This is a genomic window from Mesorhizobium sp. M0408 (assembly GCF_040321495.1).
In the GTDB taxonomy this organism is placed as follows: domain Bacteria; phylum Pseudomonadota; class Alphaproteobacteria; order Rhizobiales; family Rhizobiaceae; genus Mesorhizobium.
Window position 1 is genome coordinate 1 of sequence record NZ_JAMYRO010000032.1, and the last position, 56703, is coordinate 56703.

General features: G+C 63.3%; 52 protein-coding genes (1 of these 52 only partly in view). 22 read left to right on the forward strand and 30 right to left on the reverse strand.

Translation table 11 applies throughout. The features are described 5' to 3' along the window. Positions 1 to 97 precede the first annotated feature (97 nt). Positions 98 to 1453, reverse strand: coding sequence for an ABC transporter substrate-binding protein (locus tag NKI67_RS27780; protein ID WP_023680220.1), 1356 nt, complete (start codon positions 1451 to 1453; stop codon positions 98 to 100). A 362-nt stretch (positions 1454 to 1815) separates the two neighbouring features. On the opposite strand from NKI67_RS27780, the gene NKI67_RS27785 reads away from it, so the two are divergent. Next, on the forward strand, positions 1816 to 2838 hold the full coding sequence (locus NKI67_RS27785) for a substrate-binding domain-containing protein (RefSeq protein ID WP_031213013.1): 1023 nt from the start codon (positions 1816 to 1818) through the stop codon (positions 2836 to 2838). Positions 2839 to 2910: 72 nt separating this feature from the next. Here NKI67_RS27785 and NKI67_RS27790 read toward each other — a convergent pair whose 3' ends face one another. Next, positions 2911 to 3819, reverse strand: coding sequence for a LysR family transcriptional regulator (locus tag NKI67_RS27790; protein WP_023680218.1), 909 nt, complete (start codon positions 3817 to 3819; stop codon positions 2911 to 2913). Positions 3820 to 3900: 81 nt separating this feature from the next. Between NKI67_RS27790 and NKI67_RS27795 the strand changes: the two genes are divergently transcribed. Then, a complete protein-coding gene (locus tag NKI67_RS27795; RefSeq protein ID WP_023680217.1) occupies positions 3901 to 4395 on the forward strand; it encodes a DUF8737 domain-containing protein in 495 nt (164 codons plus the stop codon). A 5-nt stretch (positions 4396 to 4400) separates the two neighbouring features. Here NKI67_RS27795 and NKI67_RS27800 read toward each other — a convergent pair whose 3' ends face one another. The 13 genes from NKI67_RS27800 to puuE all read right to left on the reverse strand — a co-directional run bounded on the left by NKI67_RS27800 (position 4401) and on the right by puuE (position 18872). Further along, positions 4401 to 5840 (reverse strand): S8 family serine peptidase, encoded by a 1440-nt coding sequence (locus tag NKI67_RS27800; RefSeq protein ID WP_023680216.1) that lies wholly within the window; start codon positions 5838 to 5840, stop codon positions 4401 to 4403. Further along, positions 5830 to 6498: an anti-sigma factor gene (locus tag NKI67_RS27805; RefSeq protein WP_352647940.1), complete on the reverse strand. Its 669-nt coding sequence runs from the start codon at positions 6496 to 6498 to the stop codon at positions 5830 to 5832. Before NKI67_RS27805 ends, NKI67_RS27800 begins: the two co-directional genes overlap by 11 nt. Further along, the gene (locus NKI67_RS27810; protein ID WP_023676214.1) at positions 6495 to 7058 is read right to left on the reverse strand and encodes a sigma-70 family RNA polymerase sigma factor; all 564 of its coding nucleotides are present in this window, start codon (positions 7056 to 7058) and stop codon (positions 6495 to 6497) included. The genes NKI67_RS27805 and NKI67_RS27810 overlap by 4 nt, the downstream gene beginning before the upstream one ends. A 133-nt stretch (positions 7059 to 7191) precedes the next feature. Then, positions 7192 to 8031: an alkaline phosphatase family protein gene (locus NKI67_RS27815; RefSeq protein WP_084641081.1), complete on the reverse strand. Its 840-nt coding sequence runs from the start codon at positions 8029 to 8031 to the stop codon at positions 7192 to 7194. Positions 8032 to 8124: 93 nt separating this feature from the next. Next, entirely contained in the window at positions 8125 to 9810 is a 1686-nt protein-coding gene (locus tag NKI67_RS27820) for an ABC transporter ATP-binding protein (RefSeq protein ID WP_023676216.1), read from the reverse strand. Beyond that, positions 9810 to 10637, reverse strand: a complete 828-nt coding sequence (locus NKI67_RS27825; protein ID WP_023676217.1) for an ABC transporter permease — start codon at positions 10635 to 10637, stop codon at positions 9810 to 9812. Before NKI67_RS27825 ends, NKI67_RS27820 begins: the two co-directional genes overlap by 1 nt. Before the next feature lie 11 nt (positions 10638 to 10648). Next, positions 10649 to 11608: an ABC transporter permease gene (locus NKI67_RS27830; protein ID WP_023676218.1), complete on the reverse strand. Its 960-nt coding sequence runs from the start codon at positions 11606 to 11608 to the stop codon at positions 10649 to 10651. A 16-nt stretch (positions 11609 to 11624) separates the two neighbouring features. After that, positions 11625 to 13211 (reverse strand): ABC transporter substrate-binding protein, encoded by a 1587-nt coding sequence (locus NKI67_RS27835; protein WP_023676219.1) that lies wholly within the window; start codon positions 13209 to 13211, stop codon positions 11625 to 11627. Positions 13212 to 13365: 154 nt separating this feature from the next. Next, on the reverse strand, positions 13366 to 15348 hold the full coding sequence (locus NKI67_RS27840) for a CocE/NonD family hydrolase (RefSeq protein ID WP_031211648.1): 1983 nt from the start codon (positions 15346 to 15348) through the stop codon (positions 13366 to 13368). A gap of 85 nt (positions 15349 to 15433) precedes the next feature. Beyond that, a complete protein-coding gene (locus tag NKI67_RS27845; protein WP_031211650.1) occupies positions 15434 to 16027 on the reverse strand; it encodes a nucleoside deaminase in 594 nt (197 codons plus the stop codon). Continuing rightward, positions 16027 to 16530 (reverse strand): ureidoglycolate lyase, encoded by a 504-nt coding sequence (locus NKI67_RS27850; RefSeq protein ID WP_023676220.1) that lies wholly within the window; start codon positions 16528 to 16530, stop codon positions 16027 to 16029. Before NKI67_RS27850 ends, NKI67_RS27845 begins: the two co-directional genes overlap by 1 nt. Further along, positions 16527 to 17375 (reverse strand): bifunctional allantoicase/(S)-ureidoglycine aminohydrolase, encoded by an 849-nt coding sequence (locus NKI67_RS27855; protein ID WP_023676221.1) that lies wholly within the window; start codon positions 17373 to 17375, stop codon positions 16527 to 16529. Before NKI67_RS27855 ends, NKI67_RS27850 begins: the two co-directional genes overlap by 4 nt. 63 nt (positions 17376 to 17438) lie before the next feature. Further along, on the reverse strand, positions 17439 to 18872 hold the full coding sequence (gene puuE, locus NKI67_RS27860; protein WP_023676222.1) for an allantoinase PuuE: 1434 nt from the start codon (positions 18870 to 18872) through the stop codon (positions 17439 to 17441). A gap of 173 nt (positions 18873 to 19045) precedes the next feature. Between puuE and uraH the strand changes: the two genes are divergently transcribed. The 4 genes from uraH (at position 19046) to xdhC (ending at position 24306) form a co-directional block, all read left to right on the forward strand. After that, the gene (gene uraH / locus NKI67_RS27865) at positions 19046 to 19420 is read left to right on the forward strand and encodes a hydroxyisourate hydrolase (protein ID WP_023676223.1); all 375 of its coding nucleotides are present in this window, start codon (positions 19046 to 19048) and stop codon (positions 19418 to 19420) included. A 1-nt stretch (position 19421) separates the two neighbouring features. Then, positions 19422 to 20903, forward strand: a complete 1482-nt coding sequence (xdhA, locus tag NKI67_RS27870; protein ID WP_352568398.1) for a xanthine dehydrogenase small subunit — start codon at positions 19422 to 19424, stop codon at positions 20901 to 20903. Continuing rightward, positions 20903 to 23254 carry a xanthine dehydrogenase molybdopterin binding subunit gene (gene xdhB / locus NKI67_RS27875; RefSeq protein ID WP_023676224.1) on the forward strand — a complete coding sequence of 784 codons (2352 nt, stop codon included), beginning with the start codon at positions 20903 to 20905 and terminating at the stop codon, positions 23252 to 23254. Before xdhA ends, xdhB begins: the two co-directional genes overlap by 1 nt. 62 nt (positions 23255 to 23316) lie before the next feature. Further along, a complete protein-coding gene (gene xdhC, locus NKI67_RS27880) occupies positions 23317 to 24306 on the forward strand; it encodes a xanthine dehydrogenase accessory protein XdhC (RefSeq protein WP_023676225.1) in 990 nt (329 codons plus the stop codon). Between the two features lie 8 nt (positions 24307 to 24314). On the opposite strand, the gene dps is transcribed toward xdhC, so the two are convergent. The 4 genes from dps to NKI67_RS27900 all read right to left on the reverse strand — a co-directional run bounded on the left by dps (position 24315) and on the right by NKI67_RS27900 (position 28208). Further along, positions 24315 to 24803 (reverse strand): DNA starvation/stationary phase protection protein Dps, encoded by a 489-nt coding sequence (gene dps / locus NKI67_RS27885; protein WP_023676226.1) that lies wholly within the window; start codon positions 24801 to 24803, stop codon positions 24315 to 24317. Positions 24804 to 24948: 145 nt separating this feature from the next. Beyond that, a complete protein-coding gene (locus NKI67_RS27890) occupies positions 24949 to 26202 on the reverse strand; it encodes an LLM class flavin-dependent oxidoreductase (protein ID WP_023676227.1) in 1254 nt (417 codons plus the stop codon). Further along, on the reverse strand, positions 26199 to 27212 hold the full coding sequence (locus NKI67_RS27895) for an LLM class flavin-dependent oxidoreductase (RefSeq protein ID WP_031211656.1): 1014 nt from the start codon (positions 27210 to 27212) through the stop codon (positions 26199 to 26201). The genes NKI67_RS27890 and NKI67_RS27895 overlap by 4 nt, the downstream gene beginning before the upstream one ends. A gap of 75 nt (positions 27213 to 27287) precedes the next feature. Continuing rightward, the gene (locus tag NKI67_RS27900; RefSeq protein ID WP_023676229.1) at positions 27288 to 28208 is read right to left on the reverse strand and encodes a LysR family transcriptional regulator; all 921 of its coding nucleotides are present in this window, start codon (positions 28206 to 28208) and stop codon (positions 27288 to 27290) included. 140 nt (positions 28209 to 28348) lie between these two features. Here NKI67_RS27900 and NKI67_RS27905 point away from each other — a divergent pair, with 140 nt between their 5' ends. From NKI67_RS27905 to NKI67_RS27920, 4 genes are all read left to right on the forward strand, one after another. Next, complete coding sequence (locus NKI67_RS27905) at positions 28349 to 29566, forward strand: urate hydroxylase PuuD (protein WP_352568396.1); 1218 nt, start codon at positions 28349 to 28351, stop codon at positions 29564 to 29566. Position 29567: 1 nt separating this feature from the next. Further along, positions 29568 to 30881, forward strand: a complete 1314-nt coding sequence (guaD, locus tag NKI67_RS27910) for a guanine deaminase (protein WP_023676231.1) — start codon at positions 29568 to 29570, stop codon at positions 30879 to 30881. A 74-nt stretch (positions 30882 to 30955) separates the two neighbouring features. Further along, a complete protein-coding gene (locus NKI67_RS27915) occupies positions 30956 to 31462 on the forward strand; it encodes a heme-degrading domain-containing protein (RefSeq protein WP_023676232.1) in 507 nt (168 codons plus the stop codon). A 175-nt stretch (positions 31463 to 31637) separates the two neighbouring features. Next, complete coding sequence (locus NKI67_RS27920) at positions 31638 to 32903, forward strand: glycerate kinase type-2 family protein (RefSeq protein WP_023676233.1); 1266 nt, start codon at positions 31638 to 31640, stop codon at positions 32901 to 32903. A gap of 1 nt (position 32904) precedes the next feature. On the opposite strand, the gene NKI67_RS27925 is transcribed toward NKI67_RS27920, so the two are convergent. The 3 genes from NKI67_RS27925 to NKI67_RS27935 form a co-directional block, all read right to left on the reverse strand. Then, entirely contained in the window at positions 32905 to 33627 is a 723-nt protein-coding gene (locus NKI67_RS27925) for a UdgX family uracil-DNA binding protein (RefSeq protein WP_280952098.1), read from the reverse strand. 86 nt (positions 33628 to 33713) lie between these two features. Next, the gene (locus tag NKI67_RS27930; protein WP_031211659.1) at positions 33714 to 35135 is read right to left on the reverse strand and encodes a glutamine synthetase family protein; all 1422 of its coding nucleotides are present in this window, start codon (positions 35133 to 35135) and stop codon (positions 33714 to 33716) included. 14 nt (positions 35136 to 35149) lie between these two features. Beyond that, positions 35150 to 36532 (reverse strand): aspartate aminotransferase family protein, encoded by a 1383-nt coding sequence (locus tag NKI67_RS27935; RefSeq protein ID WP_023676236.1) that lies wholly within the window; start codon positions 36530 to 36532, stop codon positions 35150 to 35152. A gap of 157 nt (positions 36533 to 36689) precedes the next feature. Between NKI67_RS27935 and NKI67_RS27940 the strand changes: the two genes are divergently transcribed. Next, a complete protein-coding gene (locus NKI67_RS27940; protein WP_348625924.1) occupies positions 36690 to 37145 on the forward strand; it encodes a hypothetical protein in 456 nt (151 codons plus the stop codon). An 8-nt stretch (positions 37146 to 37153) separates the two neighbouring features. Here NKI67_RS27940 and NKI67_RS27945 read toward each other — a convergent pair whose 3' ends face one another. Further along, positions 37154 to 38128 carry a WD40 repeat domain-containing protein gene (locus tag NKI67_RS27945; RefSeq protein ID WP_023676238.1) on the reverse strand — a complete coding sequence of 325 codons (975 nt, stop codon included), beginning with the start codon at positions 38126 to 38128 and terminating at the stop codon, positions 37154 to 37156. Between the two features lie 255 nt (positions 38129 to 38383). Beyond that, entirely contained in the window at positions 38384 to 39451 is a 1068-nt protein-coding gene (locus NKI67_RS27950; RefSeq protein ID WP_352647947.1) for a CobW family GTP-binding protein, read from the reverse strand. A gap of 197 nt (positions 39452 to 39648) precedes the next feature. On the opposite strand from NKI67_RS27950, the gene NKI67_RS27955 reads away from it, so the two are divergent. Further along, positions 39649 to 40371 carry an intradiol ring-cleavage dioxygenase gene (locus tag NKI67_RS27955; RefSeq protein ID WP_023676240.1) on the forward strand — a complete coding sequence of 241 codons (723 nt, stop codon included), beginning with the start codon at positions 39649 to 39651 and terminating at the stop codon, positions 40369 to 40371. Positions 40372 to 40574: 203 nt separating this feature from the next. Next, positions 40575 to 41057, forward strand: a complete 483-nt coding sequence (locus NKI67_RS27960; protein WP_023676241.1) for a MarR family winged helix-turn-helix transcriptional regulator — start codon at positions 40575 to 40577, stop codon at positions 41055 to 41057. A 2-nt stretch (positions 41058 to 41059) separates the two neighbouring features. Here NKI67_RS27960 and NKI67_RS27965 read toward each other — a convergent pair whose 3' ends face one another. Next, complete coding sequence (locus NKI67_RS27965; protein ID WP_023676242.1) at positions 41060 to 41932, reverse strand: AraC family transcriptional regulator; 873 nt, start codon at positions 41930 to 41932, stop codon at positions 41060 to 41062. A 52-nt stretch (positions 41933 to 41984) separates the two neighbouring features. On the opposite strand from NKI67_RS27965, the gene NKI67_RS27970 reads away from it, so the two are divergent. From NKI67_RS27970 to NKI67_RS27990, 5 genes are all read left to right on the forward strand, one after another. Next, positions 41985 to 42392: a DUF2000 family protein gene (locus tag NKI67_RS27970; protein WP_352568386.1), complete on the forward strand. Its 408-nt coding sequence runs from the start codon at positions 41985 to 41987 to the stop codon at positions 42390 to 42392. 197 nt (positions 42393 to 42589) lie between these two features. Continuing rightward, entirely contained in the window at positions 42590 to 43474 is an 885-nt protein-coding gene (locus NKI67_RS27975; protein ID WP_036238364.1) for a DMT family transporter, read from the forward strand. Between the two features lie 68 nt (positions 43475 to 43542). After that, positions 43543 to 44565 carry a LacI family DNA-binding transcriptional regulator gene (locus NKI67_RS27980; protein ID WP_023676245.1) on the forward strand — a complete coding sequence of 341 codons (1023 nt, stop codon included), beginning with the start codon at positions 43543 to 43545 and terminating at the stop codon, positions 44563 to 44565. Next, complete coding sequence (locus tag NKI67_RS27985) at positions 44562 to 45542, forward strand: 2-hydroxyacid dehydrogenase (RefSeq protein ID WP_023676246.1); 981 nt, start codon at positions 44562 to 44564, stop codon at positions 45540 to 45542. Before NKI67_RS27980 ends, NKI67_RS27985 begins: the two co-directional genes overlap by 4 nt. Positions 45543 to 45696: 154 nt before the next feature. Then, entirely contained in the window at positions 45697 to 46092 is a 396-nt protein-coding gene (locus NKI67_RS27990) for a hypothetical protein (RefSeq protein WP_031211664.1), read from the forward strand. Between the two features lie 14 nt (positions 46093 to 46106). Here NKI67_RS27990 and NKI67_RS27995 read toward each other — a convergent pair whose 3' ends face one another. Next, positions 46107 to 46880 carry a gamma-glutamyl-gamma-aminobutyrate hydrolase family protein gene (locus NKI67_RS27995; protein ID WP_023676247.1) on the reverse strand — a complete coding sequence of 258 codons (774 nt, stop codon included), beginning with the start codon at positions 46878 to 46880 and terminating at the stop codon, positions 46107 to 46109. 284 nt (positions 46881 to 47164) lie between these two features. On the opposite strand from NKI67_RS27995, the gene NKI67_RS28000 reads away from it, so the two are divergent. Next, a complete protein-coding gene (locus tag NKI67_RS28000; RefSeq protein WP_023676249.1) occupies positions 47165 to 48274 on the forward strand; it encodes a TRAP transporter substrate-binding protein in 1110 nt (369 codons plus the stop codon). A gap of 387 nt (positions 48275 to 48661) precedes the next feature. Here the strand turns inward: NKI67_RS28000 and NKI67_RS28005 are convergent, their stop codons facing one another. From NKI67_RS28005 to NKI67_RS28020, 4 genes are all read right to left on the reverse strand, one after another. Continuing rightward, positions 48662 to 49687 carry a zinc-dependent alcohol dehydrogenase family protein gene (locus NKI67_RS28005; RefSeq protein ID WP_023676250.1) on the reverse strand — a complete coding sequence of 342 codons (1026 nt, stop codon included), beginning with the start codon at positions 49685 to 49687 and terminating at the stop codon, positions 48662 to 48664. 16 nt (positions 49688 to 49703) lie between these two features. After that, on the reverse strand, positions 49704 to 51482 hold the full coding sequence (locus NKI67_RS28010; protein ID WP_031211665.1) for a TRAP transporter large permease: 1779 nt from the start codon (positions 51480 to 51482) through the stop codon (positions 49704 to 49706). Next, positions 51482 to 52066 carry a TRAP transporter small permease subunit gene (locus NKI67_RS28015; protein ID WP_023676252.1) on the reverse strand — a complete coding sequence of 195 codons (585 nt, stop codon included), beginning with the start codon at positions 52064 to 52066 and terminating at the stop codon, positions 51482 to 51484. Before NKI67_RS28015 ends, NKI67_RS28010 begins: the two co-directional genes overlap by 1 nt. Before the next feature lie 204 nt (positions 52067 to 52270). Then, positions 52271 to 53176 (reverse strand): branched-chain amino acid ABC transporter permease, encoded by a 906-nt coding sequence (locus NKI67_RS28020; protein WP_023676253.1) that lies wholly within the window; start codon positions 53174 to 53176, stop codon positions 52271 to 52273. 140 nt (positions 53177 to 53316) lie between these two features. Here NKI67_RS28020 and NKI67_RS28025 point away from each other — a divergent pair, with 140 nt between their 5' ends. The 3 genes from NKI67_RS28025 to NKI67_RS28035 all read left to right on the forward strand — a co-directional run. Then, positions 53317 to 53925, forward strand: coding sequence for a CGNR zinc finger domain-containing protein (locus NKI67_RS28025; RefSeq protein ID WP_352647952.1), 609 nt, complete (start codon positions 53317 to 53319; stop codon positions 53923 to 53925). Next, positions 53918 to 54448 carry a hypothetical protein gene (locus NKI67_RS28030; protein ID WP_023676255.1) on the forward strand — a complete coding sequence of 177 codons (531 nt, stop codon included), beginning with the start codon at positions 53918 to 53920 and terminating at the stop codon, positions 54446 to 54448. The genes NKI67_RS28025 and NKI67_RS28030 overlap by 8 nt, the downstream gene beginning before the upstream one ends. 225 nt (positions 54449 to 54673) lie before the next feature. Then, positions 54674 to 56703, forward strand: partial view of an indolepyruvate ferredoxin oxidoreductase family protein gene (locus NKI67_RS28035; RefSeq protein ID WP_023676256.1) — the 5' portion only. Its footprint extends 1450 nt past the window's final position; 2030 of the gene's 3480 nt are visible here — the first part of the coding sequence; its start codon is at positions 54674 to 54676; the stop codon falls past the right edge of the window.

Genomic DNA, 56703 nt, shown 5'->3' on the forward strand with positions numbered 1-56703 from the left:
GTCCCCCACCCCACCCGCCCCGCCCCCCCCCCCCGGGGGGCGGGCCCGGCCGGTCCCCCCCCCCCACCACATCACATTGGGAACTCAAGCCGGCCGCTTACTTGATCGCGTCCCAGCTTTTCTGGATGTCAGTGGCGACGTCCTGGGCGGACTTGCCGCCGACCAGGTCGATCATGCCGGTCCAGAACGCACCGGCGCCGATCTTGCCCGGCATCAGGTCGGACCCGTCGAAGCGGAAGGTCGAGGCGTTGGCCAGGATCTCGCCCTGCTTCTTCAGCGCGTCGCTAGCATAGGCGTCCTTGTTGACCGACTTGAACGGCGTCACGAAGCCGCCCTGTGCCATCCAGATCTCATGAGCGAGCGGCAGCTTCAGGAATTCGATGAACGCGCGGGCACTCTTGCTATCTTTAGTGATCATGGCCAGCGTGCCGGCGCCGAGCACCGGAGTGCCGAGCTCGGGCTTGGAGGCGTAGGGCGGGTAATAGAAGAAGTCGGCATCCTCGCCGATCTTGGTGCCTTGCGGGAAGAAGGTCGGGATGAACGATGCCTGGTGGTGCAGATAGCATTTCGGCGGCACCGAGAAGAGGCCCTTCGGGCTGTCACGGAAATCGGTCGCCGCAACCGCCTTGGCGCCGCCCTCGACCATCTTGTCGTCGGTCGCGATCTTGCCGAAAATGTCGATGGCGTTGACCACTGCCGGATCGTTGAACGGAATTTCGTTCTTCACCCATTTGTCGTAGGTCTCGGGCGTCTGGGTGCGCAGCATGATGTCTTCGACCCAGTCGGTCGCCGGCCAGCCGGTGGCGCCGCCCGAACCAAGCCCGATGCACCATGGCGTGCCGCCGTCGCCGATGATCTTCTTTTCGAGCTCGGCAAGCTCTTCCTGCGTCTTCGGCACCTTGTAGCCCGCTTCCTCGAAATTGTCCGGCGAGTACCAGACCAGCGACTTCACGTCGGCCTTATACGGAAAGGCGAAGAAGCCGGGCTTGCCGTCCTTGTCCTTGAACGTGCCGAGGTCGACCCAGGATTGGCCGGCGCCGTAATTGTCCTTGACCCAGTTGGCCGTGTCGTCGCCGAGCGGCGTCAAAAGGCCCTTCGATGCCAGATCCTGGATCAGGCCCGGCTGCGGCAGCACGGCAATGTTGGGCGGGCTGCCGGCCTGCGTGTCGATGACGATCTGCTGCTCGTAATTCTCCGACGAGGAGTACTTGATCTCGGCGCCGGTGGCTTCGGAGAAGTAATCGAGGACGGTGCGGATAAGCCCTTCGTCCTCGCCGCGCCACGGTCCGAAGATCGTCAGCGTCTCGCCCTTGAGGTCGACTTTCTTGAGCTCTTCGTAGTTCGCCCAGTTGAAACGGGGATCTTCGCCCGGCTTGAACTTCAATTCGGCTTGCGCCGGCATGGCGAGCGCAAGCGTGGCAAACGCAGCGCCCAGCAGAAGCATTTTCTTCATCGGTATTCCCTCCCAGTGGTGACAAACACCGAACGAAACCTCCATTCCGTCCGCCGGCGCTGCAGGACTGTGACTCAGTCGGAAAGGAACTGCAACCTTTCGTAGAGTCTTCCAAAGCGCTTTGGTGATTTTGATCACGCCACTGAATTGATCCGGAGTCAAGAGAAAGCCAGACTAATCGATTTAATTTCTGCGGCCGAGTGCCGGCAAAAGTGCGCTGCAGCACAGTTTTCTGGCGGTGCAGCAGCAAATTCGGCTTCAAACCGGTCCGAACCGTGCGTATGGTCAGTGCGCTCGGCAACGCGGTTCGTAGCGGCCAGCTCGATTCAGATTAAAAGCGCTTTGAGGTTTGGAGGCCTCCGGTGAACCTCAAGCAGCTCTCCCACATGCTGGCGCTTTCGCAGACTACGGTGAGCCGCGCATTGAACGGCTACCCCGAAGTCAACGAGGAAACGCGCCGGCGGGTGGTCGATGCCGCCAAGCGTCACGGCTATCGCCCCAATCCGAGCGCCCGTCGGCTGGCGACCGGCAAGACCGGCATGATCGGCTATGTTCTGCCGACGGGGACGACCGTCGACATCGACCCGCATTTCGTCGAGTTCCTGTCCGGCCTCGGCGACTATGCGCGTTCGCACGAGCTCGACCTGGTGCTGTCACCGGCCGATGCCGACGACCAGGAGACGACGTACCGCCGCATTGTCGCCAACCGGCAGGTCGACGCGGTCTATATCTCGTCGCCGAGGCCGGCCGACCGGCGGGTGGCGCTGGTCAATACGCTCGGCATTCCTTTCATCGTCCATGGCCGCAGCGAAGGCTTCGATTTCGACTATCCGTTCACCGACATCGACAATGAGGGCGCCTTCCACGAGGCGGCGCGGCTACTCGTTCAGCTCGGTCATAGGCGTCTGGCGCTGATCAACGGCGACGATCGCGAGACCTTCGCCATCCATCGCGAGCGCGGCGTGCGCCGCGCGCTTGCGGCGAGCGGCCTGGTGCTTCGTGATCAGCATGTCTGTTCGCTCACCATGACCGAGGAGAACGGCTACCGCGCCGCCCGGCGCTTGCTGGAACAAAGTGACGCGCCGACGGCGATCGCCTGCTCCAGCCTGATCATGGCGCTCGGCGTGGTGCGCGCGGTGCGCGATCTCGGCCTGACCATTCCGGGCGACCTGTCGCTGATCGCCCATGACGACGTCTTTCCCTGGCTGAAGCCGGAAAATTTTTCGGTGCCGCTGTCGACGACGCGTTCGTCGATCCGCCTCGCCGGCGCGCGCATCGCCGAACGGCTGGCGGCGCGGATTTCCGGCCTGGAGGAGGGCGCTCGCGGCGAAGTCTGGCCGGTCGACCTGGTGGTCAGGGGATCGGTCGCCGGCGCGCCGGCCTAGAGGCAATCACTCTGAACGGCCGAGGTCGACTCTTGGCGGCTGTTGGCCAGCACCAGCGGGTGCGTCCTGGTCTCAGGCCGCGGATTTGAGGTGATCGATGAAGGCGCGCAGCTTCGGCAGGACTTGGCGCTTGCCGGGATGATAAAGGAAGACACCCGGCGTCGTCGTGGCGACGCTGTCCAGCACCGACTGGAGTTTTCCTTCGGCTATCAGACCTTCGGCGAGTGGTCGCGGTGTCTGCGCCAGCCCGACGCCCCGCATCGCAGCCCCGACCAACGTCGAATAGTCGTGCGCGATCAGCGGGCCTGAGACGACCGCTTCGATCGCGCCGTTGCCGTCGATGAACGACCAGGGCGCGATGCTGCCATTCGAGCGGCGCAAGCGTAAGCAGGCGTGGTGGCGCAAGTCGTCGACACGCTCGGGACGGCCGTGGCGCTCAAAATAGTCAGGGCTGCCGACGACCACGAACGAGAACGGCGCTGTCAGCCGCACCGCGACCATGTCGGCGGCGATGAGCTGGCCGAGGCGGATGCCGGCATCGAACCCGCCGGTCGCGAGATCGACCATCTGGTCGCTCACGGCGATCTCCAGTTCGATCTCAGGATAGGCTTGGCAGAACGACGCGATCAGCGGCTCCAACATCAGCGGCACGATAGCGCGGGGCACAGACAGGCGCAGCAGACCGGTCGGCCGCTGGCCGATATCGCGGGCGGCCTCGCCGGCCGCGACAAGCTCTTCGAACGCCGGGCCGGCACGGTCGAGGAACCGCTGGCCAGGCTCGGTTAAACCAACGCTCCGCGTCGTGCGGACGAACAGCGCCGTGCCCAGGCGGGCTTCCAGCGCGCGCACCGTCTGGCTCACGGCGGATGGCGTCACGCCGAGATCGGCGGCGGCACGGCGGAAACTGAGGCGCCTGGCGACGGCCAGGAACGCCTCGACGCCCTCCAGCGCACCATGTCGGACTGTGTAGTTCTGCTTCATAGGTTGTTGTGATTACACCGGATAGTCGAATTGCGGTAGCGGGCTTAAAGCCGCGTGAATCAACTGTTGAGAGAAGGCCAAATGTCCACGGAAATGGTGTTCCAAACCCATCTTGCTCTCGGCTATGTCGCGTGGCTGCTTTGCTTCGGCGCGTACGGTTTGCCGTGGCTCAGGTCGATGGACCGGGTCGCGGCGCAACGCGCCATCGCTACGCTGCACAGCTTCCGCTTCTTCGGGCTCGTCTTCATGGTTCCAGGTGTCGTAAGCCCCAATCTGCCCACCGACTTCGCCGTATTCGCCGCCTACGGCGATTTCGCGACTGGCGTGCTGGCCATGCTGGCGCTGCTCACGGTGAGGATACGCCCGCTCTTCTGGCCGTTGGTCGTCGCCTTCAATGTCGCAGGGACGGTCGACCTCATCGTCGACTATTACCATGCCGTCCAGATCGGCCTTCCTGCACGCGCAGGCGAACTGGGCGCCACCTACGCGATCCCGATCATCTACGTACCGCTGCTGATGATAACGCACATCGCCGCATTCTATTTTCTGCTACGTCCTCAGCAAAACGCGACTTGAGCGGGCTATTCCTTCGCCGCCTCGGCCGCCTTGGTATTCAGCAGGCCAAAGCCGAAATCATTGTCCCGCCCCTTGGGGCCGAGATCCCTGGCGGTGGCGGCAAGTGCTTTCTCGACCCAGTCGGCCGAACGGTCGGGTGCGGCATGGAACAGGTTGGCGACGGCGCCGGTCACGATCGCTGCGGCGAAGGACGTCCCGGTCACCACGTCCGAGCCGGCGCCGCTCGGCGCCACCATCTCGACGCCGGGAGCGGAGATGAAGACATAGGCGCCGCGATTGGCCTGCGGCATCAGCCCGTCCTTGGCATCGGTGGCCGTCACCGCCATCACGCCGTCGAAGGCGGCCGGATAACCATAGGGCGCCTTCGGTCCGTTATTGCCGGCGGCCGCAACCAGCACGATGCCAAACGCGCGCGCATTGCGGCAGGCGATGCCGAGCAGGTCGTTCTTCGGACCGACGAAGCTCATATTGATGATGCGGACATCCTGCTCCGCCGCCCAGTCGAGCGCCGAAAGGATGACGTCCATGGTCGACTTGCCGCCCTCGAAGGCGCGGGCGTGATAGATCCTGGCACCCGGCGCCATGCCTTTGAACGCGCCGGTGCCGGCAATCAGTCCATCGACCGAAGTGCCGTGGTCGCGCGCCTTGATCGGCACGTCGGGCATGGCATCGAACTGCCCGGCGATGACGCCGGAGAGCGCCGGATTGCCGTCATCGATGCCGGTGTCGATGACGCCGACGCGCACATTCTCGCCGCTGGCTTTGTCGGCATCGAGCGCAATGCGCTCGAACGCATAATTGACGATGCTGGCCGCCTGCTGCAGCGAGTAGACATGGTTGGCCTCACGCCGCAAAGTACGGCCGTCGGCGGCAAGTTGCGCCAGCACGACGCCGACCGGGCGGCCATCGGGAATGCCGAAGCGCACCAGCGTGTTGCCGAGCAGCCGCGACTGCCGCTGCGAGCGTATCTCGAGGCCGAACGAGGCCGCGATCTGCTGGACCGCGCCGGCATCGCCATTGACCGTGACCAGCACCTCGTCGGGCACGAAATCGCCGATCACGGCGCGCGGCGGCTCGGTTGCGACAAGATCGGTGGGTGCTACGACCGGACCGCCCGGCGCGGCAGCCTGTATTGCCGGCGCGACGGCGGGTGGGGTTGCAGTATTGCCAGGAGGTATAGGCGCCTCGGTGACTACGGCAGGATTGGGGAACAGGTCGACAATCAAGTCCGGAAGAAACACCGCGCCCGTTATTCCAGGAGCCAGCGCTTTGCCGCCATCCTTCACGGCGCCGCCATCCTTGGCGCAGTCGGCGTTGGCAGCATTTCCCCGGTTCAGGCAGTCGATCTCAGCCTGGGTGAGGTTCGGGTCATTGGTCTGCGCCATTGCGGACGCGGCGAAGATTGTCATCGCTGCCGTCAATCGAATGACCGCCTTAGCCGCCATCAGCCGGTTTCCTTCCCTCCAGCGCAGCTTCGGTGAAAGGCTGGGCGGCAATAAGGCCAAGCAGCTTCTGATAGTCGGCGGCGGTCTTGGCCGGAACGCCGAGGCGGAAGACACCGTCGGCGGTCGGCCCGCCGGCGATCTTCAATTGGCTCTGGTCGAGAAAAGCGATGATGTCGGACAGCTTCGCATCCGGTTTGAACTTCACAAGTGCAAACGGCATTTTGGCCAGGTCGTCTTCCGATCCGGCAATCTCGAAATCGCCACCTCTGTTGCCGGTCTGCACAAAGGATTGCGCGACGACTAGGGCCAGCAGCACCGCGGCCGCGGCCCAGGCGACGCCGACCGGCACCGCCATGAAGCGGCTCCAGGCTTGCGCCAGCCAGGACGATGCCGCAGGCGCGCGGGACGGGCCGGCCTCGGCGTCGAGCGCCTTGGCAAAGCGGCTGAGCGCATCGGCCGGCGGGCGGATTGCCTCGTTTGCGGCAGCGGTGCCGGAGAATTCGGCCTCGGCCTCGCCTAGTGCGGCCATCGCCGCCGGATCGCTCGCCAGCCATTCCTCGATGGCTTCGAGCTCGGTGCCCTCCAGCGAGCCGTTCAGATAAAACGGCAGCAGCATTTCCATTTCGTCGCGGCGTGACATTTTTTCAGCGGCGCTCATGGCCACCCCCTGTCGTAACCGGCGGCCTTGAGGGCTTCGCCGAGTTTCTTGCGGGCGTAGAACATCCTGGTCTTGACCGTTGCGACCGGGATGCCGAGTACCTCGCCGATCTCGCTCACCGATTGCCCGTGATAATAGGCAAGGTCGATCACCGTGCGGTGCTCTTCCGGCATGGCATCGATAAAGCGTCGCAAGGCGGCGGCCTTGTCTTCCTTCATCGTCACGACTTCCGGCGTGTCGGCGCCGTCGGCGACCCGGGCCGCGTCATCGTCGTCGATCCAGTCTTCCTTCTTCTTGCGCAGCAGGGACAGCGCCTTGAAGCGGGCAATGCCGAGCAGCCATGTCGAGACCTCCGAGCGCCCCTCGAAGGCCGGTGCCTGCCGCCAGAGTTCGAGGAACACCTCGTTCGCGATATCGTCGGCCATCAGTTCCGATCCCGTCTGGCGTGCCACGAAGCGGTAGACCCGCGCGTGGTGGCGCATGAACAGGAGCCGCACGGCGGCACGGTCACCTTTCGCGACCCGCTCGACAAGCGCGCGATCGGTCTCCGCGGCCGTCATCGCCGGTCGAGCCGCCTGGCTCCTGCCTGCTCTGTCGCTGATCGGCCCAAAAAGGTTCACCGCATCCGCCCGTATATTTGCGGAGGCTAACTGAAGAGCGGGAGCGTTGCCAGAGGGAGAAGAGGGCGCGCGCTCAGCTCAGGAATGGCTCGGCCTTCATCGTCGCCGGCACCGGCACGCCGAGGCGCACAAGCACCGTCGGCGCGAGCTGCAGCTGATCGAGCAGCGTATTGGCTTCCGGACCCTCGCCGGATCCGAAGTAGTAAAGTGCGAAATCCTGCATCTCCTCGTCGTGGCCGCCATGATGGCCGCGATCGGTCTGGCCATGATCGGCGGTGACGATCACCTCGTAGCCGGCTTCCCGCCAGCGCGGCAGAAAGCCGGCGAGCATGGCGTCCATTGCATAGACGGCATGATCCATCTCGTGGCAGTCATGGCCGAAGCGGTGGCCCATCGAGTCCAGCGTGCAGCTGTGCAGGATGCCGTAGTCGATGCCGTAGCGCCTGGTCAGCATGGTCAACGTCGCGAACAGGTCGACGTCGCTCGGCGTCATCTGGTTCCTGGCATTGTAGCCGGTCATGGTGTGGAACCGGCCATGGCTGATCGGCCTGCCCGGCTGGTCGAACTCCATGTCCTCGACCAGGTCGAACGGATAGGCCCGAAAGAATTCGGACCAGTAGGAGTGGGTGACCGCACCGGTCTTGCCGCCGGCCCTGCTGACTTCGGAAAAGATGTCCGGCTGTTCGACGCGAAACCGGTTCTCGTTCGACAGGATGCCGTGCACTTGAGGCGGCACGCCGGTGTGGATCGAGGCATAGCAGGATGCCGAGGTCGACGGCAGCACGGAGCGCATCTTCCACACGCGGGCTTCGCCTGATTGCACCCAGCCTTCGAGATTGCCCATCAGCCGTCGCCAGTTCCGGTAAGGCACGCCGTCGAGGATGATGAGCAATAGTTTTGTGTTGAGCGCCAAGGGCGCCTCCATGCGGCTTAATCGGAAAAGTCAGGGCGGGCCTGCCGTTCAATCCACGCCCGGACAGGATCGTCGGGCGCAAAGGGCGGCCCGCTAGTTCCCCGCGCTGGCCATGCGCCGTCCCTTGATCGCTTTCTCTAGCCAGCCGATCTCCATTTCTGGCACCGACGATAGCAAAAGATCGGTGTAGGCATCGAAGGGTGGCGTCAGCACGGTGCTCTTGGCGCCGTAGCGCACCACTTCGCCGCGATACATCACGGCGATTGAATCGGCGATCGACTTGACCGTGGCCAGGTCGTGGGTGATGAACAGATAGGCGACGTTTTCCTCTTTCTGCAGCCCGAGGAGCAGCTCCAGTATGCCGTGGGCGACCAGCGGATCGAGCGCCGAGGTCACCTCGTCGCAGATGATCAGCTTCGGCTTTGCGGCGAGCGAGCGGGCGATGCAGACGCGCTGCTTCTGGCCGCCCGAAAGCTCGGCCGGATAGCGGTCGACATAGCCTTTGCCCATTTCGATCTTGTCGAGCAGTTCCGCGACACGGGCGTCACGTTGCCTTCCGCGCAGACCGAAATAGAATTCCAGCGGCCGGCCGATGATGGTGCCGACCGTCTGGCGCGGGTTCATCGCCACGTCGGCCATCTGGTAGATCATCTGCAGTTGGCGAAGATCCTCTTTCGGCCGGTCGGCAAGCCGGTTGGCGAGCGGCCGTCCGTCGAAGGTGACGGTGCCTTGTTCGGGCGGCAAGAGGCCGGTGATGGCGCGCGCCAGTGTCGATTTGCCGGAGCCGGACTCGCCGACCACCGCCAGCGTCTGGCCGGGGAAAATATCGATCGAGACGTTCTTCAGCACCTTGATGTGACTGCGGCCATAGGCGGCGGTGATGTTCTTGACCGACAGGAACGGGCTCGTGCCAGGCTTCTGCTCCTGGTGTTCGATCTCATGCACCGAAACCAGCGCGTTGGTGTATTCCTGGCGCGGCTCCTTGATGATCTGGCGGGTGCCGCCCCATTCGACCAGCCGGCCGTGGCGCAGCACCATGATCTCGTCCGAGACCTGGGCGACGACGGCAAGGTCGTGAGTGATGTAGAGCGCCGCGACATGCGTGTCGCGGATGGCATCCTTGATCGCCGCCAAGACGTCGATCTGCGTCGTCACGTCGAGCGCCGTGGTCGGCTCGTCGAAGACGATCAGGTCGGGTTCCGAGCACAGCGCCATTGCCGTCATCACGCGCTGCAGCTGACCGCCCGAGACCTGGTGGGGGAAGCGCTCGCCGATGCTTTCGGGGTTCGGCAGGCTGAGCTTCTTGAACAGCGCCACGGCGCGCTTTTCGGCTTCGGCCCGCGTCGCCGTGCCGTGCAGGAGTGCTGCCTCGACCACCTGGTCCATCAGCCTGTGCGCCGGATTGAAGGCGGCTGCCGCCGATTGCGCGACATAGCAGACCTCGCGGCCGCGCAATTTGCGAAATCCTTCGTTGCCGCCCTTCAGGATGTCGCGGCCATTGAGGATGACCTCGCCGCCGGTGATGCGCACGCCGCCGCGGCCGTAGCCCATCGACGACAGGCCGATGGTCGATTTGCCGGCGCCGGACTCGCCGATCAGGCCAAGCACCTTGCCCTTCTCCAGCGTCAGCGAGACATCGTGCACCAGCACGATGTTCTTCGGCGCCTCACCCGGCGGGTATACCGTGGCCTCGATGCGCAGATTGCGAATGTCGAGCAGCACGCCGGACTTCGGTTGCCCGGGCTTCGGTTGCCCGGGCTTCGGTTGCTTGTCAGCCATTACCCGCGTCCTCCCTTCAGGCTTGTCGTGCGGTTGAGCACCCAGTCGGCGACGAGATTGACGGAAATCGCCAGCGCTGCGATCGCCGCCGCCGGAATGAGGGCGGCGCCTATGCCGAAGACGATGCCGTCCTTGTTTTCCTTGACCATGCCGCCCCAATCGGCGCTAGGCGGCTGCACGCCAAGGCCGAGGAAGGACAGCGTCGACAGGAACAGTACGGCATAGATGAAGCGCAGGCCGAGTTCCGAAACCAGCGGCGACAGCGCATTGGGCAGGATCTCGCGGAAGATGATCCAGCCGCTGCCTTCGCCGCGCAATTTGGCCGCCTCGACATAATCCATGACGTTGATGTCGACGGCGACCGCCCTCGACAGGCGGTAGACGCGGGTCGAATCCAGAACGCCCATGACCAGGATCAGCGTCACCAGATTGGATGGCAGCACCGACAGCACGACAAGGGCCATGATCAATGTCGGGATCGACATCAGGAGATCGACGAGACGCGACAGAAGCGTGTCGAACCAGCCGCCGAACACCGCGGCCGAGAAGCCGAGGATGGCACCGAGCGAGAACGACAGCGCGGTCGCCAGCACCGCGATGAACAGGGTGATTCGGGCGCCGTAGATCATGCGCGACAACAGATCGCGGCCGAGATTGTCGGTGCCCAGCCAATGCGCCGCCGACATCGGTTCCCAAGGGACGTCGCTGACGATCTCGGCATTGCCATGCGGCGCGATCCACGGCGCAAAAATTGCTGCCAGCACGAACAGCGCCGTCAGCACGATGCCGACCAATGCCGGGATGGGGATGCGTTTGATGACGAGCATACCCGCCCCCCTCATTTCGGATGTCTGAGGCGCGGATTGGCGATGATCGCCGCTATGTCCGCGATGATGTTCAGGCTGATGTAGACGGCGGCGAAGATCAGCCCGACCGCCTGCACCACCGGCACGTCACGCTTGGTGACGTGGTCGACGAGGTATTGGCCCATGCCTGGATAGACAAAGATAACTTCGACCACGACGACGCCGACGATCAGGTAAGCGAGATTGAGCATCACGACGTTGATGATCGGCGCAATGGCATTGGGGAAGGCATGCCTGCGGATGACCGCGAAGGCCGAAAGCCCCTTGAGTTCGGCGGTTTCGACATAGGCCGACTGCATGACATTGAGGATCGCGGCGCGCGTCATGCGCATCATATGGGCTAGCACCACCAGGGTCAGCGCCGCCGCCGGCAGTGCGATGGCCTGAATGCGTTCGCCGAAAGGCATCCCGTCATAGACAGTGGAAATGGCGGGAAACCATTGATGTTGCACCGCGAAGAAAAAGACGAGCACATAGCCGACGAAGAATTCCGGGAAGGACGTCGAGGCCAGCGCCAGTCCCGAGATCAGCTTGTCGACCCAGCCATTGCGGTAGCGCACCGCGATCAGCCCGAGGATGATCGCCAGCGGCACCGCGACGACCGCCGCCCAGAAGGCGAGGAACAGCGTGTTCCACAGCCTTCCCTTGATAGAGGTTGCGATATCCTGACCGCTCGACATCGCCGTGCCGAGATCACCGGTCAGAATGCCGCCGAGCCAGCGAAAATAACGGATGTAAGCGGGATCATTGAGGCCGAGCTGCTCGCGCAGATTGGCGAGCGACTCCGGTGTCGCCGACTGTCCTAGGATGGCTTGCGCGACGTCGCCGGGCAGGATCTGGGTGCCGGCGAAGATCAGGACCGAAACGGCCAACAGCAGCAGAATGCCCAGCGCAATGCGCTGGGCCACCAGTTTCACGATGGGTGAGGACATATCCGCAAGGCCGGGCTCAGGCTTCGAGCCAGCACTTCGCCAGAGCATATCCGTTCATCAACTCCTGATGCGGATCATCCACCCACCCGGCAACCTTGGCGCCCGTCGCGTCGATAAACTGATTGAACATCGGCAGGATCAGGCCGCCCTCGTCGCGCACCATCACAGCCATGTCGTGGTACATTGCCTTGCGCTTGGCCTCGTCGAGCTCGGCGCGAGCCGCCAGCACCATCTTGTCGAAATCCGGACGCTTGAACCGTGTGTCGTTCCAGTCGGCCGTCGACAGATAGGCAGTCGAGTACATCTGGTCCTGCGTCGACCGGCCGCCCCAGTAGGAGGCGCAGAAGGGCTGCTTGTTCCAGACTTCCGACCAATAGCCGTCGCCCGGCTCGCGCTTGATCTCCAGCGTGATGCCGGCCTTGGCAGCACTCTGCTGGAACAGCTGTGCAGCATCGACGGCACCGGGGAAGGCGACGTCCGACGTCCGGAGCAGGACGGCACCGTCATGGCCCGACTTCTTGTAGTGGAACTTGGCCTTGTCGGGATCGTATTTGCGCTGCTCGATTTCGGTGAATAGCGGGTACGATGCATTGATCGGGAAGTCGTTGCCGAGCGAGCCATAGCCACGCAGCACCTTGTTCAGCATCTCCTCGCGGTCGATCGCCAGCTTCAACGCCATCCGCAAATCGTTGTTGTCGAACGGCGCGGTGTTGCAGTGCATGATGAAGACGTAGTGGCCGGGTCCCGAATGGTTGCGGATGGTGACGCCGGGCACGCGCTTGATCAGATCGACGATCTTCGGCTCGACGCGGTTGATCATGTGGACCTGGCCGCCCTGCAGGGCGGCCGTGCGCGCCGTGGCGTCGTTGATGACGATGATCTCTATCTGGTCGGCATGGCCCATCTTGTCGCCCTGCCAATAATTGGCGAAGCGCTCGCCGCCATGGCGCACGCCGGGCTCGTTGGTGGTGACCTTGTAAGGACCCGCCGAGATGCCGGCATCGGCCTTGTCCTTGCCGCCATTCGGCTGAATGATCAGGTGATAGTCGCTAAGCAGGTAGGGCAGGTCGGCATTCGGCTCCTTCAGCGTCAGCACTACTTCCTTGCCGCTGGCCTTGATGCTCTCGATGCCTTTCATATAACCGAGCGCACCGGACTTTGACTTCTCGTCCGAATGGCGTTCGAGGGTGGCGGCCACGTCCTCTGCGGTCACCTTCTTGCCGTTGTGGAACTCGACGCCATCGCGGATCTTCAGCGTCCAGGTCTTGGCGTCGTCCGACGAGCCGATCTCCTCGGCGATGCGGTTCTCGAGCTTGCCTTCGGGAGACAGTTCGACGATCAGTTCGCCCCACATCTTGCCGAAGGCGAACGGCACCTGCGTCATAAACAGCGCCGGATCGAGGCTGTTGGTGGACTCGCCACCGACCAGGCCGGCCTTGAGCGTGCCGCCCTTGACCGGACCCGCCGCGCGGGAAGCGCTGGATAGCAGCGAATTGGCGATGGTTGCGGTGACGCCAAGCGCTGCTGCCCGGCCGAGAAAATCGCGACGGCTCAGCTTGCCGGACGCAACGCGCCGGCTCAGATATTCCAGTTCGTTTGACATGTTGAGTTCCTCACTCTGCTGGTCCGACCTTATGGTCGTTTTTCTCATTTCTATCGGGAGAATAATGACCGTAAGGGAAAGCGGTAAGCAAGACCGAATGCGACATGCCGTGGCGTAAATCGTGCGTCGCAATTGGACCAATCGCTATAAGCGCTCAAAGCAGTGCGCGCGGGATTTTCTCCTCGAAGTTGCGCTCGAAGACCAGTTTTTCGCCTTCGTAGGCTTCGATTCTGGCGCTAACCACGAAGCTTTGCGCGTCGGACCGCATTTCGGCGAAGGTTTCGGTGCGCACCGACCATCCATTTCGCGACAGCGTCTGGGTCCAATGCGTCTTGCCCGAGGCTGACAGCGGATTGTCGGGATGGATCGCCCATGTCTCTCTGGCGATGCTGCCATTGGCGAGGCCATGCTCCAGGTCGCGCACCTCACCGAAATCGTCGACGATGGAAAGCGTAATCATTCCGGTCTTTTCGTCGCGATCGACATGACGCTCGGAATTGGCGGCGCGGACCGTTTCGGTTGCCCAGGGCGTGGCGCTTTCGGGGGCGGGGAAGGTGACCTCGTCGCCTGTCGCCGGCGGGCGTACCGGCAGCATCAATGTCGCGGCCGACAATTCCAGCCGGACCGGCTCCGGCGACGGCCAGATCATCGGCCAGTAGGCGTTCGAAACGGCAACGCGCAAGCGATGGCCGGCCGGCACGCGATAGGCGCATTGGTCGAGCACCACCCGGGCGCTGACGGTCTCGCCGGGCACCAGCGCTTCGGGAAATTCGTGCGAGTTGCGATGTGTCAGGTTGAGCACGCCGTAGGAAATCAGCTCCGATGCTCCGTCCGGATGGACGTCGCACAGCCGGACCGCGATGTTCGCCTGGCGCCGGTCCGACGAGACCCTGACCACAACTTCGGGAGCACCGACAATGTCGACCGTTTCGGTCAGCACCGGCTGGTCGAAGCACACCGACAGCGCATCGTCGGGGCGCTGGTCACCCGGCAGTTCCGGGCCGAAGGTGAAGGGGAAATATTCGCCGCCGGCGAGGCCGCAGCTTTGCGGCGAAGCGACGATAGCGTGGTTGCCTTCAGCGATAAGCTCAACCTCTTGCGTCTTGATGTTAGGTGACGGCCATTCCGATTCAGCGACCCAGCGGCCCGGCCGCTCGGGATGCCAGCGCGCCGGACGCACGCTGTCCATGACATAGGCGCGGTAGGCGGGGTCGGCCTCGACGCCGGTGTCGATGTCCTTCAGCCAGCGGTCCCACCAGCGCAAGGCCTCCTGCAGGAAGCCGATGCGCGGTTCGGGCGCGGCGTAATGCGGGTATTTGTGGATCCACGGGCCGACGATGCCCTTGACCGGCGCCTCGATATTGACGGCGAGATGGGAAATCGTATTGCGATAGCCATCATGCCAGCCGCCGATCGACAGCACCGCGGCATGGATGGCGGAATAGTCCTCGCCGATCGAGCCGCGCTTCCAATAGGCATCGCGATGCTGGTGCTTCAGCCACAGCGGTGCCAGGAAGGGCTGGTTCTCCAGCCTGGTCAGCCACAGGTCGCGCCATCTGTTGTCGCCGGCCAGCAACGGATCCGGCGGCCTTGACGAATAGGACAGCATGGTCGAGGCCCAGCCGAAATTCTCGATCAGCAGGCAGCCGCCCTTGTAGTGGATGTCGTCGGCATAGCGGTCGACCGTCGAACAGAGACTGATGACCGCCTTCAGCGCCGGCGGCTGCTTAGACGCCACCTGCAGGCAGTTGAAGCCGCCCCACGAAATGCCCATCATGCCGACATTGCCGTTGCACCAGGGCTGGTCCGCCGCCCAGGCGATGACGTCGCAAGCGTCCTGCAATTCCTGCTCGGAATATTCGTCGTCCATCAGCCCTTCGGAATCGCCATTGCCGCGCATGTCGACGCGGATCGAGGCGTAGCCGTGGCCGGCAAAATAGGGATGCGTCAGCTGATCACGATAGATCGTGCCGTCGCGCTTGCGATAGGGCAGGTGTTCGAGGATTGCCGGCACTGGGTCGTCGGCAGCATCGGCCGGCATCCACACCCGCGCCGACAGCCGGCAGCCGTCCGGCATGATGATCCCCATATCCGGAAATTCGACGATCTTTCGGGGGAATTCAGTGACGATTTTCATGCGGGCGAACTCCAGGAGCGCCAGATGATGGAGCCCGTGAGAGCGCGTCATGGGCCAGTCAACGAATTCGGCTGGTCAATCCGCGTCAATTCAGCGGAATGTCGTTTTCGTCCTTGCCGGCCTGATAGGCGCCGGACAATTCGTCATAGCGCGTTGATATTGTGTGGATGCGCGCTTCCAGCCGACCGCGCTCGGGGTCCGGCAGCGAGCGCACCAATTTGCGGATCGAAAAGCTCTTCCAATAGGCATTCTCGGCATTGTAGCCGCCGGGATCGAGGGTGAAGACCTCTTTCAGGATCTTCAAATCGTGCGGGATGTCGAAGCTGTCGCGCGAGTCCTCGTGGCTGAACAGATAGAAGAAATTGTCGAAGCCGGTCCAGGTGATCGCCGACAGACAGAGCGAGCAGGGCTCGTGGGTGGCGAGGAAGATAGCCTCCCTGGTGTCGACGCGCTCGGCTTTCGGCAGTTCGTAGAAGCGCTTCAGGCAGTGCACCTCGCCGTGCCAGAGCGGGTTTTCGGTCTCGTTATTGGTTTCGGCAAGCACCAGCGAGCGGTCGTCCTTGCGCAGGATCGCCGCGCCGAACAACTTGTTGCCATGCGCGACGCCCTCGGCCGTCTTCGGCACGATGTCGTGCTCTATGACATCGAGCAGGCGGTCGATCAGCGAAATGTCGGTCATCACCGGCTCCCATCGGGAAGATGTATCTCGTAGGCGTGCGAGAAATGGCACTCTTCGAGATTGGAGTCGTCGCCGCCACGGTCGACGACCAGGAAGTCCTGCGGCTCGCCGATCGGCGTCAGCACGCCGTGCCACAAATTGCGCGGATAGTTGATGCCTTGCCCGGGCGCGGTGATGAAGGCATGCGGCTCGCCCGGGCCCTCCTCGCCGTCATGGCAGACGACGACCAGGAACGGCCGTGGTGACAGCGGGATGAAGGCCTGGCTGCCAAACGGATGGCGCTCCACCATGGTAAGCTTCAACGGCAGCTCATAGTGCGTGCCACGCACCATCGAGATCAGCACGCGCGCATTCGGCCCTCGTGCTTCCGCGGTGGCGAGGTCATGGTAGCGCTCGGCCTTGCCGCCATTGATCGGATAATGGTTGTCGCCGCCCATATCGATGACGTCGCCGAATTCGGCGAAATTCTCGCGGGTCAGCGGCCGCGCGACGATGCGGGTCATGGTGTAGGTCTCGCGACGCCGGCGCTGCCAAGCTTGGCGTGGCGGTTGACGTCCTTGTAGAGGAGATAGCGGAATTTGCCTGGCCCGCCGGCATAACAAGCCTGCGGGCAGAAGGCGCGCAGCCACATATAATCGCCAGCCTCGACCTCGACCCAGTCCTGGTTGAGACGATAGACCGCCTTGCCCTCCAGCACATAGAGCCCGTGCTCCATGACATGCGTCTCGGCGAAAGGAATGACCGCGCCCGGCTCGAGCGTGACGATGGTGACATGCATGTCGTGGCGCATGTCGGCCGGATCGACGAAGCGCGTGGTCGCCCATCGGCCTTCGGTACCCGGCATCGGCGTCGGCGCGATGTCCTGTTCGTTGACAAAGAACGCTTGCGGCGGCTCGATGCCGTCGACTGCATCATAAGTCTTGCGGATCCAGTGGAAGCGGACGGCGGCGCCGCTTTCATTGTGCACCGTCCACCCACTCGCCGGCGGCAGGAAGGCAAAGCCGCCCGGCCTTAAGCTATGTTTCTTGCCGGCAAGCGAAACGCTTAGCTCGCCTTCGACCACGAACAGCGCACCTTCGGCGGCGGCGTCAAGCTCAGGGTGGTCGCTGCCGCCGCCAGGCGCGAGCTCGACGATGTATTGCGAAAACGTCTCGGCAAAACCCGACAGCGGCCGCGACAGCACCCAGACGCGTGTCCCATCCCAGAACGGCAAGGCGCTGGTGACGATGTCCTGCATCACGCCCTTGGGGATGACGGCATAGGCCTGTGTGAACACAGCGCGGCCGGTCAGCAATTCGCTCTGGCCGGGATGTCCGCCCTGCGGCGCATAATAGGTTCGCTCGGCCATTTTCATCATATCCATAAATTCAAGCCTGTTGCGGAAGCCAGGGCCTATCGCGGCAGCCAAAGCCTATTGCGGAAGCATGTCCTTGAGACGAAGCAGCGCGATGCGCTCGACCTGTCTGCAGGCGGTTTCGAATTCGACATCGTGGCTGTTGCCAATACGCGCCTCGAACTCGGCCAGGATCTCCCCCTTGGTCTTGCCTTTCACCGCAATAATGAAGGGGAAACCGAAACTGGTGACGTAGGCGGCATTGAGTTTTGCGAACAGCTCGCGCTCCTTGTCGGTCAGCGCGTCGAGGCCGGCCGAAGCCTGTTCCCTCGAGGATTCCGCCGTCAGCCGCTTGGCCTGCGCCAGTTTTCCGGCAAGGTCGGGGTGGGCATTGAGCACGGAAAGCCGCTCGGCCTCGCTTGCCGCGCGAAAGACGCGGCAGAGCGCATTGTGCAGGCCGCCGGCACTGTCATGCGCCGGGCCGAGCTCCAGCTCATAAGCGCGCTCGGCAATCCACGGCGAATGCTCGAACACGCCGCCAAATGTATGGACGAAGGCCTCGAATTCCATTTTCGACGGGCGCAGCGCCGGCAACCGGAACGGATGCGTCTCCTGCCAATGTTTTGCGATGTCGATGCGCCGTGCCAGCCAGACCTTGTCGTGTGATTTGACGTAGTCGATGAAGCGCTTCAGTGCCGCGACCCGGCCCGGCCGGCCGACGAGGCGGCAGTGCAGGCCGATGTTCATCATGCGCGGCCGTCCTGCCTTGCCCTCGGCATAGAGCGTATCGAAACTATCCTTGAGATAGGCAAAGAATTGGTCGCCCGAGTTGAAGCCTTGCGGCGTGGCAAAGCGCATGTCGTTGGCGTCGAGCGTATAGGGGATGACCAGCTGCGGCTTCGCCGACCCGTCCGGTGCCGCATGCTCGAACCAGTAGGGCAGTTCGTCGTCATAGGTGTCCGACACATAATCGAAGCCGCCCTCTTCCGCCGCCAGCCGCACCGTGTTGATCGAGGTGCGGCCGGTGTACCAGCCGGTCGGCCGCGCCCCTGTCACCTCATAATGCAGCCGGATCGCCGCCTCCATGTCGCGGCGCTCGTCTTCTGGCGCATGGTCGCGGTAGTCGATCCATTTCAGCCCGTGCGAAGCGATCTCCCAGCCGGCCTCCTGCATCGCCGCAACCTGGTCGGGCGAACGCGCCAGGGCCGTGGCGACGCCATAGCAGGTGACCGGCACTTGCGCCGCGCTGAATAGGCGCAGCAATCGCCAGAAGCCCGCTCGGGCGCCGTATTCGTAGATCGATTCCATGTTCCAGTGGCGCTGGCCGGGCCAGGGCGCGGCGCCGACGATCTCCGACAGGAAAGCCTCCGAAGCCTTGTCGCCGTGCAGGACGCAATTCTCGCCGCCCTCTTCGTAATTGACGACGAACTGCACCGCGACATGCGCCCCGCCGGGCCATTTCGGATCCGGCGGATTGGCTCCGTAGCCGCGCATGTCTCGTTCGTAACGCATTCTCGCTCCTGCCGGAAATTGTGATCAGGATAGTCGAAAGGAGTGCCTGCGCATTCCCCCGAAATTTTTGAAAGTGTTTTTGTCGCGGTCCGCTCGACCGGGACTTATGCATCGCCTTTAATTGGCGCACAATTCATGAATAGTGTTCGACTGTGCAGGGAATGGAGCAGCCAGTGGCGGAAACGTCGAAAGCCGAAGGCGGGCGCCTGACGACCCACGTCCTCGACACTGCGGCCGGTAAACCGGCGGCCGGTCTGTCGATCGAGCTCTATCATCTTGACGGTCAGGCCCGGACGCATCTGAAAACGGTCGTCACCAATGATGACGGCCGTTGCGATGCTCCGCTGCTTGCCGGCGCGGAATTCCGTACCGGCGAATACGAGCTGGTCTTTGCGGCCGGCGATTATCTGCGCCGGCAAGGGACAAAACTGCCGGAACCGGCCTTCCTCGACCATGTGCCGATCCGCTTCGGTATGGCCGAGCCGATGCACTATCATGTGCCGCTGCTTCTGTCGCCGTACGGTTATTCGACCTACCGGGGAAGCTGAGATGGCAGGGATCAAGACACGCAACGAAATCCGCTTCATCCTCAATGGCGAGGACGTCGCGCTCGGCACGGTTGCACCCGACCAGACCCTGCTCGACTGGCTGCGGCTCGACCGCTCGCTGCGCGGCACCAAGGAAGGTTGCGCCGAGGGCGACTGTGGCGCCTGCACGGTGCTGGTCGGCAGGCTCTCCGGTGGAACACTGGTCTATGAAAGCGTCAATGCCTGCATCCGCTTCCTTGGCTCGCTAGACGGCACGCATGTAGTGACCGTCGAGCATCTGCGCGGCGACGCAGGAAAACTGCATCCCGTGCAGCAGGCGATGGTCGATTTCCACGGCTCGCAATGCGGCTTCTGCACACCGGGTTTCGTCATGTCGCTTTATGCTCTGTGGATGCGGACGCCGGAGCCGTCGGACGCCGCCATCGAAAAGGCGCTGCAAGGCAATCTCTGCCGCTGCACCGGCTACGAGGCGATCATGCGCGCCGCACGTGCCATCTCCAGCTACGGCCCGGCGGCAAAGGATCCGCTGGCGGCGGAGCGCAAGTCAGTCACGGCTAAGCTCGAAGCGATGAAGGACGGTTCGCGCATCGAGATCGGCTCCGGCAGCATGCGGCTGATCGTGCCGGCCAATGCCGACGATCTGGCCAGCGTGCTGGTCAAGGAGCCGGCAGCCACTATCGTCGCGGGTTCGACCGATGTCGGCCTTTGGGTGACCAAGCACATGCGCGATATTGCGCCGGCGATTTTCATCGGCAATCTCGACGGTCTGTGCGGGATTTCCGAGGACAAAGGCGTCATCTCGATCGGCGCCGGTGTCACCTATAGCGAAGCCTTCTCGATGCTGGCGAAACGCATCACGGCGCTCGGCCCGCTGTTCGATCGCATCGGCGGCGATCAGGTGCGCAACATGGGCACCATCGGCGGCAATATCGCCAACGGTTCGCCGATCGGCGACACGCCGCCGCCGCTGATCGCACTCGGTGCCCGCCTGACGCTGCGCCGCGGCGACAAGCGGCGGACGATCCCGCTGGAGGATTTTTTCATCGCTTATGGCCGACAGGACCGGCAGCCCGGCGAATTCGTCGAGGCCGTGCATGTCCCGGTGCCAGGCAGCGAGACGAAATTTGCCGTCTACAAGATCACCAAGCGCCGCGACGAAGACATCACAGCAGCGCTAGGCGCGTTTATCCTGAAGCTCGCCGAGGATGACACGGTGGCGGATGTGCGCATCGCCTACGGCGGCATGGCGGCAACGCCGAAGCGAGCCTTTGGCGTCGAAAAGGCATTGCTTGGCAAGCCCTGGACGGAAGCGACGGTCGAGGCGGCGATGGCCGCGTATGCCGACGATTTCACGCCGCTGACCGACATGCGGGCAAGCGCCGAATACCGGGCGCTGGCGGCGCGCAATCTGCTGCTGCGCTTCTTTGCCGAAACCACCGGCACCCGGGCGCCGATCCAGGTATCACGGCACGAGGCGGCATGATGAACAAGCACGCCACGCCAAACCTGAAGGCAAAAAAAATCGCCGGCGGCGTCGCCACCGACCAGCGCCATGATTCCGCGCACAAGCATGTCAGTGGCACGGCCGTCTATATCGACGACATGCCGGAACCGGCCGGCACGCTGCATGGCTGCCTTGGGCTTTCGACGGCGACGCATGCCACCATCACCAGCATGGACCTTTCGGCGGTGCGCGCCGCACCCGGCGTCATCGACGTGCTGACGGCGAGCGACGTGCCAGGCGAGAACGACATTTCGCCGACCGGCCGTCACGACGAGCCGGTGCTGGCCGACGGCAAGGTGCAATTCTTTGGCCAGCCGATCTTCTGCGTCATTGCCGAAACCCGCGAGCAGGCGCGCCGTGCAACGAGGCTGGCCAAGGTCGAATACAAGGAATTGCCGTTCGTCGCCGATGTCGGTGAGCTCGATCCACGGATGGATAAGCTGGTCACGCCGCCGCTGACGCTGAAGCGCGGTGATGCAGCGGCTGCGATCAAGGCGGCGCCGCGCCGGCTGAAGGGAAAGATGCGCATAGGCGGCCAGGAGCATTTCTATCTCGAAGGCCATATCGCCTTGGCCATCCCTGGCGAGGACCACGACGTCACCATCTATTCCTCGACCCAGCACCCGAGCGAAATCCAGCACATGGTCAGCCACGCGCTCGGTGTTCCGAGCCACGCGGTGACGGTGGAAATCCGCCGGATGGGCGGCGCTTTCGGCGGTAAGGAAACGCAAGGCAATCAGTTTGCGGCATTGGCCGCTATCGCCGCGAAGAAACATCATCGGGCCGTGAAAATCCGGCCCGACCGCGACGACGACATGATCGCCACCGGCAAACGCCACGATTTCCTCGTCGACTACGAGGTCGGCTTCGACGACGAGGGCAATATTCTGGGCGTCGATTTCATGTTCGCGGCGCGCTGCGGCTTCTCGGCCGACCTCTCCGGCCCGGTCACCGACCGCGCGCTGTTCCATTGCGACAACACCTATTTCTGGCCGGCGGTGCACGCGCAATCGGCGCCGCTCTACACCAATACGGTATCGAACACCGCCTTTCGCGGCTTCGGCGGCCCGCAAGGCATGGTCGGCGCCGAGCGCGTCATCGACGAAGTTGCGTTTGCCCTCGGCAAGGACCCGCTCGAAATCCGCAAAAAGAATTTCTACGGCACCAGCGACCGAAACATCACGCCCTATCACCAGACGGTCGAGGACAACATCATCCACCGCATCGTCGCCGAGCTGGAGGCGAGTTCCGACTATGCGAGGCGCCGCCGCACCATCGATGCTTTCAATGCCAACAGCCGCTTCATCAAGCGCGGACTGGCGCTGACGCCGGTCAAGTTCGGCATCTCGTTCACCGCCACCCACTACAACCAGGCCGGCGCGCTGGTGCATGTCTATACCGATGGTTCGGTGCATCTGAACCACGGCGGCACCGAGATGGGGCAGGGCCTCTATGTCAAGGTGGCGCAGGTCGTGGCGGAAGAGTTCCAGATCGACCTCGATCAGGTCAAGATCACCGCGACGACGACCGGCAAGGTGCCGAACACCTCGGCCACCGCCGCGTCTTCCGGCTCCGATCTCAACGGCATGGCGGCGCAGAATGCCGCCCGCCAGATCAAGGACCGGTTGATCAATTTCGCCGTCGAGAGATACCAGGTGCCGCGCGACCAGGTGCTGTTCTTGCCCAACCGCGTGCGCATCGGAAACCAGGAGATCGCCTTCGCCGATCTCGTCAGGCAGGCCTATATGGCGCGCATCCAGCTTTCGGCGGCGGGTTTCTACAAGACGCCGAAAATCCATTGGGACCGCGACAAGGGCGAGGGCCATCCCTTCTACTATTTCGCCTATGGCGCCGCGTGCTCGGAAGTCTCGGTCGATACGCTGACCGGCGAATATGTCGTCGAGCGCACCGACATCCTGCACGAAACCGGCCGCTCGCTGAACCGCGCCATCGACCTCGGCCAGATCGAGGGCGGCTTCATCCAGGGCATGGGCTGGCTGACGACGGAGGAACTGTGGTGGGACGACAAGGGGCGGCTGCGCACCCATGCGCCATCGACCTACAAGATCCCGCTCGCGTCGGACCGGCCGAAGATTTTTAATGTGACTTTGGCCGACTGGGCGCAAGCAGGCGAGCCGACGGTGCACCGCTCCAAGGCGGTCGGCGAGCCGCCCTTTCCGCTCGCAATGTCGGTGCTGCATGCGCTGTCGGACGCAGTTGCGAGCGTTGCCAGCCACAAGATCTGCCCGCGCCTCGACCCGCCGGCCACGCCGGAGCGTGTGCTGATGGCGATCGAACGGCTGAAGCGGGAAGCCAAAACCGGCACTTGAATCCCGGAAAACGTGCAATTCAGGCCGAAAAACTCTATATTTCCCGATAGGGAACGCAAATGATGAACGCGAAAGTGCAGAGCCTGAAAGCCTTTCTTGCCGGCGCCGGCCGGGTCGCCTTCGTTGAGGTGGCCCGGACAAAAGGTTCGACGCCGCGCGAGACGGGTGCCTTCATGCTCGTCTCAGGATCGGCCACTTTCGGTACGATCGGCGGCGGCCAGCTCGAATACATGGCGATCGACAAAGCGCGACAGATGCTTTTCTCCCCCCTTGAGGGGGAGATGGCCGCGGAGCGGCCAGAGGGGGTCGTCTCAGAAGGTACCGCCAGCGCGTCGAGCACTGCCGCGGCGACCCCACCCGGCGGCTTCGCCGCCACCCTCCCCTCAAGGGGGAGGGATATCCGCGCCACCCTCGACATCGCGCTCGGCCCGGACATCGGGCAGTGCTGCGGCGGCAGGGTCGAGCTGCTGATCCAGCTAGTCGACCCCGCGCTTGAAGCCAAGCTGGTTGCGGCGGCGGAAACCGAGGAAGCGCAGCGACCGCATGTCTACATCCTCGGGGGCGGCCATGTCGGCCAGGCGCTGGCCTCCGCGATGGCCTTGCTGCCGGTGCATGTCGTCGTTGTCGAGACGCGAGCCGAGGCGCTCAAAGGCATGCCGGAAGCGGTCGAAACCAAGCTGACGCCGATGCCTGAGGCGATGGTGCGCGAAGCCCCGGCTGGATCCGCCTTCGTCGTCCTTACACATGACCACGCGCTGGACTTCCTGATCGTCGCCGAGGCTCTGAAACGCCGGGATGCCGCCTATGTCGGCATGATCGGCTCCAGAACCAAGAAGGCGACGTTCCGGAACTGGTTCCTGAAATCGGCGGACGGAAGCGAGGCGGAATTTGCCCACCTCGTCTCGCCGATCGGCGGCGATGCCGTTAAGGACAAGCGCCCGCAGGTGATCGCCGCACTCGCCGTAGCCGAGATTATGACAGCGTTGGCCGGCCATGCGGCGGCACCGTCCGCTCAGTCCAAAGCCTCTCACCGCAAGGCGATGGCTGGCTGACGTTTTGGCTATTCCTTCTCCTGCGTGTGCGCCTCAAGGAACCACAGCAATTTGTCGAGCGAGCGCGAATAGGCGGTGAAGATGTCGGCGGTGTCGGCGTCGCCCGCGCCAGCCGCCTCGTCGATCGCCGCGCGTGCCCGCTTGGCGGTTGCGGCATAGCGGTCGATCAGCGCCGCCAGATGGTCTCGGGTCTTGTGGATGTCGGTCGGATAGGCCTCCAGCATAGTCGCCTTCGACACCTCCTGCGAGGTGCCGAGCGCCGTGCCGCCGAGCTGTACGGCGCGCTCGGCAATGGTGTCGACATGGCCGTCGATCTCCTCGCGGAACGTGTCGAGCATCTCGTGGATGGCGATGAATTGCGGTCCCTTGACGTTCCAGTGCGCCTGCTTGGTGATCAAGGCCAGATCGATGGCGTCGGCGAGGCGGGCATTGAGAAGATCGATACACTCTTTCTTGGCATTGGATTGCAGGTCATTGCGGGTGGCGATGGCATCCATGATCGGCTCCTGTGGCGGTTGCGTCCGCGTGGTTTGAAAAGAGGGCGAAGTTTGGGATGGTCAATCGAATATGCGCGCAGACGCCTCATCGCCGCGGCACAGCATCCCAAAACGGCGATCTCCGACTTTCGTTCCGCTCGTCGTTTTACGCCGGCGTTTTCAAGCCCAGATGGTCGCGCAGCGTGCTACCTTCATAATCCTTCCGGAAAAGCCCGCGCCGCTGCAGCTCCGGCACGACAAGCGTGGCAAAGGCTTCGAGTTCGCCGGGAAAATAGGATGGCATGACGTTGAAACCGTCTGCCGCGCCGCCCTCGAAGCGTGCCTCGAGCTGGTCGGCGATCTGGGCCGGAGTTCCGACGACGCGCCAATGACCGCGCGCGCCGGCGAAATGACGGGCAAGCTGGCGAATGGACAGCTTGTCGCGGCGGGATTGCTCGATGACGAGCGCCTGCCGGCTCTGCATGCCTTCGCTGGCCGGCAGCTCGGGCAGCGGTCCGTCGATGGGATAGCGCGCGAGATCGGATATGCTGAGATAGCTGGAAAGCAGCGCGACACCGACATCGTCCGGTATCAGCTCCTGCAGTTCATCATGTCTTGCCCGGGCTTCCGCTTCGCTTGCCGCGACGACCGGCGCGACGCCGGGCATGATCTTGACGTCCTCCGGCTCGCGCCCATGGGGCGCCAGCCGTCCCTTGAGGTCGTCGTAGAAGGCCTTTGCCTCCTCGAATGTTTGCGCCGCAGTGAACACCACATCGGCGGTCCGGGCGGCAAGATCGCGGCCCTCATCCGACGCTCCCGCCTGAACCATGACCGGTGCACCTTGTGGCGAGCGCGGCAGATCGAGCGGGTCGCGCACCGAAAAACTTCTGCCTTCGTGTCCACCCTGGCCTCGCCAAAGGCCGGTAACCACGGCAGCGAATTCGCGCGCGCGTTCGTAGCGGTCCGCATGTGGGCGCAGTCCGGTCGAGCCGAAATTGGCGGCCTCGATCTGGCTCGCCGAAGTGACGAGGTTCCAGCCGGCTCGGCCGCCGCTCAGATGGTCGAGCGACAGGAAGGTCCGCGCCAGTCCGTAAGGCTCGTTATAGCTCGTCGACGCCGTGGAGACGAGGCCGATGCGCTCCGTCTGGACGGCGAGCGCGGCAAGCAGGCTTATCGGCTCGAAGCCGATCGAGCGCGACGTTTGGCTGGCGATGTCGACATTGGCCTCGCGCACGCCGGCGGCGTCCTCGCAGAAGATCATGTCGAACTTGGCTGCTTCCGCCGTCCGCGCCAACTGGACGTAATGGTCGATGTCGATGCCAGCCGTGACATGCGCCTGCGGATGGCGCCAGGCGGCGATGTGGTGGCCTGTCGCCCACAGGAAGGCGCCGAGCTTCATCTGGCCTCGACCGGCGCTCATTGCCGATCCTCCCCTGCAAGCCCGAGATGGGCGCGCAGTGTCGCCGCGCTGTAGCCGGACCGGTCAAGGCCGCGGCGGCGAAGCTCCGGCAGCACGAGACCGACGAAATCGTCGAGCGCCGATGTGAACGGCATGGCGATGTTGAAACCGTCGCAGGCTTTCGAGCGAAAGCACTCTTCGAGCCCGTCCGCAAACAGGTCCGGCGCGGCGGTTATTTCGGCGCTGACGGTAACGTTCATCAGCACTTTCAGCGCCTCCGGACTGCGCCCGAAGGCAAGCGCACGGCGCTTCAGATCGCCAGCCTTCGCCGGCTCGATCGATGCCTCATCCAGCAGGACGACATCGGCGGTGCGGGCGGCGATATCCGTGTCGGGCTCGGACAGGCCGGACATGACCAGCACCGGCGTGTCCTGCGGCGACCGCGCCACGTTGAGCGGCCCGCGCACGGAAAAATATTCGCCCTTGTGGTCGAGCAAATGCATCTTTTCAGGATCGAAGAAGCGGCCGCCACTTTTGTCGAACAGCAGCGCGTCTGCGTCCCAGCCTTTCCACAAGCCTTGCACGATGCCGATGAATTCCTCGGCGCGCAGGCGGAAATCGTCGCCGGAAAACCCTTCCGGTCGGCTGAAATTGGCCGCCTCGCGCGGATCGGGAAACATGCTCGCGTTCCAGCCGGCGCGGCCATGGCTGATGATATCGAGCGAGGCGAAACGGCGTGCGAGGTTGTAGGGCTGGTGGGCGACCGTCGACGCTGCCGCGACGAGGCCGATCCTGCTTGTCACCGTCGCCAGCGCTGCCACCAAGGTCGTTGCTTCGAATCGCATTTGGCGGTTCGGCCCGCCTGCAACCGGTGCGGAATCGCCCAGCAACACCATGTCCAGACCGGCCGCTTCGGCTTCTTGCACGAACCGCGTCAGCAGACTGAAGTCCGGGCCGGCGTCGGGCGGATGGGAAGGGGCGGCTTCCGGAGACAGTGAAACGGCGAGACACATTGTGGCGCCGTTGGCCATCGCTTTTCCCTGTTGAGCGAGATTCCTGGAGAATTATCTCGCCGGCTGGACGGAAAGCAACCGGCCAGCCGGCGATCATTTGCCGGCCAGAATATCCCTGATCAGCCGCTGGCAGCGCTCGGCCATGAAATCGAGCAGCAGCCGCACCTTCGGATCCTGCAGCTTCTTGTGCGGGTAGACGGCGGCGAACTGCACCGGCGTCGGCGGCGTGTTGCTCAGGATCACCTTCAGCCGCTGGTCGCGGATAAACGGCTCGACCTCGAAGCGCGGTTTGTTGATGATGCCGCGGCCGGACAGCGCCCAGCCGGTCAGCACGTCGCCATCATCGGTATCGTAGGGGCCGTGCACCTCGAACTTTTGCGGCCCATTCGGCGTCTGCAGCGTCCAGACATATTCGCGCGCGCCGGAATAGCGCAGCATCAGGCAGTCGTGTTTCTTGCCGATCAACTCCTGCGGCTCGCTCGGCTCGCCGCGCACGTCCAGATATTGCGGAGCCGCTACCAGCACGCGTTCGCACTCCATGATGCCGCGCATCCTGAGGCTGGAATCCTCGATAATGCCCAGCCGGAACGCAACGTCGATGCCTTCCTTCATGATATCGACATTGTGATCGGAAAGCCGGAGCCGCACCTCGATATCTGGGTACCTATCGTGGAAATCCGGGATTCCGGATGCTACCAGCCGCCGCCCGAGGCCGAGCGGCGCTGTCACCTTTATGGTGCCGCGCGGCTGGCCGGATAACGCGCTGACCGCCGCTTCCGCCTCGGTGACCGCCTCCAGCACCTGCTTGGCGCCAGAGTAGAACACCGTGCCGTGCTCGGTCGGCATCAATTGTCGCGTCGTGCGGTTGAACAGCCTGACTCCCAGGTGCTTCTCGAGCTCCTTGATCCGGTTAGAGGCGACCGCCGGCGAAATGCGCATGTCGCGCCCAGCCGCCGATAAATTGCCGAGCTCGACGACGCGGACGAAAACGGCGATGTTGTCGAGATAGGCCATGCGGCTTCCGTGGCTCTCATGTGGCAGCGTGTAACGAGCCTAGTATTTTCCAAATTTTTTTGAAAGTCATCGTGCAGCTCGGCTCTTTCCGTTTGCGCTCCAGTCCGTAAAGTCAGTGGATCGGCAGGGACGATTTTTTCATGATGGATTTCGCGATATTCTGGGATTGGCTGAGTTTCGCCGTGCGCTGGCTGCACGTCGTCACCGGTATCGCCTGGATTGGATCGTCCTTTTATTTCGTCGCGCTCGATCTCGGGCTGCGCCAGCGTCCGGGCATGCCTGCCGGAGCCTTCGGCGAGGAATGGCAGGTGCATGGCGGCGGCTTCTACCATGTGCAGAAATATCTGGTGGCGCCGGCTGAGATGCCCGAGCATCTGACCTGGTTCAAGTGGGAATCCTACGCCACCTGGCTGTCGGGTTTCGCCATGCTGTGCGTCGTCTACTATGCCGGGGCGGACCTGTTCCTGATCGATCCGAATGTGCTTGCCATGTCGGTGCCTACAGGCATCTTGCTGTCGCTGGCGACGATCGGCGTCGGCTGGGTGGTCTACGATCTCTTGTGCCGTTCGCCGCTTGGCAACAGCGACACCGGCCTGATGCTGGTGCTCTACGGCGTGCTGGTGTTCATCGCCTGGGGCCTGACCCACCTGTTCACCGGCCGCGCCGCTTTCCTGCATCTCGGCGCCATCACTGCGACGATCATGTCGGCCAACGTTTTCATGGTCATCATCCCCAACCAGAAGATCGTCGTCGCCGACCTGATCGCCGGCCGTAAGCCCGATCCGAAATATGGCAAGATCGCCAAACAGCGCTCGCTGCACAACAACTACCTGACGCTGCCGGTTTTGTTCCTGATGCTGTCGAACCATTATCCGCTGGCGTTCGGCACAGAGTTCAACTGGGTCATCGCCTCGCTGGTGTTCATCATCGGCGTGCTGATCCGGCACTATTTCAACACCAGGCATGCGCGCAAAGGCAATCCGACCTGGACCTGGCTGGCCGCCGCCGTCCTGTTCGTCGTCATCATCTGGCTGTCGACGGCACCGAAGCTGCTGACCGGCGAAGTCAAAACGTCCTCGGCGGCACAGGTCTACGTCGCCTCGGCACATTTTCCCGCCGTGCGTGATACGGTGCTTGGCCGGTGTTCGATGTGCCATGCGGCGGAGCCGTCCTACGAGGGCATTTACCACGCACCTAAGGGCGTGATGCTCGATACCGATGCCGGCATCGCCGAGCACGCCGGCGAGATCTACCTGCAGGCCGGACGCAGCCACGCCATGCCGCCCGCCAACGTCACCCAGATCACCGACAAGGAACGGGCACTGCTGGTAGCCTGGTTCGAAGGCGCGGGGAAATAGCATGACCAGCACGCTGCTGCGCGGCCGCACGCTGTCGTTTTTGCGCTGGCCAGAAACCATCGACGACCATTCCGCCTGGCGCTACGAGCAAGATGGCGGCCTGCTGATGCGCGACGGCAGGATCGTTGCCGCTGGTGCCTATGCCGAGGTCGAGAAAAAGGCTGGCGCGGGAACAAAAAAGATCGACCACAGGCCATATCTGCTGCTGCCCGGGTTCATCGATGCGCATGCACATTTTCCGCAGATGCAGGTCATCGCTTCCTTCGGCGCCGAGCTGCTCGATTGGCTGAACACCTACACTTTTCCGGAAGAGACAAAATTCCAGAACGCCCAGCATGGCCGCCGTATCGCCAGGCTGTTCCTGGATGAAGTATTGCGGCATGGCACCACGACAGTCGCGGCCTATTGCTCGGTACACAAGGAATCTGCCGAAGCGTTCTTTGCCGAGTCGCACGACCGCAACATGCTCAACATCGCCGGCAAGGTGATGATGGACCGCAACGCGCCGGACGGCGTGCTCGACACGCCGCAATCGGGCTATGACGACAGCAAGGCGTTGATCGATGAGTGGCACGGCAAGGGGCGCCAGCACTATGCCATCACGCCGCGCTTCGCCATCACCTCGTCGCCCGAGCAATTGGAGATGGCGGGCGCGCTCTGCCGCGAATATCCTGATCTGCACATGCAGACGCATCTGTCGGAAAACCACGCCGAGATCGCCTTCACGCAGCAATTGTACCCGCAGACGCGGGACTACACCGACATCTACGAACACTATGGGCTGCTCGGGCGCAGAAGCCTGTTCGGCCATTGCATCCACCTGTCGGAACGCGAGGCGGATGCGCTTTCGGATAGCGGCTCGGTGGCGGTGTTCTGCCCGACCTCCAACCTGTTTCTCGGCTCGGGCCTGTTCGATTATCAGCGCTATAGCCGCCGCCAGAAGCCGCTTCGCATCGCCGCCGCCACCGATGTCGGCGGTGGCACCAACTATTCGATGCTGCGCACCATGGACGAGGGCTACAAGGTGATCGCGCTGAGCGGCGAGAAGCTCAATCCGTTCCAGTCCTTCTGGCAGCTGACCCGCGGCAATGCCGAGGCGCTGTCGCTTGCGGAAAAGATCGGCACCCTGGAGGAAGGCAGCGACGCCGATATCATCGTGCTCGACGCCCGCGCCACGCCGGCGATGCGGCTGCGGGTGGAGACGGCGGACACGCTCGCCGAGGAATTGTTTCTGCTGCAGACGCTCGGCGACGACCGCGCCGTGCGCGAGGTCTATGTCGCCGGCCGGGCGGCCAAGGCGGATATAGGGGTGTAGCCGTCGTATGCGGCCGGCTTGACCGGGCGGCAGCCATCCGCCAAAGCAACAGGCGAGATCGACAGGGGAACGACATGGCCGTTGCGGACGATATCGCTCTGATCAAGAAACAGGAAGCCACGCTTGTCTTTTCGGCCTTCGATGAAGCCGTCGCTTTCGAGATCGGCTCGGCGATCCGCGACCGGGCTCTCAAGAAAAACCTGCCGATCATCGTCGATATCAGAACTTTCGACCGGCCGCTGTTCTATGCGGCAATGCCCGGCTCGAACGCCTCCAATCCGGACTGGGCGCGGCGCAAGATCAACGTCGTGCGGCGGTTCTTGAAAAGCACCTACCGCATTGTGCTGGAGCAGCAGCGCCCCGACCGCAGCTTCAAGCCCGGCGAGGGGCTGGACATTGCCGACTATGTGCTGGCCGGTGGCGGCTTTCCCATCACTGTCAAGGGCGCTGGCGTCATCGGCGTGATCGCCGTCTCCGGTCTACCGGAGCGCGAGGACCACGGAGTGGTCGTCGATACGCTGTGTAGCTACTTGGGCGTCGATAGCGAGGAGTTGGTCCTGCCGCCGGAAGCAACATCGTGACGTTGGCGCTGCCCCTCATCCGCCTGCCGGCACCTTCTCCCCGCGTAGTGACGGGGAGAAGGGAAACGCTCCAACGCTGGCGATCCCCTCTCCCCGTCTCTATACGGGGAGAGGGTAAGGGTGAGGGGCAGCGCAAACGCCGCAGAAGCTCGCACAGCGTCCGTGGTAGCTCAGTATGACCGCGCTCGATCCCAAGTCCTTTCTCATTTCGATCTTCAACGCCGCCGTTGCCGCCGCCGATCCCCAGAGGTCGATCAAGGATCATTTGCCGGCAAGGCCGAAGGGGCGGACCATCGTCATCGGTGCAGGAAAAGGCTCGGCGCAGATGGCGGCGGCTTTCGAGAAAGTGTGGGACCGGCCGATCGAAGGTTTGGTCGTCACCCGCTACGGCTATGGCGCGGCCTGCCGGCGCATCGAGATCATCGAGGCGGCGCATCCGGTGCCGGATGCTGCGGGGCTCGAAGCTTCCCGGCGGCTGCTCGAAAAAGTCCAGGGACTGACTGCGGACGACCTCGTCGTGGCGCTCATTTCGGGCGGCGGCTCGGCGCTGCTGCCGTCACCTGCCGAAGGTCTGACGCTAGCCGACGAGATCGCCGTCAACGAGGCGCTGCTCGCCTCCGGCGCGCCGATCGCCGCGATGAACACCATCCGCAAACATCTGTCCTCGATCAAGGGCGGCAGGCTGGCGGCCGCCGCCTATCCTGCCAAGGTGGTCTCGCTGGTTGTTTCTGATATTCCGGGCGACGATCCGGCTCTGGTCGCTTCTGGTCCGACCGTGCCGGATATAGGCAGCCGCGAAGATGCATTAGCGTCGATCGCCGCCTATGACATGAAACTACCGGCTTCAGTGATGGCGCACATCAATTCGCCGGCCGCCGATGCGCCACGTCCGGACGACCCGCGTTTTATCCGCAACGAGGTACATCTGATCGCCTCGGCCGGCGTATCGCTGGAAGCGGCTGCGGCCGAAGCCAGGTACCAAGGTATCGAAGCGGTCATTCTCTCCGATTCCATCGAGGGCGAGGCGCGTGAGGTCGGCAGCGTCCACGCCGCAATCGCGCGCGAAGTGGCGACGCGCAACCGGCCATTCGCAAAACCGGTGCTGATCCTGTCGGGCGGCGAGACGACCGTGACCTTGCGCGCGAAAGGCAAAGGCGGCCGCAACTCGGAATTCCTGCTCGCCTTCGCCATTGGGATCAGCGGCATGGCGGGCGTCCACGCACTGGCCGCCGACACCGACGGCATTGACGGTTCGGAAGACAATGCCGGCGCCTTCGCCGACGGCTCGACAGTGTCGCGGATGCATAAGGCGGGCGTCGATGCCAAGGCCATGCTTGCCGGCAACAACGCCTGGACGGCATTCAATGCCGTAGATGACCTTTTCGTACCCGGTCCGACCGGCACAAACGTCAACGATCTCCGGGCGATATTGATCAAATAGCTCAGGCGGCCATCAGCTTTTTCACCGCTCTCATATCCTGCAGGAACCGGTCGCGTTCTGCCTGCTTGTCCGCCGGCTCGCGAATGCGCAGGATGAAGGACGGGTGGATGGTGACGAAGACACGCAAGCCATCGTCGCGCTCCACGACGGCCCCGCGCATCTTCATGATCGGCACCACCTTGCCAAGCAGCGCCTGCGCCGCCGTTGCGCCGAGCGCCACCGCCAGATTGGGCTTGATCAGATCGATTTCCTTGTCGAGCCACCAGCGGCAAGCCTGCACCTCGCCGGCGTTCGGCTTGGAGTGGATGCGCCGCTTGCCGCGCGGCTCGAACTTGAAATGCTTGACCGCGTTGGTGACGTAGACTTTCAGCCGATCGACGCCGGCATCGTCCAGGATCGCGTCGAACACCTTGCCCGCCGGACCAACGAAGGGCTTGCCCGCCAGGTCCTCCTGGTCGCCCGGCTGTTCGCCGACGAAGATCACCTTAGCTTTATCAGGGCCCTCACCGAACACGGTCTGCGTGGCGTCGTGCCATAGCGGACAGCGGCGGCAGATCTTGGCCGTTTCGCGCAGTTCAGGAATCGTCCTGGCGTCGATTTCTGTCGTTTCCGGAGACTTGCTTGCAGGCAAGCGTCTTGCCTGCACTTTGGCATGGTGCGGCGTCGGGGTTGTCTGCATCCTGGCGATCATAACTAAGGCGGCCTTGCTCGCTCCTGCAATCAGACACGCAATGAGCAAAGCCCGCCGAAGGTTCCGTTGAAATTATTCCGCATGGGCCTTCACCGGCGGATGGCCGACGATGTGATGCCCTACACCTCGTGCAGATAGAGGTGATAATCCAGTTCGCTGACCGTGCGCGCCACGCGCAGATATTCCGACTGCTTGATCGCCACGAACGTCCGGTGCAGGTCTTCGCCCAATGCGCCCTTGAGGAAGGTCGACGCCCTTGCCGCCTCGATCGCGGCACGCCAGTCCACCGGCATCGTCGTGCGCGTGACGGCCGATTCGTAGCCATTGCCGGTGGTTTCGGGACCGGGATCGAGGCCTTCGTCGAGGCCCTTGACGACACCGGCCAGCACCGTTGCTGCCACTAGGTAAGGATTCGCGTCGACGCCCGATGGCCGGTGCTCGATGCGGCGGTTCTTGGCATCGCCGGCCGGCACACGCAGTGCCACCGAACGGTTGTTGACGCCCCAGGTCGGCGCCACCGGCGCATAGGATTGCGAGACGAAGCGCCGCCATGAATTGGCATGCGGCGCGAAGACCAGCATCGATTCCGCCATCGTCTGGATCAGTCCGCCGAGGCCGCGCAGCAGCGGCAGCGACCAGCTTTCGCCGCCGGTTTCGGCAAAGACATTCTTGCCGGCATCATCCAGCAGCGAGACATGAAAATGCATGCCCGAGCCGGCATATTTCTCGATCGGCTTGGCCATGAAGCAAGCGGTGACACCATGACGGCGCGCCTGCGCCCGCACCAGTCGCTTGAGCATCACGAGATCGTCGGCCGCCCGCATCACATCCTTGCGGTAGTTGAGCGTCAGCTCGTACTGGCCGGGCGCATATTCCGAGATGACCGTCTCGGCCGGGATGCCTTGCACCTTGGCTGCGGCGTAGATGTCGGAAAACAGCGGCTCCATGCCGTGTAGATGGTCGACGGAATAGACCTCCGTCTTGGCCGAGCGGCGTCCGTCAAGCACCGCGTGCGCCGGCTGCACCTTGCCTTCGGCATCGCGCTCGTTGGCGAGCAGGAAGAATTCGAGCTCGAAGGCGCCGGCCGGATGCAGGCCCTTGGCCGCGAGGATGTCTACCTGGCGGGCGAGTGCCAGCCGCGGGTCGGACGACATCGGCTGGCCATCGAGATGGTACATCGCCATCAGCACCTGGCCGCGCGGCGGCTGGGTGGCGAACAGCGGCACCAGTGTGCCGGGGATCGGCCACGCCCGCAGGTCGCCGTCGCCCGTCGTCCAGATCAGCCCGGTCTCGTGAACATCCTCGCCGGTGATGTCGAGGCCGAGGATCGAGATCGGCATGTGCCGGCCCCCCTCGTAGATGCTCATCAACTCATGCCGGCGCACGATCTTGCCGCGCCCGACGCCATTGGCGTCGGTCAGCACGATGTCGAACGCTTCGATCTCGGGATGAGCGTCGAGAAAGGCCTGCGCCTCGGCGGGCGTCGAGCCCGAAGGGGATGCCGTGACCAGGTTCAAACTTTGCTTGGGCGCTTGTTTCATGCCGCAAGCTTGTCTCACGCCGTAAGCTTTGCCGCAACCGCGCCGAAGGCAGTGATCAGCCGGTTCACCTGGGCGGCGCTGGTCGTAGGAGAGATCAGCATCATGTTGTGGAAGGGTGCGATCAGCACGCCGCGATTGACCAGCGCGACATGGATTGCCGCCTCGAGCTCCGGCACGTGCGCAGCTTCCGCTTCGCCGCCGTTCCTCAGCGGGCCCGGCGCGCAGATGAACTCGACACGCGCACCGACGCGAGCAACATGCCAGGGCAGACGATAGCGATCGATGACGGCGGTCAGCCCGGCGTCGAGCCGCTGCGCCAGATGGTCCATATGGCTGTAGTTCTCGTCGGTCATGACGTATTCGAGCGTGGCGCGCATCGCTGCGAATTGCAGCGGATTGGCCGACAGCGTTGTCCCCATGCCGGAGTAGCCGGGCTCTTTCCGACTGATATAAGCGGCATAGCGGGCCGCAACGTCTTCGCTCATGCCCCAGACGCTCGCCGGTACGCCGCCGGCAATCGGCTTGCCCAGCACGAACAGGTCCGGCTCCAGCCCGTATTTGCTTGTATAGCCGCCGGGACCGGTCGAAATTGTATGCGTCTCGTCGATTAGAAGCAGCGTGCCGGTCGCACGGGTGAGACGCCGCAAGCCATCATGAAAGCCGGCTTCGGGCAGCACCATGCAGGAATTGGTCAGCACCGGCTCGGCGATGACGCAGGCGACATCGTTGCCCCGGAGTGCCGCCTCGAGCGCCGGCAAATCGTTGAACTCGACGACATCTGTCGCCCGCGTCAGGTCGCGGAATTCGCCGGCCAGTCCCGGTCGATTCACCGCTTTCCCGGCGACCAGCCGCACCATCGTCTCGTCGACCGAGCCATGATAGCAGCCGTTGAAGACCAGTATCTTCTCCCGGCCGGTAACGGCGCGGGCAACCCGCAGCGCGAAGCGGTTGGCATCGGTCGCCGTCGTCGCGATCTGCCACGACAGCAAACCGAAGCGCTGCTGCAGCAACGGTCCGATGGCCAGCGCGTCTTCGGAAGGTAGCATATAGGTCAGTCCTCGTCCGGCCTGCCGGCGGATGGCGCGGGCGACCGGCGGCGGCGAATGGCCGAACATCGAGCCGGTGTCACCAAGGCAGAAATCGTCCAGCCGATTGCCGTCGATGTCGGTGATCGCAGCGCCCTTGGCACTGTCGACCAGGATCGGGAATGGCGTCGGCCAGTCGTTCATCCAATGCATCGGCACGCCGCCGAAGAAGCCGGGCAGGCCATTGCCGATTTTCGCCATCGATTTTGGCCGCGCCCGGCGGAAGACTTCTGCCTCGGTCGCGCGCAACTCGACGATCCGGGCCGGGCCGATGCCGCCGATGCAAGTCTTTGAATGGTTCATGACGTTCATGCCGGCCCTCTCAGTCGCACTTTAGACAATCGGCATCCGCCACCGCAATTGGCCGGGCGGCTGCCCTGTGTTGGGTCAGCGGTCATTTGAATGAAAACAGGCGCTTGACCGCGAGCCGCCTTCGGGCGCCAATGGTACTTCGGCTGGAGGGCATAAGATGGTGCGGGCGATCGTCTGCGCAGCAACGCTGCTGTCGTCGGTTGGTGCGGCTCTGGCGTCCGGCGGCATCTGGTGTTCCGCCGAGGATGCAGCCGTCAAATTTCAGGTCGGTGCCGGGATCACCAGAGGCATGGGCGGGCCGACCTTCAATTTTAGCGGCGAGCTCGAGATTCTGGGCAGGCCGGCTGCCGACAGTCTGCGCGAGACATTGTTCGAGGATCAGAACCTCACGCAATATTGGCTCGACAACAAGGAATTGCGGCTGCTCGTCTACCACGAACGGCAGGTCGAAAACGCCTACGGCTATGTCGAACTGGCGATCCTGACCAAGGCCAGCGACGAAGGCGTCTATGACGGTCGCTATTTGCTCTCAATCCATGATGTAACGGCCGATGCCGAAAAGGACGGCAAGCAGGCTGAATTGACCGGCAAAGTATCTTGCGGAGCCGAGTAAGTAACAGGCTACGCCGAAATATCGATGACGCCGCAGTCGCCCGCAGCGCTGCCAAAGGCGACGCGGCGCTCTTCCTTGTCCCACATCATCGAAGTGACGGCGCCCTTGCCCGGCCGGCGCAACAGCACTTCCTTGGCGTCGGCGAAGCGCACCGCCATCACCATCCCGTCATCATAGCCGATAGCAACGACGTCCTGGCTCGGGTGACAGGCGACGGAGGTGACCATCGCATTGCCGCGCGTGCCGAGTTCCAGCGGCGCCTTGCCCATCGGCCCGTCTTTGCTGGAAAACGGCCAGACGATTGCCGCCGGCGCGCCGGAACTCGCCAGCCATTTGCCCTTGGCGCTCCACGACAGGCTTTTCACCTTGCCGGGGTAGCCGGACATGCGCATGTGCTTGCCGTCGGCGAGCTTCCAGCCATGCAGCGCGTTTTCCTGCATGGTGGTGACGAGGAAGGCGCCGTCCGGCGAGAAAGTGATGCCGGTATGCGCGCCGGCCCATTCGAGCTCGACCGGCTTGCCCTCGGCCGCCGGGAAATGCAGCGTCGCGCCATTGTAGCGGGCGACGCCAAAGCGCATACCCTTGGGCGAAAAGGCCAGTCCCTCGACGGAGCGCGGATGCGCGAATTCTTTCGTCTTGCCGTCGGCAAAGCGCACATAGGCGGTCTTGCCCGACGCGAAGGCGATGGCGCCTTGCGGCCCTGCAGCGACGCTGGTGATCCATTTCTTGCCGGCGCTCGCCAATTCCCCGGCCTCGCCGCCAGCGGTGACGGCAAAGACCTTGCCGTCCTCGCCGCCGGTGATCAGCCGGTCGTTGGCCACGTCATGGAAGGCGGCGAGCAGCCCGTCATTGGCCTGCACCGTCTTGTGGCCATGGTCGAGCCGGTGGATCGCGCCGTCGGCCAGCGCGAAATGCGGCACGTCGCCGAGGAAGACGGCGGCAACGCAGTGGCCTTCGAGATCAAGCGGGGCGACGGTGGGCATGCGAACTGTTCCATTAGATTGTTTGGTCGCCTTGCCGCCATTGGAGGAAAGCGTGGCTAGGTTCGACGCGACCTTCTCCCCTTGTGGGAGAAGGTGGATTGGCGCGCAGCGCCAAGACGGATGAGGGGTGCTGGACGGAGTGCCGTCCTTGCCAAGCTGGAACACCCCTCATCCGACCGAGCTTTCGCTCGGCCACCTTCTCCCACAAGGGGAGAAGGAGAGAAGGGGCAGCGCTAGCGCTATAAAGTCCGGAAATCAAGCGGCCTGGCAGGCCTCGAAGCTTGTCTTCAGTCGCTCGGCGTCGAGTTCGCGGCCGATGAACACCAGCCGGCTCTCGTGCTTCTCGTCGTCCTTCCAGGCGCGCTGGTGGTCGCCCTCGATGATCATGTGCACACCCTGGATGACATAGCGCTCGTCATCGCCTTTCAGCGCAATGATCCCTTTCAGCCGCAGGATGTTCGGGCCTTCCATCTGGGTGATCTTCTCGATCCACGGGAAGAACTTTTTCGGGTCCATCTCGCCGCCGCGCAGCGACACCGACTGCACAGTCACGTCATGGATGTCGGAAGGGTGCGCATGATGATGCCCGTCATGATCGTGGTGATCATGGCCGTCGTGATCATGGTGATGGTGGTCATGATCATGATCATGATGGTCGTGATCGTCATGCGCCTCGAGGAAGTGCGGATCGTTCTCCAGCGCCCGGGACAGGTCGAACGCACCGCGATCGAGCACCTCGGACAGCGCCACGCTGGCGCGTGTGGTGCGATGGATTCGTGCCGCCGGGTTGATGGCGCGGATCGTCGCCTCCACCTTGCTCAGCTCTTCGCGGGTGACGAGATCGGTCTTGTTGAGCACGACTACATCGGCAAAGGCGATCTGGTCCTCGGCCTCTCGGGAATCCTTCAGACGCAGCGGCAGGTGCTTGGCGTCGACCAGCGCCACCACCGCATCGAGCCTGGTCTTGGAACGCACGTCGTCGTCCATGAAGAAGGTCTGCGCCACCGGCACGGGATCGGCGAGGCCTGTGGTCTCGACGATGATGGCGTCGAAGCGGCCAGGCCTGCGCATCAGGCCTTCGACGACGCGGATCAGGTCGCCGCGCACGGTGCAGCAGACGCAGCCATTGTTCATCTCGTAGATTTCCTCGTCGGATTCCACGATCAGCTCGTTGTCGATGCCGATCTCGCCGAATTCATTGACGATGACGGCGTAGCGCTTGCCATGGTTTTCCGAAAGGATGCGGTTGAGCAGTGTCGTCTTGCCAGCGCCGAGATAGCCGGTGAGGACGGTTACGGGGATCTGCGTCTGTGCGTCGCTCATATTGTGCCTCGAATAGGGATTGTCGGCTCCATATAGGATGTGTGCTCGGCTTTTGCACGAGGCAAACCGGTGGGCCAAAGAGGGGCTGGTATTGCCGAACTTTCCTCACATTACCGAACTTTCATTGGCGCCGCCTGACAGCGGGCCCTAGATAGGCGGGGTCATTTACGGAGCTGTTCGCGTTGAAGAGGCGCCAGATGTCCGACAAGTCGTTGCCACTAAGCCGTCGGCAGGCGCTCGGTCTCGTTGCGGTTACCGCTGGCGGCATATTCCTGCCCGCCGGTGCAAGGGCCGGGCAGGTTTCGCCCTATGCCGGGCTTGCTTTGTTCGAAGCCGGTGCCGGCGTCTGCGCGATCACGCCCGAGGTCACCGAAGGGCCGTTCTATTTCGACCCGAAGCTCGAACGCGCCGATATCACCGAGGGCAAGAAGGGCATCGCCCTCAATGTGCGGCTGCAAATCGTCGACGCCGCCTGCCGGCCGCTTCCCGGCGCACGCGTCGATATCTGGCATTGCGATGCCCAGGGCAGCTATTCCGGCTATCCCGGACAGGGCGACGGGCAGGATATCGACACGTCCGGCCAGAGCTTTCTCCGCGGCTGGCAGAGAACCGATGAAAGCGGCATCGCTTCTTTCGCCACCATCTATCCCGGCTGGTATCGCGGCCGCACCACCCACATCCATTTCAAGATCTTCCCCGACGACCGCTCGGTGATGACCGGCCAGATGTTCTTCCCCGACAGCCTCAGCGAGCAGATATTCGCCACCGTCGCGCCTTATAAAGATCGCCCCGGCAAACGCGATACATCGAACGCGCGGGACGGCATTGCGCGGCAGGCCGGGCCGCTGTCGCAGGCAGCGCTGCGGGAAATGGCGGACGCCTATCAGGCGTTGATGGTGGTCGCGGTGAAAGCCGGTTGAGAACACCTCGTCACGTCCTCATCCAGCCATTGCGGAAAGTCGTTTGTCATCTAACTGAAATAAACATCTGGCATTAGCCACGGCGAACACCGCGAAGCTTGCCGGCAAAGCTATTTTCCGAGCCGGAATGTTTTCGATCGTCATTGCCAATCGGCGGCCTGCTTCTATGCTGTCCGCTCCGGTTCGGCCGAGGAGGGATGAGCATGGCCAAGGCGGACAAGACTGCAACAATGAGCCGGCTGCATTCGGCGGCGCGGCTGGCGCGCACGGCGCTCGCCGCCCGGCTTCTGGCGCATGGTTTCTATGCCGGCCAGGACCAGATCATGCTGGCGCTCGACCGCGAGGACGGGCAGACGCCCGGCAACCTTGCCGGCCGCCTCGGCGTGCGTCCGCCGACCATCACCAAGACCATCAACCGGCTGCAGGCGCAGGGCTTTCTGGAGAAGCGGGCCTCGTCCGCCGATGCCCGCCAGGCGCATATTTTCCTCACCGACACCGGCCGCGAAATCATCCACGCCATCGAGAAGTCGGTGAAGAAGACCGAAAAGCAGGCATTGAAGGGTCTCGACAAGAAGGATCAGAAAGCGCTGTTCAAGCTGCTTGCCCGCGTCGAGGCGAACCTGTCGGACGGCGAAATGGTGCTCCCAGATGACGAACTGGATATCGAGGACAAGATGCTTGAATAAGGTCACGCGTTCGCCGCTGACGGCCGTCGCGTCAGTGCCGACCAGCGTCCCGGTGTGACGCCGAACGCCTTTTTGAAATGCCGATTGAAATGGCTTTGGTCACTGAAGCCGGCTGCGATGGCGATTTGCGCCAGTGGCTCGTCGGCTTCGATCATCCGACGGGCTCGTTGAAGCCGGCGCATCAACAGGAACCGGTGCGGGCTGGTGGAGAAGGTGGCGCGGAAATGCCGCGACAGGGCATAACGGTCCAATCCGGTTATCGCCTCTAATTCATCCGAACGTACGATCCGCGCGACATTTTCCTCCAGATAGTCGCGCGCCAGGCTGGCGGCGCGCCACGCAGTTTTCGCTACCGGTTTCGTCGGCTGACCGGCGTGCCGGGCCAAGCTTTGCATAAGCTGCGTCATGAAATCGACGACAAACAGCTCGTCCAGTTCCTGATTCAACGGCCCGAGCGCCGAAAGCAGCGTCGCCCGGAGATCGCGGTCTGTCACCACGGCATTCCCGACGAATGGTAGTGATCCGCCGCCGAGACAATCGAGCATCAGGGACGGCTCCAAATAGAGCATTCTGTATCGCAAGCCGTCTTCGGTGCCGGCACCGCCATCGTGCAGTTCGTCGGGATGAAGGATAATGATCTGGCCAGGCAGGCTCTGATGCGTTTGGCCGCGATAGCGGAAGCGCTGCACGCCATAAAGCGTCACCCCGATCGCATAGGTGTCGTGGCGATGGAGATCGAAGGCATTGCCGTGGAACCGGGCCTCGATGCGTTCCATCCCGGCAGCACCGGGTGCCGGTACGATGCAGTTCTCGGCTGCATCCACGCACAAACGTCCAAGACCCTGAAAGGCTTCCCGGTCTAGATCGTGCGCCATCGCTTCACTCGCAGCCTCGGATTGGCCCCCTTTTCGGATTGGAAACTGTCGCATGTTCGATACGAAATTTGCAATCGTGCTCAAGGATGATCTTCCCGTCTGGCAAAAGCTCAATGTCACCGCCTTTCTGACCAGCGGCATCGTCGCGCAATTTCCCGACATTATCGGCGACCCCTACCGTGATCGCGCCGGCAATATCTACAACCCGCTGTCGATCCAGCCGGTCATCGTGCTTTCGGCGGACGGCCAGACGCTCGGCGCGATCCAGCGGCGGGCGCTGGAGCGTGGTGTGACGGTTTCGCTCTATGTCGAGGATATGTTTTCGACCGGGTATGATCTGGCCAACCGCGCCGTCTTTGCCGAATTTGCGCCGGAGGATGCCAAGGTGGTCGGCATCGCGCTTCGCGCCGAAAAGAAGCTCGTCGACAAGATCACCAAGGGCGCCCGCATGCACGCCTGAGTCGTCGGCCACTAGGCCGGCCACTGGGAAACAAACTGAGCCTGTCGGCGGCTGTCGTTGTGCCAGACTGTTTTGGCTTGCCCGCAGGCGACAATTGCCGCATTGGTGAGGGACCGCCTTGCTTGCCGTCCGGCCTGAAATTGAATGCTCCCCCAAGACAAGACGAAAGCGCGACATCGCCGGCGGCGATCCTGTGCATGCTTTCCGTCTATGTGTTTTTCACCTTCCTCGACACCAGCAGCAAGTACCTTGTGCTGGCCGGCGTCTCGGCGCTGATCGTCGCCTGGACCCGCTTCGCGGTCCATGTGCTGATCGTCGGCGTCTTTCTGCACGGATGGCGTGAGCCGCTGCGCTTTCGTCCCGCCAACCTGCCGGCGCATCTCACGCGCGGTCTGCTCCTGTTCGGATCGACGATATGCAACATTCTCGCGCTGCGGACGCTGCAGCTGGCGGAAACCACCTCGATCTACTTCTTCGGCCCGATGGTGATCACCGCGCTTGCCGGTCCGTTGCTAGGGGAATGGGCCGGCTGGCGGCGTTGGCTGGCGATCATGAGCGGCTTTGTCGGCGTCCTCATCATCACCCGGCCGGGCATCGGGGTTTTTGGCGTCGGCCATCTCTTTGCGCTCGGCTCGATGCTATCGAACAGTTTCTACGTCATCATGACGCGCCGCATGTCGGCGACGGAAACCTCGGAAAGCCTCATCCTGTTTTCGGCACTGGCGCCGGCCGTGCTGCTGCTGCCGACACTGCCGTTTTCGCTTTCGTTGCCGCAGGATGGCTGGCACTGGTTCATATTGCTGATGCTGGGCGTCTTCGGCGCCATCGGCCATTGGCTTCTTGTGCAGGCCTATCGCCTTGCCACCACCACGGCCCTGGCCCCCTATCCCTATTCGCAGATGATCTGGATGATCATCTCCGGCCTGATCGTCTTCAACCAGTTTCCCGACCGCTGGACGCTGGCCGGTGCGACAGTCATCGTCGCCAGCGGCCTCTACATCGTCCACCGCGAGCACCGGCTTCGTGTGCGCAACCGCGCGACGCTGGACGCGGAGGCGGAAGCGCTGGCAAAAAAACTTTGATTTGCGCGGGATCGATGGCATAAGAGCCGGCCTTTAAACAGTTTAAATTGCTTCGGGAGCGCAGGGCGCTGGCACAGAAGATCAAGCTTTCCACCATCGCGGATGCGCTCGGCGTGTCCACGGCCACGGTCTCGCTGGCCTTGCGCGACAGCCCGCTGGTCGCCGGCGGCACCCGCGACCGCATCAAGGAACATGCCCGCGCCATCGGCTATATCTACAACCGCCGCGCCGCCAGCCTGCGCACCTCGCGCTCAGGCATAGTCGGCGTCGTCGTCCACGACATCATGAACCCGTTCTTTGCCGAGATATTGCGTTCGATCGAGAGCGAACTCGACCGCAGCCGGCAAACCTTCATCCTGTCGAACCACTACGACCAACTCGAGAAACAACGCACCTTCATCGACACGCTTCTGCAGCTCGGCGCTGACGGCGTCATCATGTCGCCGGCCATCGGCACACCGCCCGAAGACATAATCATGGCCGAGGAGAACGGTCTCCCGGCAGTGCTGATTGCACGCACCGTCGAAGGTGCCGACGTGCCGGTGTTTCGCGGCGACGATGCCTATGGCACCGGGCTTGCTACCAATCATCTGATCTCGCTTGGCCACAAGCGCATCGCAATGATCGGCGGTACCGACCAGACCTCGACCGGCCGCGACCGCTATCAGGGATATGTCAACGCCATGGAGGCGGCAGGGCTTGAGGTCAGGCCGTCCTGGCGCATCGCCGGCCCACGCACCAAGCAGGCCGGCTTCGAGGCCGCCGGGCAGTTCCTGGCGCTGAAGGACAGGCCGACCGCGGCCTGCTGCTGGAACGACCTCGTCGCCATCGGCCTGATGAACGGCATTGCGCGCGCCGGGCTGGTGCCGGGCATCGACATCTCTGTTACCGGCTATGACGACCTCGAGGAGGCGGCGATCGCCACGCCGGCGCTGACTACCGTGTGGAACGGCCAGCGCGAGGTTGGCCGCCGCGCCGCCAGCGCGCTGCTCGACAAACTCAACGGACAGACGGTGCGGCCGTCGCAGGAACTGATCAAGCCGGAACTGCATGTGCGCCAGTCGACCGGCAAACCGGTGGAACGTGCATGACAAAAACCAAACAGCAAGCTGTCGCCATTCTGGTGCCGGGCCAGTTCAACGATCATGCGGTCGGCCGCATCGACGGGGTGTTCAGCCGCGTCCGGATCGAACGCGCCGATCCGTCGCTGGTCACCGACGAGATGCGCCTTACGGTGCGCGGCATAGCCGCCTTTGGCGGCATAAGCGCCGCGTTGATGGACGCGCTGCCAAAGCTCGAGATTATCGCCAATTTCGGCGTCGGCTATGATTCGGTCGATGTCCGCCACGCCGCACGGCGCGGCATCATGGTCACCAACACACCGGATGTGCTGACCGAAGAGGTCGCCGATACGGCGCTCGGCCTGTTGATCAATACCATCCGCGAACTGCCGCGCGCCGAGGCCTGGCTACGCGACGGAAGCTGGCTGCGCAACGGCAACTATCCGCTGAGCCGGCTGACCTTGCGCGGGCGCCAAGTCGGTATCTTTGGCATGGGCCGCATCGGCCTCGCCATTGCCCGCCGGCTCGACGCTTTTGGGCTGCCCATTGCCTATCACAACCGGCGCCGCGTCGAAGGCCTGTCCTATGACTATCACCCGACGCTGAAAGGTCTCGCCGAGGCGGTCGACACACTGATCTCGGTGGCGCCCGGCGGGGCTTCGACGGAAAAGGCCGTCAATGCCGAAATTCTCTCGGCTCTTGGGCGGAACGGCGTCTTTGTCAACATCGGCCGGGGCAGCACGGTCGACGAACCAGCCCTTGCCGCCGCACTTGCCAGCGGCAGCATCGCCGCTGCCGGGCTAGACGTCTTTGCCGACGAGCCGAATGTGCCAGCGGCGTTGCTTGCCGCGCCCAACACCTCGCTTTTGCCACACGTCGGCTCGGCCTCGCAGCACACCCGCCGCGCCATGGCGGACCTGTGCGTCGAAAATCTGGTCTCGTGGTTTTCGCAGCGCAAGGCGCTGACGCCGGTGCCGGAGACGGCAAATGTCAAGGCAAGGCCGTAAGCGGGCTGCCATATCTATTAACTTCAGCTTAACCCTTCGGAATCATTCTGGTCCCTTCGCAGTGTCTGTCCGCCTGACAGGACATGACAGCAAGAGGAAGCGCGCCTCCCTGATCTCTTCGAACCGGCGCGCTTGAAATGCGCGGAGAACCAGGATGAAGACGCTTCCTGCATTGATGGCTGTCGCTGTACTGTTCGGCAGCGCCCAACTGTTTTACGCCGGTAGCGGTGAAAGCCGTGCGGCCAGTGAGTCACCGCCTTCATCCGGCAACTACAGGCTGGTAGCCCATGGCGACGAGGGGTCTTGTGCGGTCAGCCGCGGCGCCGAGATTTCGCAAGGCCTGTCGCTGTTGACGGTCGCAGCAAATTGCCGCCGGGTGTTGCCCGGCGTGGAGCAGGCGAAGTTCTGGCGAGAGCAGGATGACGGCACGGTCACCCTCAGCGCCAACGGCACCGATCCGATCGTCATGTTCTCAGTCGCCGACGGCGATGGTTACGAATCCTACGCGCCGGCGCTGCCGCTGCTGACGCTGGCGTCGGCCGGCAACTAGCGAGCGCGGCAGGACTATTCCGCGGCTGCGCGCGCACCCGATTTCGCCGCCTGATGCAGACGTACAGCATCGCCGAAGGCGCGAAATATCTTTACCGAGATACTGTCCGATTTGACCCAGTATTCGGGATGCCACTGGACGCCGACGGCGAAAGCCCGTGCATCGCGCACCGAAACCGCCTCGACGGTGCCGTCGGCGGCGACCGCTTCGACCTGCAGCTTTGGGCCAAGTCGGCCGATGGCCTGGCGATGCACCGAATTGACCATGATGTCGCCGGCGCCGAAGACCCCGGCCAAGCAGCTGCCGGGTTTTATCGCCACGCTCTGGCGGATGGCGAAGCGTTCGTCCTGATTGTCGCTTGCCGGCGCACGATGATCGAGCGAACCGGCGCGTTCCTGGATTTCGGTGGCCAGCGTGCCACCCAGCGCCACATTCATCTCCTGGATGCCGCGGCAGATGGCGAGCAATGGCACCCCGCGCTCCACCGCCCGGCGGATCAGCGGCAACGTCGTCGCGTCGCGGGCGGAGTCGTAAGGACCATTGGCTTCGCTGGCGTCACCGCCATAGAGCGAGGGATGAACGTTCGATTTGGAACCGGTGACCATGACGCCGTCGACGGCGGAAAGCAGTTCGTCGAAGTCGAGCCGGTCGCCGAAGGACGGTACCAGCAGCGGGAACACGCCTGCACCCGAAAGCGCCGCTTCGAGATATTGCTGTGGCGCGGCATGCCAGGTGTAATTGTCGAACTGGCGGACATCGGTCGATACGGCGACGAGCGGCTGGTGCATTTGGTCCGGATCCCATCGGGTGCAACGAATTATCTGCCTGCAAAATAGGCGATCCGAAGGCGCATTTCCATGGCAAGTTTCGGCGTGTCGCGTAGGCCAGTTAATCGACCTTAGACTATAGTTGCAAGATCTGCCCCAACGCCGTGAATTTCCCCGAAATGCGCCGCTCAAACCGGGCTGCCGTGCTGGACTCGACTCCTTGCCTGTGTATTGTCGGCTCGAAGCCGATCCGGGCGCCGAAGTGTCCCGAATGTCGGTCAGTGGATCCAAAAGGGAGGAACTTCATGGATCGTCGTTCGTTCATCCGCAAGGCCGGCACCGCCGGCGTTGGCGCCGCGGCCGCTGCCGCGACACTTGCCGCGCCGGCCATCGCCCAGTCCAATCCGAAAGTGACCTGGCGGCTGGCGTCGTCCTTCCCGAAGTCGCTCGATACGATCTATGGCGGCGCCGAAGTGTTTTCCAAGATGCTGTCGGAGGCGACCGACGGCAACTTCCAGGTCCAGGTCTTCGCCGCCGGCGAACTCGTTCCCGGCCTGCAGGCCGCCGATGCCACCACTGCCGGCACCGTCGAGGCCTGCCACACCGTGGCATACTATTACTGGGGCAAGGACCCGACCTGGGCGCTGGGAGCGGCGGTTCCGTTTTCGCTCAACGCGCGCGGCATAAACGCCTGGCACTATCATGGCGGCGGCATCGATCTGTTCAACGAGTTCCTGGCGACGCAGGGTCTGTTTGGGCTGCCGGGCGGCAATACCGGCGTGCAGATGGGCGGCTGGTTCCGCAAGGAGATCAAAACGGTCGCCGACCTTTCCGGCCTCAAGATGCGTATCGGTGGTTTTGCCGGCAAAGTGGTGCAAAGGCTCGGCGTGGTTCCTCAGCAGATCGCCGGTGGCGACATTTATCCGGCGCTGGAAAAAGGCACGATCGATGCCGCCGAATGGGTCGGCCCCTATGACGACGAGAAGCTCGGCTTCTACAAGGTTGCGCCCTATTACTACTATCCCGGCTGGTGGGAAGGTGGACCGACTGTCCATCTGATGTTCAACAAGGCGAAGTACGACGAACTTTCGCCGGCTTACAAGTCGCTGGTGCATACTGCCGCTCAAGCGGCCGACGCCAACATGCTGCAGAAATACGACTATCTCAATCCGGCGGCGGTTAAGCGGCTGGTTGCCGGCGGTGCCAAGTTGAGCCCGTTCAGCCAGGAGATCATGGCCGCCTGTTTCGAAAAGGCCAACGAAGTCTATGCCGAGATGGAAGCCTCGAACGCGCCGTTCAAGAAGATCTGGGATTCGATCAAGGCGTTCCGCAAGGAGCATTATCTCTGGGCGCAGGTGGCCGAGTACAACTATGACACCTTCATGATGGTCCAGCAGCGCAATGCCAAGCTCTAGAACATTCTGCGACGCCGAGTGGCTCCACTCGGCGTCGCAGAAATGGGCTAAAACAAAGCGGATGCCCGGTTTTATTTGAATGCATTCCGCTCCAGGAAGACGTGGTTCTTGTCAAAGGACCCTGAGCACGCCCCGTGTTCCTTCCTGTCAGCCTCGGACGCACTGACTTCCACCGGTATTCCCGCCCGGAGCATGGCAATAGAACACTGTCGACTTGATGCGGCCACGCATCAGTTGCTGGACCTCACCCGGTTGTAAGCCGGCGTCGGCATAGGTGGCGGGGTCGCCTTTCCCCGGCTTCATCAGCCCGGCTTTATCAGATTGAGGATGAAGCCATCGATGCGACGCAGAACCGCGAAGCCTGCCGGTGGCAACTGGCCCGATGGATCAGCTCTGAGGCACTGCCAGGACTTTGACCTCACCTGGCGCCGGCGGGTTGGCAATGATCGCCACCGCCTCGTCGAGGCTGACTTGTCGTGATATCAGCCGATCTACTTCGATCGCCCCCGAGGCGATAAGATCGGCGGCCCGGCGATGGGTAAAGGGGTTGAGGAAGGAACCCAGGACCTTCAACTCACGGAACAGCAGATCGAACGGTTCGAACGCCACTTTCATGCCTTGCGGCATCACGCCGACGACGACGACGGTGCCGCCCGCTTTGGCCAGCCGCATCGCCTGCTCAACAGTGTCTTTCACGCCGGCGCATTCGAACACCACGTCGACGCCGCCCGGCATCAAACCCGACCGGCCGACGATCGCATCGGTGACATCGAAGGCGCTGGGATCGAGCGTCGCCGTTGCGCCAAATTGCTCGGCAAGAGCCCGCCGCGAGGCCTGACGGGTCGACAAGATAATGGTCGTCGCACCGGCGAGCTTTGCCAGCTGAACGGTGAGCAGGCCGATCACGCCGCCGCCGAGCACCGCGACCGACGAGCCTGGTTTGATCGCGGCAAGGTCCACGCCATGCAGGCAGCAGCCGAGCGGCTCGCAGAAAGCACCATGCGTAGGCTTCAGATCGCCTGGCAAGACGAAGGCCTGTTTCTGCGGCAGGACAAGATATTCGGCAAAGCCGCCATCGCGATGGATGCCGATGGCGCGTAGATTGCCGCAGAGATTGACCCGGCCGGCCTGACAATGCTCGCATCGGCCACAGGCAATGTTGGGATCGCCGGTGACGCGGTCGCCGACCGAAAAGCCGGATACGGCAGGTCCGACCGCCTCGACGATGCCGGAGAATTCATGCCCGAGCGTCACCGGCGGCGTGCACGGGAATTCACCATGGAAAAGATGCCTGTCGGTGCCGCAGACGCCGCACGCCTCGATGCGCACCAGCAGATCGTTCGGCCCGGCGGTCGGTTTCTCGACCTCGCACACGGCGAGGCTGCCCATTCGCTCCAACCGAACCGCCTTCATGGCTGCCGGGCCTTCCTCAGTTGAAACTCGGTGGTTGCGACAGATCAATTGCCGGCGCCGCCGGTTTCGCGGGCGGCTTTTCGTCGAAGCTCGGCGGCTGCGACAAATCCGGTGTGGAAGGTGAGGCCGGGGCAGTGCCGCCGTTGGCTGGCGGCGTGCCAAGCGGCGACAAGCCGATGCCAGGCGTTTCCGGCACCTGGTAGTTGATGGTGCCAGGATCGACGACAGTGCCTTTGTAGTGCATCACCATCTGCGGGAAGGCGATGGTCAGGCCGATCATGATCACCTGGATGCAGACGAAGGGCACTGCGCCCCAATAGATCTGCCCTGTGGTGACCGGCGCGATCTGCTTGCCGGTGAGTCGGTCGAGATAGGGCACGCGCGCGGCGACCGAGCGCAGATAAAACAGCGCGAAGCCGAAGGGCGGATGCATGAAGGAGGTCTGCATGTTGACGCCCAAAAGCACGCCAAACCAGATCAGGTCGATGCCGAGTTTGTCAGCCGCTGGCGCCAAAAGCGGCACGATGATGAAGGCAAGCTCGAAAAAGTCGAGGAAGAAGGCGAGCACGAAGACGAGGATGTTGACGCCAATCAGGAAACCGACTTCACCGCCCGGCAGCGACGTCAACAGGTGCTCGACCCAGATGTGGCCATTGACGCCGTAGAAGGTCAGCGAGAACACCCGCGCGCCGATCAGGATGAACAGAACGAAGGACGACAGCCTGGTCGTCGACGCCAGCGCCTGCTTGACCACGTCGAGCGACAGCCGCCCCTTCATCGCCGCCATTGCCAGCGCGCCGACGGCGCCCATGGCGCCGCCTTCCGTCGGCGTGGCGATGCCAAGGAAGATCGTGCCCAGCACCAGGAAGATCAGCGCCAGCGGCGGGATCAGCACGATGATCACCTGCTGTGCCAGTCTGGACATCAGGTTGATCTTCAGGCCCTGGTCGACGATCGCGACGACATAGATGAAGATGACGCCGATGGTGGCGCCGAGGATATCGGCGTTGCCGCCATGGTTCGGCGCAAGGTAGCGATACGCCGCATAGGAAACCACCACCGCCGCCAGCAGCGCCGCCAGCAGCGACAGCGCGCCGTGGCCGAGCGTGCGGGCCTCCAGCGGCAGGGCCGGCATCGACTTCGGCCGGAAGATCGACATGAGCAGGATGTAGAGCATGTAGATGCCGGTCAAAATGAGCCCGGGGATCAGCGCTCCCTTATACATATCGCCGACCGAGCGGCCGAGCTGGTCGGCCAGGACGATCAGCACCAGTGACGGCGGGATGATCTGGGCGAGCGTCCCGGACGCGGCAATGACGCCGGATGCCAGCCGCCGGTCGTAGCCGTAGCGCAGCATGATCGGCAGCGAAATCAGACCCATGGCAATGACGGAGGCCGCCACCACGCCGGTCGTCGCGGCGAGCAGCGCGCCGACGAAAATCACGGCATAGGCGAGGCCACCACGGACAGGTCCGAACAACTGGCCGATCGTGTCGAGCAGGTCTTCGGCCATGCCGGATCGTTCGAGCACGATGCCCATGAAGGTGAAGAACGGGATCGCCAGCAGCGTATCGTTCGACATCACCCGGCTGCCATAGAAATTATCCGGCAACGCGTGCAGCAACGGCCAGGCGAGATTGATCGAGCCGCCCGAATAGGGCGACAGAAGCACGCCGATGAAGAAGAACATCAGGCCGTTGGCGGCGAGCGAGAAGGCGACGGGGTAGCCGATCAGCAGGAAGACGACCAGCGAGGCGAACATGATCGGCGCCATGTTCTGGGCGATGAACTCGATCACGAGCGCACCTCTTCGACGAGCGCCTTGGCTTCGAGTTCGGCCTGCTCATGCACCGATATGAACGGAGTGGGATCGTCCATCTGACCGCGCATGATGGCGATTTTCTTGATGATTTCGGAAATGCCCTGCAGCGCGAGCAGAAAAAAGCCGACCAGCAGGATCGCCTTCGCCGGCCAGATGATCAGCCCGCCGGAATTGTTCGACATCTCCCCGCTGCGATACGACAGCGACACATAGGGAACGAAATAGACCACCATCAACGTCACGAACGGCATCAGGAAGAAGACGTGACCGAAAAGGTCGATCCAGTGCTGCACGCGGCGCGAGAACATGCCGTAGACGATATCGATGCGGATATGGTCGTTCTGCTTCAGCGTGTAGGCGGCGGCCAGCATGAAGGCGGCGCCGAACAGATACCATTGCAATTCCAGCCAGGCGTTCGAGGACATGTCGAACACCTTGCGGATGACGGCGTTGGCGGCGCTTACCAGGATCGCCAGCAGGATCAGCCACGAAACCCATTTGCCGATGAATTCGTTCAAACGGTCAATGGTTCTGGAAAGAGCGAGAAGCCCTGCCATGCATTCCTCCCTTGTGTCAGAGCGCGGCGGTTCCCTGTCCGTCGCGTCGCTGTGGACCAACGGTATGCAGTGCGTGGTCCGGCGGGTCAACACGGGACAGCCCGCATAAACACAGTTGTGAGATGACGGGCGGCAAAATGCTGCCGCATCCTTTGCATGTCCAAGGACATGCGGCGCTTTCACCCAAGCAAAGTCGGGTGCGGCTCAGGCGATCTTCTGTTGGTCGCGGCCGGCGCCGATCAGCACAAGCATGGCGACGAGGAACAGGTACATCCAGCCGTCCCGCCATTCGAGCGGAAAATAGCCGGCCCATAGCGATTCGGCCATGCCGAAAGCGGCGGCGCCCAGTGCCGCCCGCAAAGGCGAAAGATAGCCGCCCACTGCGGTCACGAACAGGATTTTCAACCCGTAGACCAACCCTGTGCCGAAGCTGATGTTGCCGTAGTAGAAGGCGGCGAGCACGCCAGCCAGTGCCGCGCAAAGGCCGCCGAAAAGCACCGCACGCCGAAACACCGCACGGACATCGACGCCGCACATCGCAGCCGCCTTGGGATCGTCGGATACGGCGCGCCAGCTCCGGCCGAAGCTCGAATATGCGAAGCCCCAAGCAGCCAGCGCTATGGCCGCCAGTACGGCGGCGCAATCGAGCAATTGGATCAGCGTCAACGTCGCCTTGAAGCTGGCATTCTGCGCGAAGACGATGGTCTGGGCCAGCATTGGCGGCAACCATAGGTCATGGGTATCGGCGGCGATGCGGCTGGCTTCCGACAAGACCAGCAATATGCCGAGCGTCGTCACCACGATGGCGTTGGGCGAGCGGTCGGCCAGCGGTTCGAAGATACTTCGCGACAGGACATGGCTGAGCAGCGCCGCATAAAGGAATGCCGCAGCTACGCCGAGCGCGACCGATGCAAACAGCGTCAGCCACAGCGCCTGATAGCCGAACGCCGCGGTGAGGATCATCGTATGCCCGCAAAAGGCGAACAGCGCGCCATAGGCAAGATTGGTACGGTGCAGGATGCCGTTGGTCAGCACGTAGCCGAAGGCAAGCAATGCGTAGAGCGCGCCCGAATGCAGCCCGTTCAGAACCTGCTGGAAGAAATAGAGCATGCAAGACCCTCTATGCATGCCCCGCAATCGGGGCAGAGGTTTGGGACGAACGATATTCTCAGTACGGCGATCGCCTCAGTGACGAGCGTTGCACCCGGAATCTAACTTGTCAAACGCGAGTTATCAGTTAGATTCGCCATATGACAGTATCCTGGACTCCGCACCGCTTTACCGGTGGCATGCTGGCGCTCGATACGGCGAACACCGTCGTTTTGCGGAACGATCCGGAGAAAACTTTCGACCGTTTCGACGATCCGGCCGAGATCGCCCGCTTTGCCGAAGCGGCGAGTGCCTTTCGCGCCGCCGAGCGCGGCGGCAGGCGGCTCGTAGCGCCGGCGCCTGAAAAGATCGCACCGGTGGTGCTGTCGATTCGCGAGACGACCGATCGGCTGTTTCGCGGCGCGGTATCGAAAGGTGCGATCGACACCGCCGATATGCCTGAATTCCTGGAAGCCTGCGCCGATGGCCTCGCCCATGGCCACACCGAAATCGGCACGCCTGGAAAACCGTTCGGTGATCCGGCAACGCCGATCGCCTTCGAGGCGGCGCTCGCGGTCTCGGCGCTGTCGCTGCTGCGTAGCGACACCATCGCCAGGCTGCGGATATGTCCGAACTGCAGCTGGCTGTTTGTCGACAAAAGCCGCAATTCCAGCCGCCTCTGGTGCGACATGGCGGTGTGCGGCAACCGCCAGAAGGCAAACCGACACTATCGCCGCCGGACCGCGGCCAGGGAGGTCACCAATGTCTAGAAGATTCTCACGCGCGATGATTGTCGTCGCGGCGTTGTTCGCGGCGGCCGCGCTCGGCGCCTGCCGTGATTCCGGCAAGGACCAGCTGTTCGCCATTTCCGGGAAGCTGTTCGAGTTCAACTACCGGCTGGGTATCGCCACCTATGTCATCACCCTCAATCCGCTGCGGCCGGTGGGTGAGGGGCAGGTCGCTGTGGTCTCCTTCCAGAACCCGGCCGGTGGTGATCCGATCATCGTCACCCAGAAAATATGGCCGAAGCTGCCGCATGTGACGCTCACCAGCCCGCCGCTTACCTGCGTTGTCAAGAACAAGCCCTATGCGGTGTCGATCCGCATCGAGGATTCCAGCGGCAAGTTGCTGCAGAGTTTCGCGACCACTCTGACGTCCTCGCTCGACCAGTCGGTCCTGCCCGACCGGCCTCTGGTGGTCGGGCCAGTCTACGAGCTCAACAAGGACTTGGCCGGCCATGTCGACGGCAAGCTGCCCGGTGAACCGAAGCCCAGTTGCCCAAAGGCTGCATGATGCATCACCAGCGGCACCGATCGCCGCCGGAATTTTTCATGCTCGGCCATCCTCCCCGACAGGCGTTTCGTGGCGCCACACGGCCGCGCACGGATCGTTTGTTGCGGACCGCCTGGCACCTTCGATTTTGTTTGACCTCCCCGGCAAGGGAAGAAAGACTGTGGGCACTCGACTCCGACGTTGGCCGCGCACCTCCAGGCGCGGCCTCCGCACAGGAAATGCCTGATGACGCTGCACAATGTCGCGCTCGACGACAAGTTCGACCTGGCAAAGGAGCGCATCTTCCTGTCGGGTGCCCAGGCAGTCATCCGCATGCTTCTGATGCAGCGCGAGCGCGACCGCCGGGCTGGCCTGAACACCGCCGGTTTCGTCTCCGGCTATCGCGGCTCGCCGCTCGGCGGCCTCGACATGCAGCTGTGGAAGGCCAGGAACCAGCTCGCGCAGTCGGACATCGTCTTCCAGCCCGGTCTCAACGAGGAGCTCGCCGCCACCGCCTGCTGGGGCTCGCAGCAGGCCGAATTGCTGGGCGAGGGTACCCATGACGGCGTTTTTTCGGTCTGGTACGGCAAGGGTCCGGGCGTCGACCGCTCCGGCGACGTGTTCCGCCACGCCAATCTCGCCGGGTCGTCGAAACATGGCGGCGTGCTGGCTCTGATGGGTGACGACCACATGGCCGAATCCTCGACCAACGCGCATGCCACCGAGTTCCTGTTCGTCGACACCATGGTGCCGATCCTTAATCCGGCCGGCGTCCAGGAGATCATCGACTACGGCCTCTACGGCTTTGCCATGTCGCGTTTTGCCGGCACCTGGGCGGCGATCAAATGCGTCAAGGACAACATCGAATCGACAGCCTCGGTCGATGCCGCGCTCGACCGGCTAGATATCGTCATCCCGGACTTCGACATGCCGCCCGGCGGCCTCAACATCCGTAACGAGATCGACATGCTCGGCCAGGAGGAGCGGTTGCATGAATACAAGCGCGCCGCCGCTTCAGCGTTCATCCACGCCAATGGGCTGAATCGGATCGTCTATTCGGGCGGCACCAGCGCCAAGCTTGGCATCGTCACCATCGGCAAGAGTTATCTCGATGTTCGCCAGGCGCTGGAGGATATCGGCGTCGACGAAGCGGCCGCCAGTCGTATCGGTATCAGGCTGTTCAAGGTCGGCTGCCCGTGGCCGCTCGACCTGCAACACATCGCCGACTTTGCTCGCGGCCTCGATACCATCGTCGTCGTCGAGGAGAAACGCTCGCTGATCGAGGTGCAACTGCGCGAGAACCTTTACGGCACCGCGACGCAGCCGGTCATCGTCGGCAAGAAGGACGAGCGCGGCGACTGGCTGTTCCCGGCCAAGGGCGCGCTCGACCCCAACGATATTGCCATCGCGCTCGGCGAGAGGATTTTGCGAACGATCGGCCCGTCGGAAGAAATCGCCGCGCGGGTGGCGAAGTTGCGCCAGTTCCAGGCGATGCTGGCCGACACGTCAGACATCGCCTCGCGCACGCCCTTCTTCTGCTCCGGCTGCCCACACAATTCCTCGACCAAGGTGCCGGACGGCTCGCTCGCCGCCGCCGGAATCGGCTGTCATTTCATGGCGCTGTGGATGGACCGTAACACCGTCGGCTTCACCGCCATGGGCGGCGAGGGCGCGCAGTGGGTCGGCCAGGCGCCGTTCTCGAAGCGCGAGCACATCTTCCAGAATCTGGGCGATGGCACTTACAACCACTCGGGTGTGCTGGCGATCCGCTTCGCGCTGTCGACCGACGCCAACATCACCTACAAGATCCTCTACAATGACGCCGTCGCGATGACCGGCGGGCAGCCGCACGAGGGCGGCCTGACGGTGGACATGATCGCAAGGCAGGTGCGCGCCGAGGGCGTGGAGCGCATCGCCATCGTCACCGACGAGCCGGACAAATATACCGGCAAGGTGGAATTTCCCGCCGGCGCCACCATCCATCACCGCGACGACCTCGATCTCGTCCAGCGCGAGTTGCGTTCGGTCAAAGGCGTCTCGGTGCTGCTCTACGACCAGACCTGCGCCGCCGAGAAGCGTCGCCGCCGCAAGCGTGGCACCTTCCCCGATCCCGACAAGCGTATCTTCATCAACGAGCTGGTCTGCGAAGGCTGCGGCGATTGCGGCGTGCAGTCGAATTGCGTCTCGATCCAGCCGGTCGAGACCGAATTCGGCCGCAAGCGCAAGATCGACCAGTCGAGCTGCAACAAGGACTTCTCTTGCGTTAACGGTTTCTG

Excerpts from the sequence above, each read along its gene's own strand:
- NKI67_RS27895 (WP_031211656.1), bottom strand. The coding sequence starts at position 27,212 with ATGGCCAACGGCGCCACAATGTGTCTCGCCGTTTCACTGTCTCCGGAA.
- NKI67_RS27960 (WP_023676241.1), top strand. The coding sequence starts at position 40,575 with ATGGCCAAGGCGGACAAGACTGCAACAATGAGCCGGCTGCATTCGGCG.
- xdhA (WP_352568398.1), top strand. The coding sequence starts at position 19,422 with ATGGCAGGGATCAAGACACGCAACGAAATCCGCTTCATCCTCAATGGC.
- NKI67_RS27970 (WP_352568386.1), top strand. The coding sequence starts at position 41,985 with ATGTTCGATACGAAATTTGCAATCGTGCTCAAGGATGATCTTCCCGTC.
- puuE (WP_023676222.1), bottom strand. The coding sequence starts at position 18,872 with ATGCGTTACGAACGAGACATGCGCGGCTACGGAGCCAATCCGCCGGAT.
- NKI67_RS27935 (WP_023676236.1), bottom strand. The coding sequence starts at position 36,532 with ATGAACGTCATGAACCATTCAAAGACTTGCATCGGCGGCATCGGCCCG.
- NKI67_RS27845 (WP_031211650.1), bottom strand. The coding sequence starts at position 16,027 with ATGACCGACATTTCGCTGATCGACCGCCTGCTCGATGTCATAGAGCAC.
- NKI67_RS27855 (WP_023676221.1), bottom strand. The coding sequence starts at position 17,375 with ATGGCCGAGCGAACCTATTATGCGCCGCAGGGCGGACATCCCGGCCAG.
- NKI67_RS27850 (WP_023676220.1), bottom strand. The coding sequence starts at position 16,530 with ATGACCCGCATCGTCGCGCGGCCGCTGACCCGCGAGAATTTCGCCGAA.
- NKI67_RS27790 (WP_023680218.1), bottom strand. The coding sequence starts at position 3,819 with ATGAAGCAGAACTACACAGTCCGACATGGTGCGCTGGAGGGCGTCGAG.
- guaD (WP_023676231.1), top strand. The coding sequence starts at position 29,568 with ATGACCAGCACGCTGCTGCGCGGCCGCACGCTGTCGTTTTTGCGCTGG.
- NKI67_RS27820 (WP_023676216.1), bottom strand. The coding sequence starts at position 9,810 with ATGGCTGACAAGCAACCGAAGCCCGGGCAACCGAAGCCCGGGCAACCG.
- NKI67_RS27940 (WP_348625924.1), top strand. The coding sequence starts at position 36,690 with ATGGTGCGGGCGATCGTCTGCGCAGCAACGCTGCTGTCGTCGGTTGGT.
- NKI67_RS27830 (WP_023676218.1), bottom strand. The coding sequence starts at position 11,608 with ATGTCCTCACCCATCGTGAAACTGGTGGCCCAGCGCATTGCGCTGGGC.
- NKI67_RS28020 (WP_023676253.1), bottom strand. The coding sequence starts at position 53,176 with ATGCTCTATTTCTTCCAGCAGGTTCTGAACGGGCTGCATTCGGGCGCG.
- xdhC (WP_023676225.1), top strand. The coding sequence starts at position 23,317 with ATGAACGCGAAAGTGCAGAGCCTGAAAGCCTTTCTTGCCGGCGCCGGC.
- NKI67_RS27975 (WP_036238364.1), top strand. The coding sequence starts at position 42,590 with ATGCTTTCCGTCTATGTGTTTTTCACCTTCCTCGACACCAGCAGCAAG.
- NKI67_RS27795 (WP_023680217.1), top strand. The coding sequence starts at position 3,901 with ATGTCCACGGAAATGGTGTTCCAAACCCATCTTGCTCTCGGCTATGTC.
- NKI67_RS27920 (WP_023676233.1), top strand. The coding sequence starts at position 31,638 with ATGACCGCGCTCGATCCCAAGTCCTTTCTCATTTCGATCTTCAACGCC.
- NKI67_RS28030 (WP_023676255.1), top strand. The coding sequence starts at position 53,918 with ATGTCTAGAAGATTCTCACGCGCGATGATTGTCGTCGCGGCGTTGTTC.
- NKI67_RS27955 (WP_023676240.1), top strand. The coding sequence starts at position 39,649 with ATGTCCGACAAGTCGTTGCCACTAAGCCGTCGGCAGGCGCTCGGTCTC.
- NKI67_RS27945 (WP_023676238.1), bottom strand. The coding sequence starts at position 38,128 with ATGCCCACCGTCGCCCCGCTTGATCTCGAAGGCCACTGCGTTGCCGCC.
- NKI67_RS27805 (WP_352647940.1), bottom strand. The coding sequence starts at position 6,498 with ATGAGCGCCGCTGAAAAAATGTCACGCCGCGACGAAATGGAAATGCTG.
- NKI67_RS27905 (WP_352568396.1), top strand. The coding sequence starts at position 28,349 with ATGATGGATTTCGCGATATTCTGGGATTGGCTGAGTTTCGCCGTGCGC.
- NKI67_RS27780 (WP_023680220.1), bottom strand. The coding sequence starts at position 1,453 with ATGAAGAAAATGCTTCTGCTGGGCGCTGCGTTTGCCACGCTTGCGCTC.
- NKI67_RS27950 (WP_352647947.1), bottom strand. The coding sequence starts at position 39,451 with ATGAGCGACGCACAGACGCAGATCCCCGTAACCGTCCTCACCGGCTAT.
- NKI67_RS27965 (WP_023676242.1), bottom strand. The coding sequence starts at position 41,932 with ATGGCGCACGATCTAGACCGGGAAGCCTTTCAGGGTCTTGGACGTTTG.
- NKI67_RS27985 (WP_023676246.1), top strand. The coding sequence starts at position 44,562 with ATGACAAAAACCAAACAGCAAGCTGTCGCCATTCTGGTGCCGGGCCAG.
- xdhB (WP_023676224.1), top strand. The coding sequence starts at position 20,903 with ATGAACAAGCACGCCACGCCAAACCTGAAGGCAAAAAAAATCGCCGGC.
- NKI67_RS27825 (WP_023676217.1), bottom strand. The coding sequence starts at position 10,637 with ATGCTCGTCATCAAACGCATCCCCATCCCGGCATTGGTCGGCATCGTG.
- NKI67_RS27800 (WP_023680216.1), bottom strand. The coding sequence starts at position 5,840 with ATGGCGGCTAAGGCGGTCATTCGATTGACGGCAGCGATGACAATCTTC.
- dps (WP_023676226.1), bottom strand. The coding sequence starts at position 24,803 with ATGGATGCCATCGCCACCCGCAATGACCTGCAATCCAATGCCAAGAAA.
- NKI67_RS27835 (WP_023676219.1), bottom strand. The coding sequence starts at position 13,211 with ATGTCAAACGAACTGGAATATCTGAGCCGGCGCGTTGCGTCCGGCAAG.
- NKI67_RS27995 (WP_023676247.1), bottom strand. The coding sequence starts at position 46,880 with ATGCACCAGCCGCTCGTCGCCGTATCGACCGATGTCCGCCAGTTCGAC.
- NKI67_RS28015 (WP_023676252.1), bottom strand. The coding sequence starts at position 52,066 with ATGGCAGGGCTTCTCGCTCTTTCCAGAACCATTGACCGTTTGAACGAA.
- NKI67_RS27930 (WP_031211659.1), bottom strand. The coding sequence starts at position 35,135 with ATGAAACAAGCGCCCAAGCAAAGTTTGAACCTGGTCACGGCATCCCCT.
- NKI67_RS27840 (WP_031211648.1), bottom strand. The coding sequence starts at position 15,348 with ATGAAAATCGTCACTGAATTCCCCCGAAAGATCGTCGAATTTCCGGAT.
- NKI67_RS27810 (WP_023676214.1), bottom strand. The coding sequence starts at position 7,058 with ATGACGGCCGCGGAGACCGATCGCGCGCTTGTCGAGCGGGTCGCGAAA.
- NKI67_RS27915 (WP_023676232.1), top strand. The coding sequence starts at position 30,956 with ATGGCCGTTGCGGACGATATCGCTCTGATCAAGAAACAGGAAGCCACG.
- NKI67_RS28005 (WP_023676250.1), bottom strand. The coding sequence starts at position 49,687 with ATGAAGGCGGTTCGGTTGGAGCGAATGGGCAGCCTCGCCGTGTGCGAG.
- NKI67_RS28025 (WP_352647952.1), top strand. The coding sequence starts at position 53,317 with ATGACAGTATCCTGGACTCCGCACCGCTTTACCGGTGGCATGCTGGCG.
- NKI67_RS27990 (WP_031211664.1), top strand. The coding sequence starts at position 45,697 with ATGAAGACGCTTCCTGCATTGATGGCTGTCGCTGTACTGTTCGGCAGC.
- NKI67_RS27890 (WP_023676227.1), bottom strand. The coding sequence starts at position 26,202 with ATGAGCGCCGGTCGAGGCCAGATGAAGCTCGGCGCCTTCCTGTGGGCG.
- NKI67_RS27900 (WP_023676229.1), bottom strand. The coding sequence starts at position 28,208 with ATGGCCTATCTCGACAACATCGCCGTTTTCGTCCGCGTCGTCGAGCTC.
- NKI67_RS28000 (WP_023676249.1), top strand. The coding sequence starts at position 47,165 with ATGGATCGTCGTTCGTTCATCCGCAAGGCCGGCACCGCCGGCGTTGGC.